This is a genomic window from Cellvibrio sp., from assembly GCF_039207905.1.
Lineage (GTDB): Bacteria > Pseudomonadota > Gammaproteobacteria > Pseudomonadales > Cellvibrionaceae > Cellvibrio.
Window position 1 is genome coordinate 1 of sequence record NZ_JBCECX010000006.1, and the last position, 56640, is coordinate 56640.

At 43.5% G+C, this 56640-nt stretch carries 59 protein-coding genes and 1 riboswitch (1 of these 60 only partly in view); of the genes, 22 read left to right on the top strand and 37 right to left on the bottom strand.

From position 1 onward, the window contains the following. A partial coding sequence (gene lepB / locus AAGC78_RS04745) for a signal peptidase I (protein WP_435782895.1) occupies positions 1-577 on the bottom strand: 577 nt, incomplete at its 3' end. Between the two features lie 130 nt (positions 578-707). Here lepB (AAGC78_RS04745) and AAGC78_RS04750 point away from each other — a divergent pair. The 4 genes from AAGC78_RS04750 (at position 708) to lpxL (ending at position 3869) form a co-directional block, all read left to right on the top strand. Beyond that, entirely contained in the window at positions 708-1601 is an 894-nt protein-coding gene (locus tag AAGC78_RS04750) for an acyltransferase (RefSeq protein ID WP_435782896.1), read from the top strand. Positions 1602-1718: 117 nt separating this feature from the next. Beyond that, positions 1719-1943 (top strand): DUF2789 domain-containing protein, encoded by a 225-nt coding sequence (locus AAGC78_RS04755; RefSeq protein ID WP_435782897.1) that lies wholly within the window; start codon positions 1719-1721, stop codon positions 1941-1943. Between the two features lie 112 nt (positions 1944-2055). Then, positions 2056-2829 carry a DUF481 domain-containing protein gene (locus AAGC78_RS04760; RefSeq protein ID WP_435782898.1) on the top strand — a complete coding sequence of 258 codons (774 nt, stop codon included), beginning with the start codon at positions 2056-2058 and terminating at the stop codon, positions 2827-2829. Positions 2830-2948: 119 nt separating this feature from the next. Then, positions 2949-3869 (top strand): LpxL/LpxP family Kdo(2)-lipid IV(A) lauroyl/palmitoleoyl acyltransferase, encoded by a 921-nt coding sequence (gene lpxL / locus AAGC78_RS04765; RefSeq protein ID WP_435782899.1) that lies wholly within the window; start codon positions 2949-2951, stop codon positions 3867-3869. A 3-nt stretch (positions 3870-3872) separates the two neighbouring features. Here the strand turns inward: lpxL and AAGC78_RS04770 are convergent, their stop codons facing one another. The 7 genes from AAGC78_RS04770 to AAGC78_RS04800 form a co-directional block, all read right to left on the bottom strand. Further along, on the bottom strand, positions 3873-5087 hold the full coding sequence (locus AAGC78_RS04770) for a CvpA family protein (protein ID WP_435782900.1): 1215 nt from the start codon (positions 5085-5087) through the stop codon (positions 3873-3875). 38 nt (positions 5088-5125) lie between these two features. Further along, the gene (locus tag AAGC78_RS04775; protein ID WP_435782901.1) at positions 5126-6439 is read right to left on the bottom strand and encodes a type II toxin-antitoxin system HipA family toxin; all 1314 of its coding nucleotides are present in this window, start codon (positions 6437-6439) and stop codon (positions 5126-5128) included. Next, positions 6439-6795, bottom strand: coding sequence for a helix-turn-helix transcriptional regulator (locus tag AAGC78_RS04780; RefSeq protein WP_435782902.1), 357 nt, complete (start codon positions 6793-6795; stop codon positions 6439-6441). Before AAGC78_RS04780 ends, AAGC78_RS04775 begins: the two co-directional genes overlap by 1 nt. A gap of 134 nt (positions 6796-6929) precedes the next feature. Beyond that, a complete protein-coding gene (locus AAGC78_RS04785) occupies positions 6930-7544 on the bottom strand; it encodes a DUF2238 domain-containing protein (protein WP_435782903.1) in 615 nt (204 codons plus the stop codon). Positions 7545-7560: 16 nt separating this feature from the next. Next, positions 7561-8031: a Cys-tRNA(Pro) deacylase gene (gene ybaK / locus AAGC78_RS04790; protein ID WP_435782904.1), complete on the bottom strand. Its 471-nt coding sequence runs from the start codon at positions 8029-8031 to the stop codon at positions 7561-7563. Between the two features lie 34 nt (positions 8032-8065). Beyond that, entirely contained in the window at positions 8066-8521 is a 456-nt protein-coding gene (locus tag AAGC78_RS04795; RefSeq protein ID WP_435782905.1) for a DUF3592 domain-containing protein, read from the bottom strand. Between the two features lie 181 nt (positions 8522-8702). Then, positions 8703-9149: a hypothetical protein gene (locus AAGC78_RS04800; RefSeq protein WP_435782906.1), complete on the bottom strand. Its 447-nt coding sequence runs from the start codon at positions 9147-9149 to the stop codon at positions 8703-8705. A gap of 187 nt (positions 9150-9336) precedes the next feature. On the opposite strand from AAGC78_RS04800, the gene AAGC78_RS04805 reads away from it, so the two are divergent. Continuing rightward, positions 9337-10419, top strand: a complete 1083-nt coding sequence (locus tag AAGC78_RS04805; RefSeq protein WP_435782907.1) for a zinc-binding metallopeptidase family protein — start codon at positions 9337-9339, stop codon at positions 10417-10419. A gap of 4 nt (positions 10420-10423) precedes the next feature. Here the strand turns inward: AAGC78_RS04805 and AAGC78_RS04810 are convergent, their stop codons facing one another. From AAGC78_RS04810 to AAGC78_RS04875, 14 genes are all read right to left on the bottom strand, one after another. Next, positions 10424-11077: a sulfotransferase gene (locus AAGC78_RS04810; RefSeq protein WP_435782908.1), complete on the bottom strand. Its 654-nt coding sequence runs from the start codon at positions 11075-11077 to the stop codon at positions 10424-10426. After that, positions 11077-11628 carry a lipocalin family protein gene (locus AAGC78_RS04815; protein ID WP_435782909.1) on the bottom strand — a complete coding sequence of 184 codons (552 nt, stop codon included), beginning with the start codon at positions 11626-11628 and terminating at the stop codon, positions 11077-11079. The genes AAGC78_RS04810 and AAGC78_RS04815 overlap by 1 nt, the downstream gene beginning before the upstream one ends. A gap of 286 nt (positions 11629-11914) precedes the next feature. Further along, positions 11915-12565: an OmpW/AlkL family protein gene (locus AAGC78_RS04820; protein WP_435782910.1), complete on the bottom strand. Its 651-nt coding sequence runs from the start codon at positions 12563-12565 to the stop codon at positions 11915-11917. A 154-nt stretch (positions 12566-12719) separates the two neighbouring features. After that, on the bottom strand, positions 12720-13886 hold the full coding sequence (locus AAGC78_RS04825) for a hypothetical protein (protein WP_435782911.1): 1167 nt from the start codon (positions 13884-13886) through the stop codon (positions 12720-12722). 14 nt (positions 13887-13900) lie between these two features. After that, positions 13901-14365 (bottom strand): hypothetical protein, encoded by a 465-nt coding sequence (locus tag AAGC78_RS04830; RefSeq protein WP_435782912.1) that lies wholly within the window; start codon positions 14363-14365, stop codon positions 13901-13903. A gap of 75 nt (positions 14366-14440) precedes the next feature. Beyond that, positions 14441-15022 carry a signal peptidase I gene (gene lepB / locus AAGC78_RS04835; RefSeq protein WP_435782913.1) on the bottom strand — a complete coding sequence of 194 codons (582 nt, stop codon included), beginning with the start codon at positions 15020-15022 and terminating at the stop codon, positions 14441-14443. Positions 15023-15168: 146 nt separating this feature from the next. Continuing rightward, a complete protein-coding gene (locus AAGC78_RS04840) occupies positions 15169-15873 on the bottom strand; it encodes a hypothetical protein (protein WP_435782914.1) in 705 nt (234 codons plus the stop codon). A gap of 74 nt (positions 15874-15947) precedes the next feature. Beyond that, positions 15948-16490 (bottom strand): hypothetical protein, encoded by a 543-nt coding sequence (locus AAGC78_RS04845; RefSeq protein ID WP_435782915.1) that lies wholly within the window; start codon positions 16488-16490, stop codon positions 15948-15950. 193 nt (positions 16491-16683) lie between these two features. Then, a complete protein-coding gene (locus AAGC78_RS04850) occupies positions 16684-17196 on the bottom strand; it encodes a hypothetical protein (RefSeq protein ID WP_435782916.1) in 513 nt (170 codons plus the stop codon). A gap of 21 nt (positions 17197-17217) precedes the next feature. Then, the gene (locus AAGC78_RS04855) at positions 17218-17922 is read right to left on the bottom strand and encodes a DUF5343 domain-containing protein (RefSeq protein WP_435782917.1); all 705 of its coding nucleotides are present in this window, start codon (positions 17920-17922) and stop codon (positions 17218-17220) included. A 513-nt stretch (positions 17923-18435) separates the two neighbouring features. Further along, positions 18436-20370, bottom strand: coding sequence for a TniQ family protein (locus AAGC78_RS04860; protein WP_435782918.1), 1935 nt, complete (start codon positions 20368-20370; stop codon positions 18436-18438). Further along, the gene (locus tag AAGC78_RS04865) at positions 20367-21308 is read right to left on the bottom strand and encodes a TniB family NTP-binding protein (RefSeq protein ID WP_435782919.1); all 942 of its coding nucleotides are present in this window, start codon (positions 21306-21308) and stop codon (positions 20367-20369) included. Before AAGC78_RS04865 ends, AAGC78_RS04860 begins: the two co-directional genes overlap by 4 nt. A gap of 67 nt (positions 21309-21375) precedes the next feature. Then, positions 21376-23232 carry a Mu transposase C-terminal domain-containing protein gene (locus AAGC78_RS04870; protein ID WP_435782920.1) on the bottom strand — a complete coding sequence of 619 codons (1857 nt, stop codon included), beginning with the start codon at positions 23230-23232 and terminating at the stop codon, positions 21376-21378. A gap of 41 nt (positions 23233-23273) precedes the next feature. Beyond that, positions 23274-23960, bottom strand: a complete 687-nt coding sequence (locus AAGC78_RS04875) for a TnsA endonuclease N-terminal domain-containing protein (RefSeq protein WP_435782921.1) — start codon at positions 23958-23960, stop codon at positions 23274-23276. A gap of 1192 nt (positions 23961-25152) precedes the next feature. On the opposite strand from AAGC78_RS04875, the gene AAGC78_RS04880 reads away from it, so the two are divergent. From AAGC78_RS04880 to AAGC78_RS04890, 3 genes are all read left to right on the top strand, one after another. After that, complete coding sequence (locus AAGC78_RS04880; protein WP_435782922.1) at positions 25153-25611, top strand: DUF6957 family protein; 459 nt, start codon at positions 25153-25155, stop codon at positions 25609-25611. Between the two features lie 409 nt (positions 25612-26020). Then, positions 26021-26590, top strand: a complete 570-nt coding sequence (locus tag AAGC78_RS04885) for a hypothetical protein (RefSeq protein WP_435782923.1) — start codon at positions 26021-26023, stop codon at positions 26588-26590. A gap of 79 nt (positions 26591-26669) precedes the next feature. After that, positions 26670-27356: an ATP-binding protein gene (locus tag AAGC78_RS04890; RefSeq protein WP_435782924.1), complete on the top strand. Its 687-nt coding sequence runs from the start codon at positions 26670-26672 to the stop codon at positions 27354-27356. A gap of 17 nt (positions 27357-27373) precedes the next feature. Here AAGC78_RS04890 and AAGC78_RS04895 read toward each other — a convergent pair whose 3' ends face one another. The 4 genes from AAGC78_RS04895 to AAGC78_RS04910 all read right to left on the bottom strand — a co-directional run bounded on the left by AAGC78_RS04895 (position 27374) and on the right by AAGC78_RS04910 (position 29856). Then, on the bottom strand, positions 27374-27652 hold the full coding sequence (locus tag AAGC78_RS04895; protein WP_435782925.1) for a hypothetical protein: 279 nt from the start codon (positions 27650-27652) through the stop codon (positions 27374-27376). Positions 27653-27933: 281 nt separating this feature from the next. Further along, positions 27934-28140, bottom strand: a complete 207-nt coding sequence (locus tag AAGC78_RS04900) for a FitA-like ribbon-helix-helix domain-containing protein (RefSeq protein WP_435782926.1) — start codon at positions 28138-28140, stop codon at positions 27934-27936. 184 nt (positions 28141-28324) lie between these two features. Continuing rightward, entirely contained in the window at positions 28325-29083 is a 759-nt protein-coding gene (locus AAGC78_RS04905; protein ID WP_435782927.1) for an SDR family NAD(P)-dependent oxidoreductase, read from the bottom strand. Positions 29084-29205: 122 nt separating this feature from the next. Beyond that, complete coding sequence (locus AAGC78_RS04910; RefSeq protein ID WP_435782928.1) at positions 29206-29856, bottom strand: NADPH-dependent F420 reductase; 651 nt, start codon at positions 29854-29856, stop codon at positions 29206-29208. Positions 29857-30007: 151 nt separating this feature from the next. Here AAGC78_RS04910 and AAGC78_RS04915 point away from each other — a divergent pair, with 151 nt between their 5' ends. Next, positions 30008-30592, top strand: a complete 585-nt coding sequence (locus tag AAGC78_RS04915) for a TetR/AcrR family transcriptional regulator (RefSeq protein WP_435782929.1) — start codon at positions 30008-30010, stop codon at positions 30590-30592. Between the two features lie 103 nt (positions 30593-30695). Beyond that, positions 30696-31514, top strand: a complete 819-nt coding sequence (locus AAGC78_RS04920; protein ID WP_435782930.1) for a DUF2971 domain-containing protein — start codon at positions 30696-30698, stop codon at positions 31512-31514. Positions 31515-31567: 53 nt separating this feature from the next. On the opposite strand, the gene AAGC78_RS04925 is transcribed toward AAGC78_RS04920, so the two are convergent. The 6 genes from AAGC78_RS04925 to AAGC78_RS04950 all read right to left on the bottom strand — a co-directional run bounded on the left by AAGC78_RS04925 (position 31568) and on the right by AAGC78_RS04950 (position 40355). Beyond that, positions 31568-33562: an alpha-L-arabinofuranosidase C-terminal domain-containing protein gene (locus tag AAGC78_RS04925; protein WP_435782931.1), complete on the bottom strand. Its 1995-nt coding sequence runs from the start codon at positions 33560-33562 to the stop codon at positions 31568-31570. Positions 33563-33607: 45 nt separating this feature from the next. Beyond that, entirely contained in the window at positions 33608-34984 is a 1377-nt protein-coding gene (locus AAGC78_RS04930; protein ID WP_435782932.1) for a sugar porter family MFS transporter, read from the bottom strand. 42 nt (positions 34985-35026) lie between these two features. Further along, positions 35027-35854 carry a phytanoyl-CoA dioxygenase family protein gene (locus AAGC78_RS04935; RefSeq protein ID WP_435782933.1) on the bottom strand — a complete coding sequence of 276 codons (828 nt, stop codon included), beginning with the start codon at positions 35852-35854 and terminating at the stop codon, positions 35027-35029. A 128-nt stretch (positions 35855-35982) separates the two neighbouring features. Next, positions 35983-36807 (bottom strand): sugar phosphate isomerase/epimerase family protein, encoded by an 825-nt coding sequence (locus AAGC78_RS04940; RefSeq protein WP_435782934.1) that lies wholly within the window; start codon positions 36805-36807, stop codon positions 35983-35985. 59 nt (positions 36808-36866) lie between these two features. Beyond that, on the bottom strand, positions 36867-39257 hold the full coding sequence (locus AAGC78_RS04945; protein ID WP_435782935.1) for a GH36-type glycosyl hydrolase domain-containing protein: 2391 nt from the start codon (positions 39255-39257) through the stop codon (positions 36867-36869). Positions 39258-39428: 171 nt separating this feature from the next. Next, positions 39429-40355: a family 16 glycosylhydrolase gene (locus AAGC78_RS04950; RefSeq protein ID WP_435782936.1), complete on the bottom strand. Its 927-nt coding sequence runs from the start codon at positions 40353-40355 to the stop codon at positions 39429-39431. A 204-nt stretch (positions 40356-40559) separates the two neighbouring features. Here AAGC78_RS04950 and AAGC78_RS04955 point away from each other — a divergent pair, with 204 nt between their 5' ends. Together AAGC78_RS04955 and AAGC78_RS04960 are read left to right on the top strand one after the other, a co-directional pair. Continuing rightward, positions 40560-41471, top strand: a complete 912-nt coding sequence (locus tag AAGC78_RS04955) for an AraC family transcriptional regulator (RefSeq protein ID WP_435782937.1) — start codon at positions 40560-40562, stop codon at positions 41469-41471. 383 nt (positions 41472-41854) lie between these two features. Further along, complete coding sequence (locus tag AAGC78_RS04960) at positions 41855-42259, top strand: VOC family protein (RefSeq protein ID WP_435782938.1); 405 nt, start codon at positions 41855-41857, stop codon at positions 42257-42259. 214 nt (positions 42260-42473) lie between these two features. Here the strand turns inward: AAGC78_RS04960 and AAGC78_RS04965 are convergent, their stop codons facing one another. Then, a complete protein-coding gene (locus tag AAGC78_RS04965) occupies positions 42474-43007 on the bottom strand; it encodes a cytochrome b/b6 domain-containing protein (RefSeq protein ID WP_435782939.1) in 534 nt (177 codons plus the stop codon). After that, complete coding sequence (locus AAGC78_RS04970; protein ID WP_435782940.1) at positions 43007-43273, bottom strand: PepSY domain-containing protein; 267 nt, start codon at positions 43271-43273, stop codon at positions 43007-43009. Before AAGC78_RS04970 ends, AAGC78_RS04965 begins: the two co-directional genes overlap by 1 nt. Positions 43274-43452: 179 nt before the next feature. Further along, a riboswitch (yybP-ykoY riboswitch) is annotated at positions 43453-43633 on the top strand. 5 nt (positions 43634-43638) lie between these two features. Here AAGC78_RS04970 and AAGC78_RS04975 point away from each other — a divergent pair. The 10 genes from AAGC78_RS04975 (at position 43639) to AAGC78_RS05020 (ending at position 53239) form a co-directional block, all read left to right on the top strand. After that, positions 43639-44220: a TMEM165/GDT1 family protein gene (locus tag AAGC78_RS04975; RefSeq protein ID WP_435782941.1), complete on the top strand. Its 582-nt coding sequence runs from the start codon at positions 43639-43641 to the stop codon at positions 44218-44220. 559 nt (positions 44221-44779) lie between these two features. After that, the gene (locus tag AAGC78_RS04980) at positions 44780-45532 is read left to right on the top strand and encodes a thermostable hemolysin (protein WP_435782942.1); all 753 of its coding nucleotides are present in this window, start codon (positions 44780-44782) and stop codon (positions 45530-45532) included. Next, positions 45525-47744 (top strand): AMP-binding protein, encoded by a 2220-nt coding sequence (locus AAGC78_RS04985; protein WP_435782943.1) that lies wholly within the window; start codon positions 45525-45527, stop codon positions 47742-47744. The genes AAGC78_RS04980 and AAGC78_RS04985 overlap by 8 nt, the downstream gene beginning before the upstream one ends. Before the next feature lie 10 nt (positions 47745-47754). Further along, positions 47755-48594, top strand: a complete 840-nt coding sequence (locus AAGC78_RS04990) for an SDR family oxidoreductase (protein ID WP_435782944.1) — start codon at positions 47755-47757, stop codon at positions 48592-48594. A 25-nt stretch (positions 48595-48619) separates the two neighbouring features. Continuing rightward, entirely contained in the window at positions 48620-49261 is a 642-nt protein-coding gene (locus tag AAGC78_RS04995) for a tetratricopeptide repeat protein (protein ID WP_435782945.1), read from the top strand. Between the two features lie 84 nt (positions 49262-49345). Next, a complete protein-coding gene (locus AAGC78_RS05000; protein WP_435782946.1) occupies positions 49346-50005 on the top strand; it encodes a response regulator in 660 nt (219 codons plus the stop codon). After that, positions 50002-51390 (top strand): sensor histidine kinase, encoded by a 1389-nt coding sequence (locus tag AAGC78_RS05005; RefSeq protein WP_435782947.1) that lies wholly within the window; start codon positions 50002-50004, stop codon positions 51388-51390. Before AAGC78_RS05000 ends, AAGC78_RS05005 begins: the two co-directional genes overlap by 4 nt. Further along, a complete protein-coding gene (locus tag AAGC78_RS05010) occupies positions 51387-51716 on the top strand; it encodes a cupredoxin domain-containing protein (protein ID WP_435782948.1) in 330 nt (109 codons plus the stop codon). The genes AAGC78_RS05005 and AAGC78_RS05010 overlap by 4 nt, the downstream gene beginning before the upstream one ends. A 10-nt stretch (positions 51717-51726) precedes the next feature. Further along, positions 51727-52554, top strand: coding sequence for an FTR1 family protein (locus AAGC78_RS05015; RefSeq protein WP_435782949.1), 828 nt, complete (start codon positions 51727-51729; stop codon positions 52552-52554). Beyond that, positions 52547-53239 (top strand): hypothetical protein, encoded by a 693-nt coding sequence (locus tag AAGC78_RS05020; RefSeq protein ID WP_435782950.1) that lies wholly within the window; start codon positions 52547-52549, stop codon positions 53237-53239. Before AAGC78_RS05015 ends, AAGC78_RS05020 begins: the two co-directional genes overlap by 8 nt. 565 nt (positions 53240-53804) lie before the next feature. On the opposite strand, the gene AAGC78_RS05025 is transcribed toward AAGC78_RS05020, so the two are convergent. From AAGC78_RS05025 to AAGC78_RS05035, 3 genes are all read right to left on the bottom strand, one after another. Further along, complete coding sequence (locus tag AAGC78_RS05025; RefSeq protein ID WP_435782951.1) at positions 53805-54425, bottom strand: tyrosine-type recombinase/integrase; 621 nt, start codon at positions 54423-54425, stop codon at positions 53805-53807. Between the two features lie 116 nt (positions 54426-54541). After that, on the bottom strand, positions 54542-55750 hold the full coding sequence (gene arsJ / locus AAGC78_RS05030; protein ID WP_435782952.1) for an organoarsenical effux MFS transporter ArsJ: 1209 nt from the start codon (positions 55748-55750) through the stop codon (positions 54542-54544). A 2-nt stretch (positions 55751-55752) separates the two neighbouring features. Then, a protein-coding gene (locus AAGC78_RS05035) for an ArsJ-associated glyceraldehyde-3-phosphate dehydrogenase (RefSeq protein WP_435782953.1) crosses the window boundary here: on the bottom strand, positions 55753-56640 show its 3' portion. 120 nt of this gene lie beyond the right edge of the window; 888 of the gene's 1008 nt are visible here — the last part of the coding sequence; its start codon lies beyond the right edge, outside the window — the gene reads right to left on this strand; its stop codon occupies positions 55753-55755.

The following is a 56640-nucleotide window of genomic DNA, read 5'->3' on the forward strand; positions in this document are numbered from 1 at the left end:
TCACCACACTGCGTGAGCGTCCGACAAATTCGGCACGCGGTACAAAACCGATCACACGCGAATCAGCACTGTGATCGCGATTATCTCCCAGCATTAAATATTGATCTGCAGGTACGACAACGGGCCCGAAGGTGCTGAATGTACTTGTTTGCGGATTGGTGCGGACAATGTGGGCTTTTCCGGGTAAGTGCTCGAGCAGGTCGCCGTTTGCAGCGGCAGTGTAGTCAACTGCTGCGCCGTTGATATAAAGGCGGTTGTCGCGCATGGCTACTGTATCGCCGGGAACGCCAATAACACGTTTGACCAAACGTTTATCGGCGGCTTTGGAATCAAAAACGGCTATATCGCCGCGCGCCGGATCGGCGATTTTGTAGAGCGAAATATGGGTAAATGGGATGCGCAGATCGTAGGCCATTTTATTCAGGCCGATACGGTCGCCCTCAATCAGAGTGGGTTTCATCGAGCCGGACGGAACATCATTCCAATCGGCAATCGCGCTGCGAAAGCAAAACATCAATACTAAAAATAACAACAGTGACCGATTATCTCGCCAGAGGGTTTTCAGTGAGGTCAGCATGGGATTTAGTCCTTCAAAATGTTCATGTAGTTGATCAATCGTCGGGGATAGACAAAAATAGTCCAAGCTCTATTGACCAGTATTTTGTCGCCGGGTTCGCCCCGGGTTACTTTTTATAAGAAGTTATTTTATGTCCGTGTTCCGTCATTTGGTCGGTGTTGTCACCACCTTGTTGTTTGTCCTGCTCACCAGCATAGTCATTGTGCCTATTCTGGTGTTGGCCTTGTTTAAAATATCCATCCCCTTTGTTCGTTGGCAGGCGCTGTGTAATCGCTGGCTTGATAGGGTTGCGAGCCTGTGGATGGATGCCAATGCCCGCCATCAGGAGTTATTGTTGCCAACACAATTAACCATTGATGGGTTGGATGATTTAAGCCGTCAGGAATGGTACATGCTGGTGGCAAACCATCAATCCTGGGTAGACATTTTGCTGCTATTGCGTATCTTTAACCGCCGCATTCCCTACCTTAAATTCTTTTTGAAGCAATCTTTGATCTGGGTGCCTTTGCTTGGATTGGCATGGTGGGCGCTGGAGTTCCCGTTTATGCGCCGCCATACCAAGGCGCAGATTGCGCGCGCCCCGTCCCTGCAGGGCAAGGATATCGAGCAAACCCGCAAGGCCTGTGAAAAATTCCGCCACAATCCGGTGACTATCATCAACTTCCTCGAAGGCACGCGTTTTACCGCAGCGAAGTATGCCCAGCAGAAGTCTACTTACCGACACCTTCTGATGCCCAAGGCCGGTGGCCTGGCCTTTACTCTGGCGGCAATGGATGGCCAGTTGCATCGCTTATTGGATATCACTATTTATTATCCAGAAGGGATTCCGACTTACTGGGATTACGCATGTGGGCGCGTAAAACGTATTCAGGTACATATCCGTCAGTTGCCTATCCCAGCCGAGTTAATTGGCAATTACGCTGAAGATGCTGAATTTCGTGCACGCTTCCAGCAGTGGGTCAATCAACTGTGGCGTGATAAGGACGATCTGATCGAGACGATGCACTCCGCATCAAAAAATTAAGCTAGGAAAGTCCTAGGAAAGTCACTAGGGTTGACGTTATCCTAGCTGCGGAGCTTTTTCGCGCAGCGCGGTTTGCGATGGGCAAGAAGTGAATCCGTACATCGACAGGAGGGCCGCATGTTCTACTCGCTGAGTGATCTTTTTGCCAAATTAGGCCTACCTAACTCTCCCGACGCGATAGATGCTTTTATTGAAAAGCATCGCCCGCTACCGCAGGCCGAACCGCTGGCTGGTGCCTCTTTCTGGACTGCCGAACAGGCGTCATTCCTGCGTGAGGCGCGTCAGAATTATTCTGATTGGGCCGAGGTGGTTGACGAGTTGAACTGCTTGTTACGCGACTGAATTTTCCCCGCTTTTATCACAACGACCGGCTAACGCGCCGGTCGTTTTCATTTGGCAGTGCGCATTTCTATGTTATGGTTCGGTTCCTAATTTGAAGTAACAGGACTTAATTATGCATAAATTGACACTTGTAATTGCGCTTGTCGCTACCTCGGCAGCGTCCTCCGCCATCGCCCAGGATGCAAAAAAACCGTGGGATGTAGAGGTTGATGTAGGTGCAATTGCCACCTCAGGCAACACAGAAACCACCAGCCTGCAGTTCAAAATAGATGCAAAGCAAAATCTGGAAAAATGGGAAAACCAATACGTTTTCAATTCTCTTTTCAAAGAGGATGAAGTCACCCAGGACGACGACACTACCAGCAAAGAAAAAACGGCAGAAAAATATTTTGGCTCAGCTAAATTTGCTTATTTATTAGGCGTGGAAAAATCCTACCTGTTTGGCTTCGGTTCTTACACCGACGATAAGTTCGGCGCTTACCGCACATACACCACAGTCGCGTTAGGTTACGGTGATTGGCTTTACTCCAGCCCAACACTCAACTGGTTTGTGGAAGCGGGTCCTGGTTATTTTGAAGGTGAAAAAGTAATCAAAGGTGAGGATGAAACAACACCGGATACGATCAGTAATGAGAGTGGTGCTATCTTGCGTGCAGCCACTGCGCTTGAATGGAAAATCACCAGTAACTCGACCTTCAAACAATCCATCAGTGTGGAATCAGGTTCTGATAATACCCGTACCGTAAGCGAAACTTCGCTCTCGGCATCGATCAGTGAAAAGATGAAAATGAAAGTGGGATTTGCCGTGGCAAACGATACTGATGTTGCGCCTGGCAAAGAAAAAACGGATACCACTACGTTTGTGAATTTGGTTTATAGCTTTTAAGTGATATCGCTTTTAAATAGTACTAAATGGTAACAAGGCGCCTGCGGTAGTTTTATCGTTAGGCGCTTTGTAAGCGAGCGTTTATAATTCAGTTTTTGATGATGATCAGTTGATTACTTATGGCCGCTGCTCCTGAATTCTCCCGAGCTTTGCTTGCTCCTCGCCACTGGCCGACATGGTTCGGTTTTGGTGTGTGGTTTTTAATCGCCCAATTGCCTTACTCTTGGCAAATGTCTATGGCGCGTGTATTGACGCCGTTATTGAACTTAAATAAAAAGCGCGTTGCTATGGCGCGGACTAATTTGCAGCTGTGTTTTCCGCAGAAGTCTCCCGCAGAACTTGAGTTGTTGCTGAAAAAAAATATTGAATCTACCGCTATTGCCGCATTTGAAACCGGAATTGGTTTCTTCTGGGCCAAGTCGCGGCTGCGTAAATTATTCACGATCACTGGCGTTGAATATGTAGAGCAAGCGAAAGCTGAAGGGCAGGGTGCGATGCTATTGAGTTTGCATTTCACCACCTTGGATATCGGCAGTGCTATGTTGGGGATTCATGTCAATTACGATGGCATGTACACACCGCATAAAAATCCGGTATTTGATTATGTGCAAAAAGTGCGTCGCGAAGCCTACGCTCCCGGTGGTATTGCATTTAGTCGCGATAATGTCCGTGCGATGGTGTCGCAATTGCGCAAGGGGAGAATGATTTGGTATGCACCGGATCGTGATATGGGCGAAAAAATTTCTGTCTTTGTGCCTTTCTTTGGCGTACCTGCTGCAACAGTTACAGCAACTGCACAATTTGCACGCATGGGCCGCGCTAAAATTATTCCTTTCTCCCAGTATCGTCTTGAAAATGACAAAGGTTATCAAGTGGTCATACATCCGCCATTTGAAAATTACCCTACTGGCGACGAACTGGCGGACGCGCGGCGGATAAATGAATATTTCGAGCAAGAAATTTTAAAAGTTCCCGAGCAATATTTGTGGGCACAACCGCGCTTTAAATCTCGCCCCAACGGCGAACCTTCCGTTTATTAATTCTTACTGGGTTTTATTGTTTTCGGGTTTGTCTGAGTAGTGGACTTGCCCGTCTTCATCAGTCCAGCGATAAATTGTCGTCGCTGGTTTTGAATCTTCCGCCGTGCTTTTATTGTCCTGCGCGTTGCTAGTGTTTCTGGCTGCATTAATGTCTTGTACTTCGTAATTTCCCATTCCGTTTGCCGGCGTAGTCGTGTTGCTAAAAATAATTTCTGTTAGCTGATTTAATTTCGGGTTCATCATCAACTGTAATTTATTTGGTGAATTAAGCTGCTGTTGAAATTCAGGGTCACTAATGATCGCGATAACGCGTGGATCGTGCTTAATGGTCTGCGCGCGGTTCCATGCTTGCACCATTTTTTCTGCTGCCGCTTGCGAACCTTGCTCGTCGTTGATATCAGATTGCGCTAGCAAAGCCTGTATGCTTGGGTTGTCCATCAGCGCCTTAAATCCCGGGTCGCGTGTCAACGCGTGAGTATCGCCAGTAGTGAGAATGGATTGGATTTTTTCATCTGCCATTAATTCTGACATCTGGCCATCATTGGCTACTTGTTGCACATGGGTAAGCATTGTTTGCGGATCTTCTACAAATGCTTTGGTTATTTGCGTGGCAGTTTTATCTTCAAGTGCCAAATTAACGGCGGTAGCAGCTGCAGTGCCGACAAGTTTTTTTGCACTGGCTTCAATAAAAGAATCATTGTATTTGTCCAGATCGCGCACATGCGGAACGCCTGTTGCAGGTGTGCGAATGCTATCCGTGTCATCGAGACGGGTATTATCAATCGGCGAATCCTTGGCAATGTCTTGCCCTTGTTGCAGTGCCGGAGTTTTCGGTGTAACTACTAAACCAATTGCGTAGACGACTAATAAACCCACCAGTGCTCCCATTAATACACCTACGCCGGCACCGCCAATTTTGGAGCCGACCTGGGTTGCTTCAGTTTCAGGGATAAGTTTCGCCAGAAGATTGAGTAACAAGCTTACCAATACACTTACCAGCAAAAAAATCGAGCAGCCAGCAATGAAGTAAACAATTAATCCGTCTAGCGCTGTGTGTTGCATGAGTAGTTTTGCAACAGGTTTGGTAAATACAATTGCAGCAGGGTAAGCGACTATCCAGCCGAGTACGCGAGTGATGGAGCCAATAAATCCTTTTTGGTATCCCCGCCAGGTAAAAAAGGCGAGGAGGGCGAAAAACACTATGGTAGTAATGTGCATTGGTATTCCATCCGGTAATGTTTAGCGATTTTTAATGGTTACAGCTGCAGGCGTAAATTTTGTTGGATCTCTTTGGCAAAGCTCGCAGGCACGTCTGCATTACGCGCATACTTTTCCCACTGGCTGACAACATCCTGTGTTTGCTGGATGATTTTTTTTGCTTCTGTGTTGAAGTTACTGAGCAACCTTGCTGCATCGAGTAAGTCGGCACGCGTAAAGTTATCGCGCTTTCCATTCAAGCTTAGTTGATGAGAATTAACCCAGGGCGATCCCGGTTTATAGCTGTAGGCAACATCAAATGCCGGTGCGAGCTGCCATTGCATGCGTGGCCCCGGCAATATAAAACCAAAATTTTTGCTGTGGTCATCGTGATTTCGCGCAATGATGTTAAACACCATGCGGCGATAAAGTTCTACTGCTTCTGCTCGCGTTAAACGCAATTGCCGTGCGACAGAAAAAAGTTGTTCGTAACTGTAGTAGCCCGGCATTTTAAAATCGGCATGATCCATGGCGCAGAGTGACTGGTAATGCACCTTGTGGTTGCCGATGCGATCAAAGCGTTTGGTCAGGAAGTGCGCACGCTCACCATCGAATAATAATTCGCAGGGCGTCATGGCAATGCCTGCGTCTTTTGCCATCAAGTAATAGGCATATTCCATTCGCCCGAACCCTTGCGGATCACCAAATGTTTCTCGATTATTTCCATGCTCGACTATGCCATCAAACTTTAATAAGTAATGTTCAAATCCTTCTGGTGCTGCTATTTGGCCTGAGCGAATCTCGGTGCGATTTTGGTTTATTGCAACCAATGCTTTTGCGCGCGCACCTCCAGCAGATGTCCCCACTTGTAAAATTGCGGTGAGATCATCGTTGCCAGAGTGATGTAAATGACTGCTGACACCTGCGCGTTGGTCTAGCACCTGTTGCGCCACTCCGATGAGTGAATCCAACTCTAATTTGCTGCCCGGAGTTTGTGTTTGCCGCAACGCAGGTGCGTATTCCAATGCACCCATTCCGCGTTTGCCACTGTAAAGCAATCGTTCTAGCGGATTAAAACTCTGTGGGTCACGCCCATTGCGCGCTAACCACGCATTAATTACCGCATTCCCAAAGTCGTCGGGCAGCGTATCGGCAAAGCATGCGGGAAGGCCTTTGTAAGTATCGCGATTGAGCTGGGGAAAATGAAAAATGCGCGTGCCATTTTGTGTGGCGGGCATATGCAAGGGCGCAATTTGCACTCCCGTGTTGACCCATTCGGGCGTGTATTCAAAGGTTGCAATTGCGGTATCTGGTGCCCAAGCGAGTGCACCGACTAATTTATCCCACAACCAGACTTCTGCGAGGTTTTGCATTACCAATCCAACCCTGGCTCTTCTATACCGTCAGTGGTGCTTGCAAGCGCCGTTTTATAGGTTGTTGTTCTCGCTCGTTGGCGTTGTTTGCCGCGCAACTTCAGTTGTTCGAGCGGGCTGGGTGGTGCGGCCGGGAGAAAGTTGTCCAGCTGTTCCAATGCATTCAGGGCACGTAAGGCTGCGATCATATTTTCCAGTTTGCCGCCACCTGCGACCAATTGGCGGTAGCTTTTGGCGGTGATGCCAATTTCATCCGCCAGCATTTGCTGGGTCAGGTTGCGATCAAGTCGCAGCTGCTCAAGTCGGTTTCCGAGTTCAGCACCTATAGCCGTGTTGCTCATTGATTCATAGTTCATAATGGGTATTTAATTACCTTAAATATAGTAATTAACTAGATTATAGATAATTTTATACCTATTGCTACTGTTTTGCATTTTTGGGTTATTTTTTACCCTTTAATTGTTATTTTTATGTTTTAAGGGTTATTTTTTTACCTTATTTTATCGGTTTGTATTGAGTGCCAGCGTGAAAAACAAATCAGCGCAGTTATAGCGCCAATAAGTGCAAAAAACATATCTGATTGGGTATCCCAAGGGTCACCCTGTGTACCCAGAAACTCATCGGCGCCTTGTCCGAGTATAAGGGCTGCAGCCCATTCAATAAGTTCATAGGTGGCGCTAATCGCGAGAACAATGCAAAGGACAAGGAAGGCCAGCATCTTCATGCCCTTGATTATGTCGTGGCGAATCAATATTTCGCGCGCGACCAATGCTGGTACAAAGCCCTGAAAGAAGTGACCAAGTTTGTCGTAAGGGTTGCGCGATAACTCAAACCAATCTTGTACAACGAAACCTGCCGGTACGCGTGCATAGGTGTAGGCACCGCCCAGTATCAACACCAACCCATGCAGAAAAATGCACCAGTAAAGCAGGGTGGTGAGCGGAAATTTTTTATAGGTCGCCCAGAGAACGGGAATGGCAATTAGTACCGGTGTGACCTCCATTACCCAAGTGGCTCGGTCATAGGGTTGCCAGCCGGATGCTACCAAGGCGACGAACGTGGCCAGCAACATGAGCACTAATAACAACGGGTTGGTTTTGCTCATTGGGTGTCCCCCTTGGTTATTCCTGGGTGATATCGGCAAAACTGCCGCGCGCCAGATTTTTTAAGGTATCAGGTGCGAGTTCTACTTCCAGTCCGCGTCGGCCAGCGCTCACATAAATGGTGGGCTGTTGTTGTGCTGAAATATCGATAAACGTGCGCAGCGATTTTTTTTGCCCGAGCGGACTAACACCGCCGAGCACATAACCACTAATGCGCTCTACATCTTGTTTATCTGCCATGGCTGCTTTTTTTGCCCCTGCCGCTTTGGCGATATTTTTCATGCTGAGCATTGCCGAGACAGGAATTACACCAACCGCAAATTCTTTTGCATCCAACATAACCACAAGTGTTTTAAATACCCGCGCCGCATCTACGCCCAACTTTTCCGACGCTTCCAATCCATAAGATTCCGCCGTTGGATCATGTGCGTATTCATGCACGCGAAAACTGGCTTTGGCTTTTTCAAGGGCTTTGATGGCGGGTGTCATGATGGTTTAAATTTTTCTGTTGTATTTGGATAAATCAATCGGGGCTTTTTAACAGTAATTCATAATCCGACCAGGATGAAAATCCATTGAAAAGATAAAATGATTCTTTTGGATCGGCGGGGTTGTAATAAATGAAATGCCCATCGCTGTTGGTGATGTCATCACGCAGCGACGCAGCCGTTGTGCTGAGATGGGTGGTGAGTGAGTTATAGGGCGATTGGGTGCAAGAATACTGTTGGCCATTCACTTCGAATGTGAGTTTGATGGCGAGTTTAAATTTGGGTGATTGCCCATCGACAGTTACTGTTTTTACTTCCACCGAGTCCAGTGTTGCCGGTGCAGTGGACCATGATCTTACGCCGGTGTTGCAATACTGAATTACCTTTTCTTCCCGTGAGATTGCACGACGAAAATGGTTTCTGATTTTAATCACGCGATAAATGATAAAAGCAGCGATAAAAAATAAAAATAAACCGATGTAAATATTCATGTCTGAGCGGATATTCCTGTTCTGATACGCCTGGTTTACGTATGTCTGCATTTGAGCTTGGGTGTTTGCCGATTGTACAGCTTGTCAAAGCAGAGGGCGACAGCTAATACCCTTATGGCAAGAATATTAGCGATCCGAAATCAGAGGGCAGAATATCAGGGTAGGAAAACTCTGGAATTATTTAATCCCGGCAAAATCCTTCACCTGTGTGGATAGTGAGGCAGTCCAATTTGTCTGCGAGCCACTTCATGCCGGTTTCCGCACCGTTGCTAGCCCGAATGGTTTCCGTTTCACCATTGCGCTGGAATTCAATTTGGTTGTGATTGCTGATTCCCTCGTAAGTTTTTGGTCCGTCCAAATCCTGGATGACAATTGTATATTTTCCATCCGTGCCGCTGATCTCAAGAAAAGTGCCTTCAGGTCCATTCCATTTACCTTGCCATGCATCCGTTGTTGCAGTCGCGGGAGCTGCTGCAATTGAGCTGGCTGCAACGGAGCTTAATCCGGTCGCATTAACTGTTACCGAGGTTGTTACATCACCTGTTGGTTCTGCCTTCTTATCATTGCATGCGGACAAGAGCAGGGCACCGGGAATAAGGATTGCCAAGCCAATAATTGTAGATTTCATATGGTTCATCCTCTAGAGATTAAGAATTCTGCGGAGCGATCAATAGTTTGTCATGGTAAAGGCTGTTGTGTTTAAGCCCTGTACGTTTGCGCACAGAGTTGCCTCTTGGGCAGGATTAACCTGCCTTGGTTAGATATAAAGGGTGATGCTAACCATTTTCATGAGGATAAAATACCAGGAGGTATTTATGCGTTTATCCACATGCAGTAGTTGTGGGCAGTTGGTGTATTTTGAAAACACTGCCTGCACTCGTTGCGGCGCAATTCTGGGTTTTAATTCCGATAATCTGCAGGTTCAATCCTTCACGCTTGCAGCGGATGGATTACTTGAACCTATTGATGCTGGTGATAAAAACAAATATCGCTATTGCGCGAATGGTTTAAATCACAGCGCGTGTAACTGGATAATTAATGCTAGTGAGCCGAATGAATTTTGCAAAGCTTGTCGTTTGAACCACACGATTCCTGATTTGAGTGTGGAAAGTAATCTTGCACTTTGGATGAAAATTGAAGCGGAAAAACGGCGGCTTATTTACAGCTTGCTAGTGCTGGATTTACCCCTCACCCAAAATGATCCTGCAGCACCGCAATTAGCATTTGATTTCCTTGCTGAATCAGCTCCGGTAGCCGATGAATCCCATCGTGTACTAACTGGTCACGATAACGGTTTGATCACGATTAATATTAATGAGGCTGATCCGGCGCAACGCGAAAAAATGCGTGTGAATATGTCGGAACAATATCGTACCTTGTTGGGGCACTTCCGCCATGAATCCGGCCACTATTATTGGGATGTGTTGGTGCGCAATACCGAGTGGTTGGAGCCAGTGAGAGAGCTATTTGGTGATGATACTCGTGATTATGGCGAAGCGCTGAACGCGCACTATCAAAATGGCCCAATAGCGGATTGGCAATTAAATTATGTCAGTGCCTATGCGAGTAGTCACCCGTGGGAAGATTGGGCAGAAACCTGGGCACACTACTTACATATTATCGATACACTGGAAACAGCGCATGAATTTGGTTTAACCATTGCACCGCAAGTCTCTAAGGAAAAAGAGCTACGCGCTGCGATTAAGATGAATCCCTATGACAGCAAAGATTTTACCAATGTAATCGAGCACTGGCTGCCGTTGACCTATGCGTTAAATAGTTTGAACCGCAGTGTAGGGCATGAGCATGCTTACCCATTTGTGTTGGCTGAGCCGGTGATTAAGAAATTAGACCTTGTGCATCGCATTGTGCATAAAAATCTATTTGCAGCAGAATGATAGATCAGGCTTTTGTTTTATTGGGTAATTGTTCGTAATCAAAAAATTTACGATGATCAATGCCAGCGCTCATCGAATCCACTTTGTTGGGATGTTTTAATTTTTGCCAGTTGTCTACTCTTTTTCCTATATTCAGGTGCGGAAACTCGCCCACGTTTGATGTGTTGAAACCCAAAAAGGATAAGAGTTCTTTTAAGCTTCCCTTACGGCTGATGTCGATTGTGAGTAGATCACTTCTACCGGAAAAATAGTCAAACACCTCTTGCTGGTGGTTTTCGTAACAATTTTCCAAATGAGTAGCCGAAAGTGGGTCGATAGTCGTTAAGGTCGCAAAGGCGGTATTAAAGCTGCGCTTGAGCACCGGGTTGAGATAACCAATCCTGGGTTTTAATTCAGGTAGCATTTTGGTGATCAGCATCTGTATCGAGGGAATCCATTTTTCCAAAGAGCGATCCAGATAGACAAATTTTGAACCGGGAAATAATTGGTCTAATTCTTTGTAATCGGTAAAACAGGGTGCATCGGAAATAACATCAGCTAGCTCGAATGCGCGTTTAGTGTAAGCAGTGTGAGCAACCTTAAATCCATAATCTAATAGCGCTACACTGATACTGGTGGTACCTGTGCGGGGCAATCCGATAATAAAAATTTTGCTCATTAGTTTATGTGATCCGCTTTGCTTGATTGTGTCGCTTTGGAATGGTGATCCACCAGAATGAGTTGATTGGTGGCAAATCCTAAAGACTTAGCTTGTTCAATGAGTTGTGCCAATAGTGCAGGTTCTATTTGAGGTGTTCGCGCTAAAATCCAAAAGTAATCCTTATCAGCGCCGCTCACAAGTGCATATTGGTAATTGGCCTTATCCAATTGAAATATGACGTAAGAGCTATAAAACGGGCCCCAGAAAGATACCTTTAAATGGCCGCTATCAGGCTCGCCCACAAAGTAAGCTTTGCCTTCGGCTGCATCCCAGGCTTTCTCATCCTGCGAGTACCCGAGGTTGATGACTTTTACACCGCCATCCTCGCGCAAACTGTATTCAGCGGTGACTTGGCTCAAACCGCGTTCAAAGCGATGGTCTAACCGCGCAATTTCATACCAGGTGCCGAGATAGCGATTCACCTCGAACCCTTGTACAGGTTTGATATTGTCCGGTGTGCCGGTGCAACTGGCTAGTAAAAACACCATGGATAATAAGAAATATTTCATTTCTGTGCTCCCTCTCAGGCATGAATCCGGTCATAGGTTGTAAATGTTGGATTTAATACAGTTTTCGCATGCTGAGGGGATTGTGTCGGTGCGCAATCCCACGGAGGTGAGGTTATCGAGGGTAATTGTGATGGGGAATCTGGCCGAGTTCAACGAATGAAATATTGCAGAAATATGTCTTCCGTTATCCCGGCCTTGAGTGGTATTGAAGATATTATTGTTTGTTCACTCCTAAAAAAGCGCACCTGATTCAGGAGGTTTTATTATAGATAAAAATAAAATTTGGTTAGAAGGCGTAACCTACACCGGCCATAAATACGACCGGATCAATAGTGACATCAACGCTTGCTGCTTTTGTACCATCCACAGAAATATCAGCAGTGGTTTCGATATCAATTTTCCATACCGCTGCATTCAAATACCAGTTTTCATTTAATTGCCAATCTGCACCGACTTGAAAAGCTACGCCAAAAGAATCGTCAAGGGAAATGTCGGTATCGCCATTCAGTGCACCGTCTAATGTTGCGCTGGTATTGCTATCAAAAAAGGTAGTGTAGTTAAGCCCGATACCAAAATAGGGTTGAAATGTATTGTTACTACTGAGAGGGTAATACTGTACTGACAAGGTTGGTGGTAAATGTTTGGTGCTGCCGATATCGACACCTTTTAATGCGCCGGTTCCAACAATGTCATGTTCAAATGGCAGTGCTGCCAGCAATTCAATACCAATGTGCGGTGTTGCAAACCAGGTGCCGGAAAATCCCAAGCCTGTTGCGCTATCGACATCGACTCCACCGCCTAAAACACTACCGCTACTTGCATCAGGTTCAATTTGTACCGCGCCTACGCGCACAAAAAATTCACCGGCTTCGTGAGCCTGAGTTGGTAATGCAACACAAAGACTACCTATTAAAACAGTTGCTGCTAATTGACGCATTTGCTCTTCCTCTTCTGTTAAAACACAGTGCCAGTGTTACGAAATTTCACAGTAGAGGAGTTGATATATATCAATGTGAGAGGATGAACGAAATATATAAAAATTAGTCGTGAATTGTTTGATGCATCTCAATATGAAGCGTGCAAATATGGTCTCACTCAATTGCCATAAAGTACATGTCGTCCCAAAAAGCACTGAACTCACCCTTGCCATCAATCGATTGAATAGCATCCACTGAAACACTACGTGAGTTGCGGGGCGCATCCAGAAAGGGGACAGACAGTTGCTGCCAGCCAGGAATTTTTTGCGGATCTACGTGGCGACTGTCGGTGCTGTGGCGGCCTCGACAGTTTTCTTCTTCGTACCAACTTACCCTCATGCGACCCCCTCCTGTTTGGCTGGATACCTCATCTACTTTAAAATTTGCGCCCATGGTGAAGCGTCGATGATTACCGATGTTTACACACTGCTCGAAAACACCGCTGCCGCTGGAACCAGTTGATGATTCCAGTGTTACACGTACGGCTCCTTTTTTTGTACTGCCTTCATTGGCATTCCACTCGCTGTAGTAATGTTTCCAATCTTCCAGGCTGCTATCGAAATTGCCATTGCGCAGCAAGTTGATATTGTGAGGGAGGGTGGGTTGATCACTAAGATGATCGCGTGCTTGATCAGGTTCTTCCAGTTGAGTGATTTGCAAATCGAGATTATCCCAATAACCAGCGGACAGAGTGTCTCTATCGCTCAACTCCAACTTTTCCATCACCCAATAATAAAATGCTTCCCAAAACATAAAATCTTTGCGAGATGAGTGCTGGTCTTGTGATATTTCGATTTCCACTGCCTTGGCATTTAACGCAGGTTCTACATCCGCAATAAATAATGATTGCCAGCCGGATTTAATCTTTGGCTCCAAAAACCAGCCAAACTGTGCGCTGCCAGAACAATCTACTTCATAGTGCCAGATTAAATTAGCTCTATGGCCATAGTTGCTGGCCGGTAATTCATCGCGATACAAAAAATCACCGCTGAATTGCAATTTGCGCGCTTCGCCTATGGGAATACATTGGCGGGCGTTGCGCGAATGAATATAACCATCCTGCGGTGCTTCCAGTGCGTGCATCAGTAGCGCAGATGTATTGTCGGAAAAATCCATCTCGTTTTCTTCCGGCGTTGTCGATACGCTCATGCCATATTCCAATTGCCATGCTTTATCACCTTGGGCAAAGTCTCCGTTATGAATAAGATTTTTCTTGAGCGATTGTGCGTTAATTGATGCACTGGTAACGAGCATGGAGACAAATACTATTTTTTGAAGCATGGATTGGCATCTCTCTATTTTTTAACGGGCTTTAATCCAATAAAACCAGCGGCAGAGCGTGTTTCAATATAATCGTGGTGATACATATCAAGGAAGACTTCGTGTTTGACGGCACCCTTATCGGTATCACAAATGACTTCGTAAATATCCATGATGCCTCCATATGGGCCGACATCGCTGCTGCCTAAGCGTTCATATGCAGACACCTGTTCATTGTTATCGCAGACCAAGCGCGACAAATAGTTTCGCTGTCCCTCCGGGCCGCCAACACGGACGGGGTTTTCACTTGAGCCGAGCGGAAACGTGCCCGCTTTTGATGAATCTACTTTTTGTGGCTTGCCGCCAAGTAATAGCAATACCTGTGATAGTTCTTCATCCGTCAGCTCGTCATCTGCAGATGCTGTTTCAGTTTTGGTTGGTTTGTTGGCGCAAGCTGTTAGTGATAGAAGTAGGGCAGTGATAAATAATTTTTTATACATATAAATGTTCCTGTGAGGGTTAAACCTCTCGTTCGGACTAATTTTTACCATTATTTGATCTGCTCAAGGTTGGTGCTACCAAATACTTACGACTTTGCCGACCAGACTCTCAGTTGACACGAATCCCCATTCACGGCTATCTAACGAGTTATCCCTGTTATCGCCCATTACAAAATAGTGATTGGATGATACGGTTCCGGAGAAGTTGCGGAGTGGGTTTTGCTCATTGCTATATTGCACAGTGTATGTAGTGCTGTTGAGAGTCTCACTAAAGTTAATGCCGTCTACTGTTAGGGTTTCAATGGGTTTTCCGTTAATGGTAAGTTGCTTGTCCGAAAACTGAATAACATCCCCCGGTATTCCAATGACTCGCTTGAGATAAGTTGTCTCCGGAGTGTGCGGTGGATGGAATGCAATAATCTCCCCGCGTTCGGGTTTTCTGCCATCTTCGCTTGCAGCATCGTTGAATATATATTTGTTAACAACAACCATATCACCAACATTGATCGTGGGGGACATGCTACCGGCGGGAACCGAATAAAAATCGTAGAGGAAATATCGGGTTACAAATAGGGGTACAAAAATAACGGCCAGGAGTGCATAAATAAGCCATAGGCGAGGGGAGCTTTTATTTGAATGGGGTTTATCGCTGGGCATAACTCTTTCTTCCTGAAATTGGTGTTTATCTAACTATACTTGGCCTTTCCTATGAGAGCTTGTATGTAGATAATTAACATGCACTATTTCATGCGCATTATATGATTTCATGATGTATTTGAAGCTTTTAAAAAAAAGAATGTGCCTTAATCTTTCTTGCATATAAGTTGGGTGCGGTAAGGGATATAAATAACAAGCTCGATAATTCCGCTGCGTTGCCATTTCACACGATTTGAAATTCCGTCTAGCTGGATATCACAGTTTTGGCCTACTGCTTGGCGAAGGCGGGTGTTTTCCTCTGCTATCTTTTGAATGACTTCATAACGGTATTTTTCAGGGTTTACTATGCTGAGGTCAGTTTCGCCGTTTATGTCCAGTTCGGTGCGACCTACTTTTTTGGCGGATTTTATGAATTTTTCCAGCGATGCTTCTTGTTCGCCTGCGGGTTTGTTGTTATTTATTTTGAGTTTTACTGAAAAGTAAAGATAGCTGGTGTCCGCTCTGGATTTGTCTTGGGAAAATACAAGCGACTTGTCTTTCGGGTCGAGTGTGCGCAGGAATTCTTCGCCGTATGCGAGTTGCAGATTGCCTTGTTTGGCTGCGGATTCAGCTAGCGCTTGCAGGCTTTCACGGATTTCCTTTTCGCGCATTCCTTTTTCACGGCTGTCGTTAATAATTTTAACTTCTTGTACTAAGAAGTCGCCTTGCTTTTTCAGCGTTACTGCTGGCATTTCATAGTAACCATCAGTCTCCATTATTCCGCTTACAATTACTTCTTCAACGCTATCATCCTGAGCTTGAATGCCAGTACAGGCTAGAACCAAGCTTGCAGCTATTATTCTTTTAAGCATAAGTATTTCCTTTTGATTTTTTGAGGCAGTTGATTGGCTTTTTGCATTTTGCTCAATGGTTATCAATAACAGGGTTAATTTTTGGCTTTTTCAACAATTGCTATTCTTTTTAGCTCACCAGAGAATGAAAAGAAAAATCTTCCCATGCTTTCATTAGCATGATGATCGGGTGGGTTTTTAAAGTTATTAACTGCCCGCACATGATAAATGTACAAGGAGGAATTATCTTTTTTAGTTAGTGTCATATTCCATGTTTCTACCCAATCACTAGTATCTTTTTCGTTGAATTCGTCTGATTCAGAGTCTTGTGAGTAAATTATGGCGTTAGTTTTGTGTTTTATGATTTTAAAACCACCAGACGCTTTTACTTCCTCGGCCGAGCCTTCCTTAGGTTGCCTGTAAACTTTTACCGTATCACCTTCAATAACTAACATAATTGAAAATTGATGTTTTCCTTCAGCAACAAATGGATAGCCATTTCCCTTAATTTGTTGAATTTGACCAACCCAAATTCCATCATAGCTACCAAGATAAAATTCTGGTTTTTCAATGTTTTTCGTTGGGGTGGCGCATCCAGAGAGGAGGACTAATGCAATAATCGATAATATGTATTTCATAGGTTTCCCATTTTATTGTTTTAACATGAGCTGGGAGCGAGTCCCAGCATGCCCATGCATCCGCAACCACCAAAACCAAAATCCATGCGCCGTTCATTGTTTTTTTGCATTAGCAAAACAATGTGCCGTTTGCGGTTGCGATGTTGGGGGGGCGCAAGTTCACCACCAACCTACATCAAGCCCAATCTATGTATTATTTCAGGTGAGCTAAAAAAATTAGCTCTTGTACTACGACTCTAAGGTCGCCACTGATTTTATCTATGTCGTTTCTACCAGATATATATCTTCTGCTGTGAGCAGATTTATCTCCAATATCCTTTAGTTTTGGTAACGCTTGTTTAGTATTTCTTCCTAAATTCCATGATGTTTCAGTCAATGTTTTTGTTATTAAATCAGAGAGATAGAGGAAGTCACCAGAAGGGCCTTTTATAGCATTTGATATGTTGTGATGCTCGAAGGATTCTATAATCAGAGTTTCAATAAGCCGTCTAATCATTACTGCACATGAGTCATACCAGCCGTTGGAGTAACTGCCATTTATCTGATGTGTAATTTTTTCTATATAGCCTCTGGTGTTTCTCACAAGAGAAAAAGGCAATATTGCTTGTCCGATGGCTTCAAGGCCTTCCTCTGGTGGTAGCAAAGTATCTATGCAGTCTTTTTCAATTGCAGAGATGAATTTCTTTATATCGTCTGATGAGAACATAAAATTATTTATTAAAATCCTTTAAATGTTTTGCCATACTTTCAAAAATTTTATCAATCTGATCTGCAGATGATTCAGGGGATATGTGAAGCTGAATATTAATATGCAACTCTGGACTACTACTGAATACTGTTTTAACCGGTCTTTGGTGATGTTGAGCTTCAACTTCCGTTGCACCATTTTCAACGGATGCTGGTCTGGTTGCTTTAGCTTCTTTTTTATTAGGTTTCGCAACTGCAGCAGTTTTACCTTTAGGGGAGGCAGGTTTTGATGCAGGCTCTTTTTTAATGAAGCATCTGCTTCTGTTAGATCAGCTTTTAGTAGTAATAGATAAAATCTTGAGAAATGCTTTGCTGCAGGCTCTCCACAGCGAGCGCTATTCATAAACCAATTAGTAAGTTTTTGAGGGTCGGCATCAGGAGTATGAAATAAATCCTTTAGCTCTTGTGGATATAACTTGTCAATTAAGGAGGAGCACACTGCCGCATATTTATGGTCGTCCCGCCATTCATATGCCAAGTCTGTTGGTTTACCATCTTCTCCAATTATGCCAATTTTTTTAAAGGGGCTGATGACGTTTGATTTGGCTGAATCCTCACCCATGGACAGTGCACTTGCAAGATAGCTGGGTGTTAATACTGTAGGTACTTTTTGCTTAAAAAGATTTCTTAATTTCCACCAGCTACTGTCTGAAATTTTTGGAAAGCCTGCGTCGCCATTTGCCATTTTGATCTCCATATAATGATTTTTAAAAAACCGCCACCAAGCCCTACCAGAAAAATCCGATACAACTCAATAGCGGTTCAGGTTTATTCACTCCGGAATATGTAATCCGTTTGTATTTAAAAATGCCCGCTTAAGCGGGCATTTTTACTATCTTGCATGCGGTATAAACATTACTCGAAATTACGCCGGTGAGCGACACATCCTGTGGTCAAACGCCTCTAATAAAATCAATAACTTAAAAAGTCAGCGACAAATGGATTGGTCAATAATACGACACATCCACTGGTCAAATCAAGGTTTAGCGACACAACAGCTGGTCTAATTTGACAATTGGCGACGCATCTTTTGGTCAAATTATTCTCTAAAAAAATTGAACAAAAATATCGGTATATAGCCAGAAAGAAAATTATTTATTGTAGTTTTTTGTGAGTTAATAAATTAGAAAAATCTATATATTTAAAAGCGAAAAAAATTGCAGAAAATTAATCTGCAATTTTTCTAAAGGTGGGAAATTTAAGCAGATTTTAAGAATAAAATTTCAGTGCGTTTGTAAAGTGGAATTTTATTTTCTGGACCAAAATAATACCGTTTAATTAATCCTCTTTTGTGTAAATTGTTGGCGTGAGTTCGGTGCATTCCTAATATTTCACCGGCTTCTAAAGCGCTAATATATTCAGATTTTATGCCTTTCACTTTTCGAATGTCAGCTGCCTTTACCAACTCCCAATAAACTAAGTTTTTATACTCCACTAGTCCGTTGGAAATCCATTCCCGTTTCAATAATATTTTATTGGTTTTTAATTCACTACAGGCTGCATCGATTGGAATGTAGTTTGAATTTTTCAAGCATCTGATCAAATTTTCAACTGAGTTTCTTGTCACATAAACTCCAGTTTTTGAATCTGGAACCCACGTTAAAACGTTTCGTTGAATGAGTATTTTTACTCGTTGTATTGATACTTTCAGGCGGTTACTTGCCTCAATTATGCTCAAATTTTGATCATTTTTCGGTATCTCTGCGATCACTATTCCCTTAAGTTTCCGTCCTGCGTTAGTAGGAGGTTTCTCGATTTTCAAAATGGTATCGCGGGTTAAGTTGCGTACGTCTTGAGCGTTAAATATACAAGTTTTTACGCTGCTATCTTTCGGTGTGGCTATCGGTTGTATATCGATTACAGCCAGTTTCGCAGTTAAATCGGTCGGGTTGACCCCCAGTTTTTTAGCCAATGTGCCAACCATAACGTACTTGGAACAAAAAATATCCAGTTGTTTTTGGGTTGTCATGTATTTGAGGGAGCCAGCTACTTTGTGCTTCTCGAACAGTAGATAGCCTGCTTTTTGTATCGAGCGAACTATTTCTGAATGAATTTTAAGGCTTTCAGCAATGTTGCCAATGGTTAATAAGTGATCAGCTTTCTGAGTCTTTATGTCTGATTTTCTCCTTCCATCAGTATAAAAAATTGTAAGGAGCTCTCTCACTGGAATTTGAATTTCTCGTTCTGTGGGGCGTGCATTATTTCTATTCAAAAGTTTGGCGGCAGTCAACGGGCTAACCGCCAGGAAAAGTGCGGCATCAGTCAAAGAAAGTTGAGAGTCCAGATCTTCTTTAGAAAAAGGAAGTTCTTTAAAATGGTTATTTAAGATATTTGCCGCCAATTTTCTCAAAGTCCCTTTACTTGCCATCAGGGGTAGTAATTTCAACTTCGGGTGCCGCTTGTCATAACTCATGAAATCGATGATGTATTCCTGAAACTCCTCCTGATTGTTGAAGTATCGGTACGTGAGATTAGCTGCTGCTGCATCATCGCTTAGGGTTCCATCCAGCCCTGATACGGTCTTGGCCCAGCTGAAGATTTGGATAAATTCTTTGGTTCCTTGATCCTGCGCACTGACAAAATCTTTAACCCAAGTGGCTACCAGGTTGGGTGTTCCGTGTTTGGGTTCTTGAGTTATATTGCCTTTACATTTGCTGCAAACACAGATTGCGCCTCTGGATACCATCATCTCCTCCTGACAGTGCGGGCATTGTGTTTGAATTGGGAGATTATGGATGTGGCAATTTGTATATGGGCGAAACATCCACAACTTCCTCAAGTACCTCTTCTCATGTAAGCAGGCAGGGCAGAATGCAGTTCCATCCTGCCTGAAGAAACTAGCTGGAAAAAAATGAAGTAGAAAACGACGCGGTGTACGGGTTGTAGGCCCTTTTCGTTCGAGAACCTCCTCAGGAGCAATGCATTTTAGGCTGAGCGCACTTACCAAATGTAGGAACTTGTCCAGGTAATTAATTAGCAGATCCAGATATAGCTGATGGACATTGAGCTTTGTTACGGAAATCATCTGGTGCACATTTTCATAACGATTACCTTCCGCCGCTCTTATGAGAATGCTAGCTGGTGATTCGTCAGCATGTGGTATCGGAGTAGATAATAAACGATGCTTTTTCATCTATCATTCCCCCATCGAACGGCTAATCCTTTTGGGTCGAGAGAAAATGGGTTCACTTTTATTAAGCTCACTTCACGAGTGATACCTGACTCCCAGCTTTCGGCCAGGTCATCAGCTTCAAGTTTGCTTTTACCGCTCTTAACTGCACGTATAATGGCATCTTTTATTAATGTCACGATATAAAACGGCATTCCTCCTGTTGCAATCCAAAACTGCTTTGCGAAGTGGTGATTAAGTAGGTTCGGGACTGCGTCAAATCCAAAAATTTCTTTGGCTCTTTTCAAAATTGGAAGAGTAAATGAAACGAATTCTCCTGGTTCAGTGCTTGTGCCAGCGCTCAAAGCATGCAGGTGATAGCGCCTCGTGAAGCGCCGGCCGATCTCCGAATCCAACGATGCAGCAAACTCCTCAGTTCCAACCAGGCAAATGGTGGTTTTGGTTCGGTTGATTAGGCTTTTGAGCCACTGACAAGTTGCTTGTTTTGCTTTCTTTGTTTTGGAGTTGTTCAGCAGGTTGTGAAATTCATCTAACAGGACCAGTGCGGTTCGAGCTTCTGCGAGGCTTATAATAAGGCGCTCGGTGATACCAAATTCGGTGCCAGCCTCAGGATTCGGGTCTCCCATTGCATGTAGCAGCGCAGAAGCCAGTTTTTTTGGTGTTGCATTCGGTGGAACTTCGGCCCAAATCACAGGTTTCTCTATGATCTCGAAATCTCCCTCAATGCGAATCGTTGCAGGATTATTTTTCTGCAAAATAGAACAGATAGTACTTTTACCTGTTCCTGAGGGACCAAGCAGTGCGCAGTTTGCCGACTCCCGGCTGAACTCCGTCAATTCCATGCATTCCTCAATGCTCTTCATTGCTTTTGAGAATGCGCTATACGGCACGATGCAAGCATCAAATTTTCTGAGTGACTCTAGTAAGGTTTTGTTAAGCATGATCATAATCCCATGAGTAATATTTCAATTGAATTTCTATTTATTTTTATCCATATTTTTTGGCGTGCTAAAGCTCTATTACTTCGTATTCGGTAATTTCGGTAGTTTTTAGGCTACTTTCAGACTTGTCTATGTATGCCCTCGTGCGAGTACTTGATACCTTCGGCTGATTTTTCTTTCTTTTTGTTGGTTCATTTTCTGGTGTCATTGTAAGCGCAGAATCAGTCTGACTAGTATTTTCATACAGGGTCGTATCCGCTGCACTCTGGCCGTTCAACGCTTTCTTCCTTTTCCTATTTGATAACGCGTCATCACGAATTTTGTTCATGAGTCGTGACAGTCCGACTTGCCATTTATGTTCGCCGATTTCTGTCATTTCAGATTTCGATAATGCGTTGAGTTCTTCACCAACCAATTTATGTTTGTTCAGAGTTAAACCGGTTGTGTAATGGGGTTCAGTTGAATTAGCCTGGATTAGAGTTCTGGCGTCAGTGGGATCTTGAACGTACACGGTTGCTAAATCCATTTCGTCTACTAGAACAACTACCTTTTTTCCTTCAAATCCTGTTAGAGCATGAGAATAATATGAAAGATTGTGAATGATTACTCGACCACGATGCACTGTTTTTAATGCAGGAACACGAGCCAAGTTTTCAATTTCTTCTGTTTCAAGCCTGAGCATCGGTGTTGTCGCAATGGATTTTTCCCACATGGCGAGTGGTGGCCGCTTTGTTTGTGAATGGGGCCTGAGGTTGTATATTTCGTTAATCCAAGTATCAATGTAATTTTTGAATTGGCATAGCGTGAATATTGCTTTTTCTTCGGACTGGTAGTCACCGCGTGCCAACACATTTGAATACGTTGTTCCCTCCATGCGTTGCGTTACCCAAAGGGTGATTGTTCTAAATAAGCTTTCAACGTTCGCTTTGTGATTCGGCTCGCGCACTTGTGAGAATTCTAACGAGATAGATAAATGGTTACATAGTTGAAAGAGTGCGGAGTTTGCAAACTCCACCCCTCGGTCGGGAATTATCAAAGCCGAAGTTCCAAACTCGACCAACATCCTTTTCACCGCTTGCAGTGTTGTGGTGGCCGACGGAGGAAACAAACTAATATAATGCCCAACGATGCGTCTCGTGTGAATGCAGGTAACTAATACAATGTAAGGCCTTCCGAGCGGCTGCAAAGTGTCAGGATCAACAATAATAACGTCAGCAAAATGTGTGTCTATTTGCACAACTGCCATCGGGCAGGGAACCACTACTTTTTTACCCGAGGCTCGGATTAATCTATTTGCTCTTTCTTTTCCGTGTTCAGCCATTAAGCGGTGGTAAAAATCAAGAGCACTAATTCTTCGTTGAATCAATCTCAGGCTTGGTATTTTAATGTTACTAACTCCTCGCTCCTGGGCGAGTGAAAGAAGTCTGTGTACTACATGTGCATGGACTTCAACGCCAATTAATTTAAAGCCGTTTTGGCGTGCATTTTCAATTTCCTCCGCAATAATCATGTCAGTCTCGCCGTCAAAACGCGCGTAAGAATTACCGCGAGTAACAGGTACTAACTTATTTTGTCCGTACCTTTGATATGCCTTAATCCATTTTCTTACGGTGTGATATGATGGTGGCATTGAGTCTTCAATGTCTTTTGCTGTTTTATATATTATATTCAATACCCATTCTTTTTTAAGGTATGAACCACAGCAGGTTATTACTGCCTTAACATATTGCATTTTTCTTGCTAGTTTTTTTATATTATTTTCATGAATGATTAATTTGGCTTCATGTATAATTGAAATTACTTTTTCCGCAAGCAGGGAGACATACTGCGTTATTGAAAGTGAATGAGTCTTTCCACCATTTACCGTTGAGTACCTTACGTGGTCGTTGTGTACATACTGAATTTCAAATTCAATATCGTTCATTAGGAACCGGGAGCCTTTAGTTGGTAGTTTAGTCGTGAGGTTCATGCTGCAATCTCCACAGTATTATTCGAGGCATCAATAAAAGAATAATGTTTGTGAAAAACGAGGTAATCGCACAGTTCACCGGGTAAACCTTCGCTTATCAATTGGAGGCGGCCTGACTGAATTTTTTTAATTTTTTTTTCGTTAAGAATCTGCATTGCCATTTTCTGTGCATCAGGACTCCAGTGATGTTGATGCCCGCGCAAATAAAACGTTTTTAGTTCGTAAAATTTGTACCTGGTAGGAAGTATGTAGCTATCAATGATGCGGAATTCAATTCCCTCCCGCTTCAAAAGCTCACTGCACAGCGCATACCGTTCGCGTTTTTCTTCAGGAAGGCCTTTGATGCTCGGTTTTACTTCAATAACCACGTGTGAACGGTCGCAACGCTCAACTAAAAAATCAGGTATTACATAGTGTTTTGCTGACAGCCTTATACGCATAGATTGAGTTATGTAGCGTGAAACTATGTTTGATGATTCGAGGCAGATGGCGGTTGCTCTTTCCAGCTCACCCTCTAGTAATAATGCTCCGCCAATCTTTCTACTGGGGAATGATGAGATAACCCTGTCTCTAGCTCCGCGGAAAACTCTTCGTTCACTTCCGTGAATAATCCCGCCTAAATCTGGTTTCAGTTTGAAAGCTTCTTTAATTTGCTTATCAAAGCCTAAATTTGTATTGTACATATGCTATTCCTCACAAAATTTAAAATATGCATCTCCCTCCCGAAAAAATGAGGGAAAAACTTGACTTCATTGTGGGGACCGTTCAGACTTTATTTGTGACAGCGGAGTCGAATGGCCCGTTTTAAAATCGGCTTTTTTCCTGCCAGAAATTAGCCGATTTTTTTTAATAATTTATTAGTTTCATACTCTTCTCCATTCCTCGTTTTATTTTGGCAAAGTGATATCCGTCAAGCAAAAAAGCTTTTTCAGGTATCCATGATTTTCAGCGGATTATTGTTTTTTAAGGCTGCTAATCCAACTGCTGTTTTTTATTCTCTAGGCTACTTTTTCATTTTCCCGCTACATTTCGATTCGTTAGAGTTTTGAAAAATTCGTTTAACGTAATTGACTATAAGCAAATTCGGTTTCGCGTGCAATAGGGAAAAATCTCGTAACCCACTGATAAATATATATTTTTCTGTATATTATATAAGTGCTTATATAATATAAGGAAAAAAATAATTAATTTTCCTATTGAAATCAGTTGTTTATATAAATTCTCAATTTTTTGTCGTTTTTTCTTTAATACTTTTTAAAAAGCCTAAATTTTTTTTAAATCCAGCCAATTTTTTTTCATAATTATTTGTTCTAGCTCGCGCGCGCGCAGAATTTGAGCAAAATATTGGTAAATACCAATATTTTCCTAAGGAGCTTATGGTTATGGCTGGTGTTTCTATTGAATGCGAGTTTTTTAAATTTGTGCGGCATTCACAATGTGCGACTTTGACCGCTGGGGTGGCGGTAGAAGAACTCGCTGTGGTTTAAATTGGTATTTGGATGCGTTTAATTTTGGTTGGTCTGCAAGAAATATTTAATCGGTGGTGAGAGCAGTTTTATTTTCTGTTTTTTTGGGGGGCAGCTCTAAAACATCTGCGAACCAATAGTTTCAAATCCATTTTTTGCTAAAAACAAAATAGCCTTGCGTTAAATCACCTAATTCCTTGCCGTTATTTTCTGTCTTCTCTCTGGAAACAATACGGTTCTGTTTTTATATACGGTATTCGGTTGTTGATCTATATTCTCAGCTGGTGCTTGATTGTTCCCTTCCTATAATAAAGTCCAAACTGACCGGATTTGTATACTCAAAGTAATCTTACTTTGAGTATACATTTTCAATATGACTAAATTTTTCAAACACTTAAGATCAGTAGCTATGTTAAATTTCCTGTTAAAGGTCATAATTGCTGATATTAAAAAAGCAGGCGAGGGAGCAGATATGAACGTTAATTGTGCTCGCAAGTTACTGAAAATATTTAGTATTCCCGGCGAGCCGTTTGAATTTGGTTGTAAAGAAACTGAGGCTCGAAAGTTCGCCAGACTTGCGAGGGAAAATTACCCAGAACAAAATGTGTGCATAGTAAGTTCCTGGGTTATTGTTGATTTTAAAAGCAATAAAAGGCGGGCACCTCCATGCGAAACGCGTTTGTATGCAGGGTGTGTTGAGCTCGATTTTGCTTCTCGTTTTGCCCATGGGCGCCGCATTCTGACCACCCCAATGATTACCATTAGCACTCCTCCTTTATTTATAACAAGTAACACTGCTTATATTTTGGTAGGGGAAGGCTCAAGAAAAGCTATTAATGCGAGAAAGATTTGTGCTGGCACGTTCTAGACTGCGTGAAGAGCTGAAACAGCCGGAGTTGAGTATTGTTGAGATTTGGTTTCCCTGCCTTAACCGCTAATTCCCGGTTCGTGCACCTCGTTAGTTTTGCCCTCCAATTAGCGCTTTTATACTTTCTACGGAATAGCTCGAATTCAGTATTACGGTGCACCGAATTTGTATACTCAATGTAGAGGTAGTTTGAGTACACAAATTTAAATTGATTATTTTTTTCAATAGGTTATCCCTCGTTTAAGCTCTGGGAATTGCTTATTGCTCTAGATTTGAGCTAATGTTTTAGAAATCGATCAGTGTAATTCTGCGATTATTAATGAGTTTATTTTGTTAAAAAACTGATCCTATATTTTCACTATTACGTGCATTACTGAAAAAATACAGGTACATAAACAGGCTCTTATCTATGACTGAAGATAATGAAAGTAAAAAAGGCTTCCGAGCTGTAATTGTTGCCCGTGAAGAGATTTTTAACTACGTAAATAGCATTGACGCAGCGAAATTCATTATTGCTCCTAGCGATAATGAAGAAAATGTTAATGCGAATTTCTTGAGGGCTGCAAAAGTGCTTTCTATAGAAGCAAAAATGCTTGCCTCTGCAAAGAAAGCAGTTCTTCAGAGTACCACTTGGGTTACTAGAGATGATTTTCAAACAATTCTAGTGTTTTCTCCAGACAATGCAGCAACACCTGAAGGTTTACTTGAAGACGGGCGGATCTTTGCTATCGAAGTGGATGGAGCGAAGTTATTTCCATTTTACGCGCTCGACCCATCATTGGGCTTTCTTCCACACAAAATATTGGCTGAAATAATTAATGTACTTGGCAATAGCAAAAATGGTTGGAGTGCAGCCTTTTGGTTCGGGTCCGTTTCGGGTTATTTGGGTGGGCCGCGTCCACAAGACTTGCTTGTCAGAAATCCCGAACTTGTTCTAGCTGCTGCACAATCTTACGCACAAGGTATAACACATGGCTAATTAGAAAAAATATTGTTATTAACTTCTACATAGCGACTATGTAGCTTAAATTTTAAAATGTTTTCTGCTAGGTATTGTGATGGATAAGATTTTTTCGCCCGACGCAGGATTTCCTTCCCCTGAGTTTTCACGGAAAATGGAAATACTTGAACAAGCAAGCGTTTTGATTGGTCGAGTTCGCGTGCGGAAGCCTGAAAAAAGCATTCTAGTAGTCGGACCTTCTGGGTCTGGTAAAACTGCTCTCTTAAATGAAATAGAGCAAATTGCAAGGCGGGAAGGCTACAAAACGATTTTCGTAAGCCTTCGTGAAGAAAAACCGCTTGCTGAATTGTTAGTTCCTGGACTGAAGAAAACGTTGTGTGAGCTTGGTGGGCTAGCTGGTGCGGGCGATGGTTCACGAGGATTGCGAGTGCTTAAAAGCTTCATTGAGTCGCAGGCTTTGAAGGTCGAAGATATCAATGCCAGCTTGAGTATTGAGCGTGAAGTAGGTTCTGCGGATGCAGGTGATTTAGAAATTGATTTGGCTATTTTGTTTGAAGCTGTTACCCAAACAGCGCTTGAGCGGCAAGTTCAAATAGCATTATTAATTGATGACATTCACTATTTGAGTTGCGTTGAATTAAGCGCTTTGATTATGGCGATGCACAAGCTCCAGCAACGCCGACTGCCCCTGGTACTTTTTGGAACTGGACTATCAACGCTTCCCAAATTAATGGGCAACTCACAGGCGTATGCAGAGCGGTTGTTCAGCTTTCCAAGTATTTAAGCTAAGTGCTTTATGATCTAATCATTTCTCAAATGTTCGATGCTCAATGCTAAAGCTAGTGCGTCATGATCAGCGCGATGCTGTACTAAATTATGCTTTTGAAATTGCTGTTCAAAAGTGGTTTTCCATGAGTTCTTATGAGCTGGGGGAATTAGCAGTTCAACGTCTTTTATTTCAATATTAAATTTACCTAATTGCGACAGCCATCTAAATTCCCAATAGGGGTTATCTGAATAAACCGCATCAAATCCTGTGAGAGCGCAGTTTAATTCCTCATAAACATGTTGGGTATCCATCCCGTGCTCTATGAGATGTGACCGTTTCAATCCGTGAATTGCTTGACTTGCCAATGACCAGTCGACCCATTCAGGTTTTGGTTTAATCAGCCAATGGAAAATTTGGCCACTTACGATTAGACCGGCTGAGATGGGGTAACTACAGTCCGAGAGACTACTAGCCTCAAAATCAAGAATGGGTGGCAGGTGCTTGAGATAATTTAATGGCATCACAGTGAAAGTCTCATAATCATTTTTGAGGCATTTACTTATGAGTTTGCATTGCTTGAAACAAATTTTGTTTACTGTATTCGGTCAAAATCAGTGTCAATTCCTGCCGCTGGAATGCTGAGAAGTGCTTGTGCAAATGATTTTTTGGCCGGTTTTGATAATGCCTCATTCAAAATTTTAAGAAGTTCGATCTCAACACTTGTATTTTCCGTGTCTGCTCTAGCTTGCAGTTCGGTAACAATCGCTTCATCGACATTGCGAACAATTAGCGTTGGCATAATAGTTTTCCTCAATGTTTAAGCTTCAAGTCATGATAACAAAAATTTTTTCTGTGACGCTCAAAATTTGGTGTTGGTAGTTGCTGATTTTGGTCTGAGATTGGCCGAGCGCTGACTCGTCCTTGGGTCAGTAATAGTAATCCGATCTATCAATCACAATTGCTTTCGTATGGAATTTCCTTTGTTAAATACTTAACCCCCCAGCGATATCAATCACGCCACCAGTAATGTAGCCTCCATTTGGTCCTGCTAGAAAACATGCCATCGCAGAAACCTCTTCAAGCGTCGCAATTCGGCGAATAGGGTGCAGATTCAGAAGTGCTTCAGGCACACCATCTCCCAATACTTCAACTGACATATCGGTCGGCATTACACCTGGCTGGATGACATTAACAGTGATATCACGACCACCAAGATCACGTGCAACACCTTTCGCATATCCGGCGATTGCTGCTTTGGTACCCGCATAATCGGCAGCGCCTGCGAAGGGCACGTGACCACCTAAAAGTGAGCCAATGAAAATGATACGTCCGCCGTCCGTCAATACCGGTGCTGCGGCTCTGGTTGTCGCTACTGCCCCCATCACATTAATTTGCCATTGGCGATCAAGGTTGACGGTATCGAGATCAGGATCGTCAACAGTCTTGCCTTGAACGGCGATTGCGGCGTTATTGATGAGAATGTCGAGCTTGCCAAAGGATGCAACTACTTTATCAACTAGTGGCTTGGCTGCGCTTGTATCGGCTTGATCACTTTGGATTGCGATAGCTCGTACACCCTTCGTCTTCAGCTTTTCAACAACAGCGTCTGCTTTCTCTGCCGATGCTACATAGCTGATCGCCACGTCCGCACCTTGTTCAGCAAGTGCTTCTGCGATTGCTGCACCAAGTCCGCGAGAGCCGCCGGTGACGAGTGCAACTTTACCTTTCAATACTTTTTGCATGAAAAACCTCTCTTTGCATAAATGGCCCCTGTTTTAAGGGGAGAATTAATAGCGATCACGAATGATCGCTACGGAATACGTGCGTGTTAATGGGAGCTTTGTGCAGGAATTTTCTGATGGTCTTATGTGAGGACTATGGGTTTAGCCCTGGCAAGATTGGTGGCCAGTTCTGATCGTGTTTGGCGTTCTTGTTTCCACGCTGGTTGGCCTGGCGCATTGCGCCATGATTCGCTGAGCGGACTATGGTCGACGGCGTCAAAACCAAACTGGTCGTACAGTTTTGAGGCGAGTTCTGCTGCCTCAGGAAAATTGCTTGAAACTGCCAGGGCGAGGCGATCGGGAGAGTCTAGTGATCTACCCCAGCTAGTAATGCGGGGAGCTTGAATATGAGTAAAAACTTTAACGACTTTAGAGGTTGGCAGTTGTTCCTGACGCAGCTCGTGAACCGTCTTTTGCCCCGAGTCTATGACTGGAATATGTCCATCTCGCCAAATCATGTAGTTGTTTGTATCTAAAACAATCTTCCCCGCGAGTTCTTCTACGGGCATGTTATTGATCACCTTAAGAGGTACGGCAATTACAACAAAATGCCCGGCAGTGGCGGCTTCCTTGGGTGTTGCTGCACGTGCGGATGGACCAAGCTCTTCAATAAGCTCCTTTAATGTTTGTGGATCGCGTGAATTGGCGATAACGATGTTGTAGCCATTGGCGATAGCAGCACGCGCAATTTGGCTGCCAACTTCACCTGCTCCGATGATGCCTATAGTGGTCATGAATAGTTTTACCCAGAGTTAATTGGTCTATCGCTGAAGGGGGCGATGTGGCTTTAAATCATAATGATCATTACCGTAACAAACGTTATGTTATTGGACATGTGGAGTCAAGCGATTTAATATCGATCATTATGAAAAGAGAGGTAGGCTAATGGGGCGTCAGCGCGAATTTGATTTGGATGAAGCACTGGATGCGGCACTTTGCGTGTTTTGGAGCAAAGGGTACGAGGGGGCGTCGTATACCGACCTGACTCAGGCTATTGGTGTTGAGCGGCCTGCGCTGTACTCGGCATTTGGCAACAAAGAAGCTTTATTTCTACGAGCACTTGAGCGCTACTACGGGCATTACCTGGATTTTTTTCCAGCAGCGCTGGAGCAGCCGACCTCCAAAGAAGTGGTTGCACACATCCTTCGTGGCGCGGCAGATTTAAATACTCGCTATCAAGACCATAAGGGATGTCTCGGCATACATGGAGCCTTGGCTTGTTCAGACGATGGTGAACCTGTTCAGCGTGCGCTTGTTGATGCGCGAGCGGGTGGAGAGAAGATCTTGCGTGAACGCCTTGAGCGAGCTAAAGAGGAGGGTGACCTACCAAAGGATGCAGACTGCGCTGCATTGGCTGCTTTTGTGTGCGTTGTACTTCATGGCATGGCTGTGCAAGCTAAAGCTGGTTTCAGTCGCGATACATTGGAATCGATAATTAATCATACTTTGTCGACTTGGCCATCAAAGTAGATCGTGTTAGAGGTTAGATTGATCAATAAATTTTTGATTTGATGCTCAGTGTACATTCCTGATTATCATATCCATTACTTACCACTGGATTCGATGGATTGAAATGACGCACATTGCTGATACTAATAAATCAACAAATGCACTAGAAGATAAAATAGAAACTCTTTATCACTACCAGCCATTCAACAAAAATCATCTGGAATTACTTCTAAGCAATAGAACTATATATTGCTCAAATCCCAATTCTTTCAACGATCCGTGGGACTGTAAACCTTGGTATAACACCTCCATACTTGATGATGAAGTAGAGTTTCAGCTGCATGTCGATTTTATTAGGGAGCATGCTAGAAAGTCTTCTTCATTCTCTGATGCAGCGGTTAACGCAATCGCAGGAAATCGAACTTTATTGGAAGAGACGTTGAATGCGCTCTCTCTAGGAATGGCAAGAGACAATGATCGTTGTTTCCGTATTTATTGTTTAACGCCAGATGCTACAAACTCTCTGATGTGGTCTCATTATGGGGATAAGCATAACGGGATATGTCTAGAGTTTGATACGATGAATACCGTAATCGGTGCTGCAAAAAGGGTTTGCTACAACGCATCGTTGCCTACAATAAAGTTTTATGAAAGAACAACTGATCCTGTATTTCATTTACTACACAAATCTGATGTTTGGCGTTATGAAAAAGAGTACAGAATTCTAGCTCGCGAGCCTATTGGGGAAGCTAGTTTTGATGATAGCCCTTTGTGTTGTAATGCTGGTGTTCTGAAACTGCCAGATAATTCGTTAAAGTCTATCATTGTGGGGTGCAATGCAGATTACGATGAGGTTTACGATCTTGTTAGAACTCTTGATCCAAACATTGCCATAAAGAGAGTCGTTCGTTCATCGAATCAGTACTCGCTGAGAATTGAATGAAATTCAAGGTTTCCGATTGGCCGATAGCCGACCACGAACTTATAACGAAAAACTCACATCTGGTTATCCAGAAATTTAATCATCACTAATGATTGTGGCGGCAGTCTAAATTCAGTGTTGTTGCTTATTTTTTGGGTAGTGACAACAGGGTTAATAGCGTGAGGGTTCGAGAATGAGTTTTCGGCATCCAAATTGTTATTGGTTAAACTAGTGATGGTGGCTGTCGACTCAAATGCTGTTCCTTTTATTTGAATTGCAACAGTTTTAGTTGTCGCAGAGGTGTTTACCAGTTTAACAATAGTATTGTTGTCTAAGTTGTCCTTTACTGCCGAAGCATAAAGGTCTTCCTGCCCTGTGTGGGCTTGGCCATTCGTGGTTACATTGAGCACATCGGTGCCGCTGTTAGTAGCGAATAACTTTTGTACTGTATAGTTTGCTGTGGGCAAGGCTTGCAGGTTGTTGAACCAAATTAAGTTGGGTGCCCACTGCCAAGCTTCTACATGAGCCATTAAGGGAGCGTAAGATGTCATATGCACTACATCAGCATTGCGTTCCAGTCCGGTCATGAAGGCAGCTTCCGCCAGTGCAGTCGCCCAGGAATTTTTGTTCAGGGGGCTTACAATGGCAACACTTTGCGCCGCATATTCACCTGCAAAAATTTTAGGTCCTTTGCGGTCGTAATGATCGTAGCGGGTGGCGTTTTTTTTGAACCAGTCAACATCTTTATAATAGTGTTCATCAATAATTTCAGCCCCCAGCTTTTTAAGCTCTCTGTGCGCGTAGTCAAATTGCTCGCCATCGGCAAAGGGGCCAGAGCCGGAAATTAAAATAATATTCGGGTATTTTTCTTTCAAAACCTTTTGGAAAATTTTAAAGCGCTCAATATATTGTGGCCCCCATTGCTCATTACCTATACCAATATATTTAAGGTTAAATGGCTCTGGGTGTCCCATTTCGGTACGAACTTTTCCCCAGGGCGATTGCGTGGAGCCATTGGCAAACTCTACTAGATCTAATGCATCCTGAATGTAAGGATCAAGCTCCGACACCGGTACCAGCTCTCCGCTATTAAATTGGCAAGCGATACCGCAATTCAATACGGGAATTGGTTCTGCACCCAAGTCTTCTGCTAATTGGAAATATTCGTAAAAGCCCAGACCGAACGATTGGAAATAGTCTGGTGTAATTTTATGGGGAAACTCGGTGTTCCAACGGCTTACCATAGTAGGGCGCTGGTCAATATCACCCAGAGTGGTTTTCCACTGGTAACGCTGTGCCAAAGTGCGTCCCTCAATAATGCAGCCTCCGGGGAAGCGTAAAAAACCTGGTTTTAAATCAAACAACAACTGGGTTAGATCTTGTCGCAGGCCTTTTGCTCTACCTTTCCACGTATCTTTGGGAAATATGGAGATCATGTCCAAATCGATAGTACCTGTTCCCTCGAAGCTAATCTTCAAACGTGCTTTTTCTTCAGTTGCTTTTGCATGCAATGTTGCTGTGTACTGTTGCCAACCTTTATTTTTCGCGGCAATGCGAGTTGTGGCTAATACATTGTTTTGCGGATCAATTAGCTGGACGCTAATGTGCGTTATTTTTTGTTCACTATTAGCCGCATAAAGGGACAACAAATAATCCTTACCTTTGATGATCCCCATGCCGCGAAAGCCATCGTTTATAAGGTTGTAGTTTTTATCGTTAAAGACATTAACACGTAAAATATTCTTGTTGGATTTGTTATTCGCAAAATTCAAGGTACTTGCTATACCTGAATTATGGTTTAAGGCGTAGGGTTGGGTTTGTGGTTGAGTCCAACCCATCAAGGGTTGATCAAATTCAAAAGAACGATTTTTTACTAGCTCTGCATACAACCCTCCATCGGCAGAGAAGTTAATATCTTCAAAAAATATGCCGTACATAGTAGGTTGAACTTTCTTATTCGAGGTTGATAAATCCAAATCGAGTAGTGTTACCTCTTTTGCAACGGCAACATTTATCAATGCCATATTCAGAATTAACAGAGTTATTTTTTTTATAGGGATAGTGGGCATATTTAATCCAGTTCCTGAGCGTTTTTTACAAGCGCTAACTAATTTCTAAAGGTGGTTTTCTTGTTGAATGGTCTCTAGCGATTTGCCCTTGGTTTCATGCAATTTTAAAATAATAAAAGCAAAAAATATTAGGCAGAGTATACCATTCAATCCCATGGTGGCGGCATCGCCAATCCCACCTAAGAGCATAGGGAAGGTAAAGGTAGCGGCGAAGTTGGCGAGCCAAAGCGCCAGGGTAGCAATGGCCAAAGCTTGTGCTCGAATCTGGTTAGGAAAAACTTCTGATAGGTATACCCAGGTGACCGGCCCTAGGGTTGCAGCAAAAGAAGCGATGTAGCCCATTAAGCATAAAAATATCCACGGCCCCTCTAATATCTTGGCATTGAAACAGTAGGCAAGAATGGATAGAAAGATTGCCATTAACATGGTGCCGCCCAGTAGTAGAGAGCGGCGGCCAGTTTTATCTATCAGCCACAATGCGACCAGTGTAAATAAAAAATTAGTCAGCCCTATGCCGAGCGTCTGTAATAAAGCTGAGTCCATTCCTGAGCCTGTTCTTTCAAAAATAATCGGGGCGTAATATAGGATTGAGTTAATGCCGGTAATTTGCGAAAAAACTGCGACTGTAACTCCAATCATAATAATTTTAAGGTTGTCCTTTTGTAGTAACACTTTCCATGAGGTGGTTTCATTGAGACTGAAGCTTTCTTTGATTTTTCCAATTTCTTGCTCGGCATGCTTTTTCCCCCCGACGGATTCCAGGATTGCTTCTGCTTCATCGTGACGGTTCATCATTACTAGCCAGCGAGGGCTTTCTGGAACAAAGAACAGTGTAAATAGAAATGCAAGCGCAGGAAGCGCTTGCGAAATAAACATTGCTCGCCAACTTGATAGGCCAAAATCTGATAGTAAATAACCAGACAAAAAGGCCAGCAGGATTCCGCACACAATTGCCAATTGGTACATGGTAACTAATCGACCACGGATATTCGCCGGGCTAATCTCGGCGATATACATTGGTGACACCATCGCTGCAATGCCAACAGCCACACCACCCAAAATGCGAAATGCAATTAAAACATGCACAGAATTAGCTAAACCGGTACCAATACCGGCAAGCGCAAAAAATAACGCACAGACAATTAATAACTTTTTTCGCCCAAAAGGATTTGAAAGGCGGCCAGCTATTAATGCGCCAGCCCCGCAACCCAATAAAATGGAGCTAACCACCCAGCCCTGCATCAATTCGTTTAACGAAAATTGCTCACGCAAAAACGGCAGTGCGCCGGAAATGATTGCAGTATCAAAACCAAACAATAATCCCCCTAGGGCGGCAACAGCGGTAACGCTCCATATAAAGAGGGGGTTAGCTGCGATCTCTTCGTGCGAAGCGTTAATGGACGAATTTGATATGGAAGTCATAAATTGTTCCGGCAATTATTATTAAATATATGTTGTAAGATATTAAAAATTTTTCAGCGTCACATCCTGATCTTTAATCAAAAAGTCTGCTGAGGCTGATTTTCCTGTAGGTGCATCATGCCATGGAGCAGTATCGGCCACTACTTTCAGCGGAGTAATGCAGGATGTAGATTTTTCATTGAAAGGAATGTTGGCGCTGCGGTTATAGGCAGAGATTAGTGACCAACGTGCATAATCTGAATCATTGCTGTTGGAGCGGTGCAATAAATTGCTGTGAAAAAATAATACATCACCCGGTTTAAGGGTTACATATACCAACTCTGAGGTCTTCAGTGACTCGTTTACAAAACGCATATCTGCCCCATTTTGTTCACCGGAAAAAGCGTGTTCAACACGACCTAACTTATGTGAGCCCGGAATCACTTGCAAACAGCCATTTTCAATGGTGGCTTCGGTCAGAGCCAGCATGACACTGATCATCTGATCGGGATACAGGAATCCGTTTTTATACCAGTACCCATAGTCTTGATGCCATTCCCATGCTCCGCCAACATGAGGTTCCTTTTGCATTAATTTGGAGTGAAAATGGCAAACTTCTGATTCCCCTTCCAGTAACTGATTAACTGCATTGACAATTTTTTCCGTGCGGGTCAATAAACCGTAAGTATCATCACCAGGTGTAAACCAAAGCGCCAGTTTGGTTTTTTTTCCAGTGCTATCATTTAAATCGTAGCTATGCTTGCTAATTTCCTGGTCGCTCACCGCTATCTGATAAAGCGATGCGGTTTCTTCTGACGAAAACATCTCTCGTACAATAATAAATCCATCTTGCTGATAATTCTGAATTTGCCTTTGCGTTAAACGAGCCATGGTGATGTACCTGATTGGTGATTGTGTTTGTTATTTTATGCAGGCGATTTTGAATCATCTAACACGCGATAATCTGAGACTAATACTATTTTGATGTGCATTTTTTCTGTAACCCGGTGATATCATTTTTATAATCTCTCTCTTAAGAGAGCCATCATATGTAAGTTGATATCCCATTGATTGGCGTAGGGGCTGTTTGTAAATGGGGCGCAAGGCATATAAGGTGCGGGCCCGAATTCAGGTGTTATTGTCAGGATTTTCCCTGTCTGCGCAAATCGTTTTGCGATAGCTTTCCACCAATTCACGTGAGTATTGACCGCATCTGTCCACTCCGGTGCGCGTGGATCATTTACTTGTGGTCCCTGTGGCTGACCTATTCGTGCATGAACATGTTCTGTTCGTCGAATGGCTATATCGACAGCATCGGTTTGATCCTGCAAAAAATTTTCTGCGACACAAATCCAATGGGAAATATCCAATGTGATTTTTAGCTCGGGTATTCTTTCCAGTGCTGTACGCGCAGCATGAGCGGCAAACAAGCAACGTTGCCGATGGGTTTCATGAATAACCTGCACCGCGCTATTTTCCTGGTGGGAACAGGCAACTTGAAAAAGTATTTTGTTTTCTTCCCAGCTAAAACAATCCCGTCCAGTTTGTGCATTAATTTTTTCTGCCGGGTAAGGCGATACCATTTCAAACCAGCGTGAAAACTCTTCCTGGTGTTGGGAAAAATTGCGTGTGACTGTATCGTAGTGGTGCGGAATTATTTTTAATTGGTGCTGGCTGGCGAGATTCCAGACTTTGTCCAGTTCAGACTGCGTCGTATTTGCAGCTATTCCATATTCAATTCCATGATAGCCACTATCTTTGACAGACTGCGCGAATGCCTCCCACGGAATATGTTCGCTCCCCCAACGGGTGCAATAAAACTCAAGAACAGATTGTGCAGACATTCGTTATAACTCTTTGGAGGTGAGTAATTGGGCGCGGTCCTTGCGCAATGTTACGATCATCAGGAAGCAGTGATGTCATCCTGTTGTAGGCGCAAGTAAGCGTAGAGTGGCCATGCGTGCGCATGTGCGCAGTAAGAGGCAAAGTTAAACCAGTGGCCGTTATCGCCATTGCGCGGTAAACCGGCGATATCACCCGATTCAAAAGTGTTAATCGTATCCGGTGATGTCCATTGCCCAACCCAATAATCGGGGTAACATTTGGCAAAATGGTCGAACGTCATACGTTCCAGTAACGCATTGGCTGCTTTTTTATCGACGCTAGCCAGACCGATGACCAGTGGGCCAGTCAATGCATGCCAAGAACCGCCGTTTTCACCTGTACCGGGAATGTATTGTGCCCCTGGAATACCTATTTCACGTTGGCGTGGCTCAAGTAACTCTTTGTCCAACAGACGCTTTTGTATTTCACTCCACAATACTTTCTTTTTCGCTGCGGGAAATTTCTTGTCCTGCATTAGGAATATTTGAGGCTCTATGTGCATATCCTTATCGCCAAGCGATTCTCCGCCGGATAAGTACAGACGACGTGAAAAACTACGATCCTGAAGATCTTTGTAAAACGCTGCGCGATTAGATCGCTCAAACATCTGCAAACCGGTAATTAAATCCTTACACAATTGTTGGTTGTCGCCGCTGAGTTTGCTGTGGTTTTTTTCCAGTTGTGTGACTAGTGCTGGGATAACGCATAAACCCATTGCACTATTCATATGGGATTCGGCAGTCCAGAAATGCTTCATGATCGGTGTATCCATAAAGACCATGTCATTCCAGTCAGAATTCATCAAGCGAATTAAACCGTGCGGGCCAACACTAATTTCATCACGCAAATAGGCTAGCGCACGACGCAGCTTTTCCAGCGTGGTTGCACCGTACTTCGCTTCCATTGGCAGGAATTCTGTTTGCTCTTCCAAAAATTGGCTATCACCGGATACACGTAAATATTCGGCAACGGCCATAAATAAATAGAGCTGCTGATCTGATGTATTCCAAGCGCTGTTGGATGTACGCCCATAACCTATGTCGGTATATTTAATTTCACCTTGATAGGTCATCTTCTTTAATACAAAGCGGATCGTCGATTTCGCTAGATCTGGATTGGTATAACACAGTGGCAGGCTGTGTTGGAGATGATCGCGCGGTGCGGCGGTTAATCCCATGGTGTAGTCGTAGGTCATGCCTTGCGGGATAAACGTTTCATGATAGAACTCGGAGTGCACAGCCATAGCCTCCAGCACATAGGCGTTCCATTGCATCTCGCCGCGACGTATAGCATTTTTTTCGTGGGCAAAATCTGGCAAGCGTTTTTTCCAGTCCGCCAAAAATGGCGAAATCGCTTTTCCTTTATTCGTATTAACTGCTGCAATAAGAGGAGTGATATCGGTAACTTGTCCGTGACTGGCAGTGCCTATCACGAAATAGGCCTTGATACTTTTACCTGCCTCAATGCTAGCGGCAATACGTACACCAAGACGCTTACCTGAGTCATTGGTATCGAGAGCATAAACTTCGCTTTTGTGTCCCGCATTCAGTGTCGCAGGTGCTTGTATAAATACTCCGGGGGGCGATAAATCGTTACGGGCGGCAAAGGCGTCAGCTGTTTGCCTGCTTGGATCTTTTGGTTGCGCTTTAAAATGGCAAGCGACATGTCCGTTTGCTGCTGAGTGGGTAATTGAGGGCAAATATTGTACCGGCCAATCAGCTTCGGAAATTCCACGATCAAGGCTTGATGCATAGCGGGCAAGCAGGGTTTCTTCGTAAGTGACTTGCTGTGTATTTTGGGTGTTATTGGTTAATTCAATTTCCACCAAATAAGCAGAAATGCCCGTGTGTAATGCGCTTGAAGGTGCAACACTCAGCGTGCGACGGCAACGCAATTCCTTGAATGGATAATTAAAGTTTGCGTAACCAATACCAAACTCGCGTGTACATTGCACCGGGTCACGTGCGCGACCATTTGGTCCGATCAACTGGATAGGTGCCTCATTTCCCACTTGTAATGAGGCCGTATTATCCGGGCGTTGATCCTGCCCCTCATTCAGCTTTGCCCAGGCGCGCTCACCACTTAACAAGCGCACTACACCGGAGCTGTGCACAAAACTGGTCAAACGATAATTGCCCAGTAAAAAATAGGGATCATCTTCTAATAATTCGGCAGGTTTTTTGTAATCGCTTACTGTACGGCGCGTGAGCGGTTGTGCGCTGTAACGAAATTGAGGCAAACCGGATTTATCGGTATCCCAATGGCCAATAGGTGACTTTTTTATTTTTGCGTTCGGACTACTTGCCATAAGCTCTCCAGCCTGACTGATTACTGATGTAGTGGCGACATAACCACCAATGAGCGCGCTGCTTTTTAGAAAGCCCCGGCGCGACCAACTCAACTTGTACATTTCTTCTCTCCAATAGCTTTTTATTGTTCATAGGTTCAGCTTAGAGAAAGGCAGAGAGTGACCAATACGCTTATCTCCACCAATACTGATACTATTTTGATTTGATGACTAAAATTTTGTTAAGAAAACATCAATATAAGATAAGGCATGATTTTTCTTTTTTTTGGAGTATTAATTGTTATATCTCCATACCTCAATCCAATCGTAAATTGCCTCTCCTTTTACGGTATCGGCAGTTACCGGCCCAGCCCAGGTAGTGATATTAGAAGCCCATATGGTCATGAGAATATTTTGCGGTAGCCCGACCAAATCCATGCGATCTACCCAACGGTGATAAACCACATCATCGATTAAGAATTTCGCCTCGGTTGGAGTCCATTCAATCGTGTAAACATGGAAGTCTGCGCTAGAGTCGAATCCCAATTCTTGCATAAGCGGATATTGTGTCGGTGTTACTGAAGCGGTTACTGGTGGCGTTAATTTGGGGCCGGTATATACCATCGAATTAAATTGAATTTCGTGGGTGTTTTTACCGAGGCTTTCAATATCAAATTCATTCCAGCTATCCGCAGGCCAGGGCGTATAAATGGTGACTAATGCGGATACCACAGCAGAACCTTTTGCCAGCTTCGCACGCGCACTCACCCGCCCGTAATTAATCGTATCGATTGATCGAACTTCCGCCCCCAAATAAGGCTTTGACTCACCGCCGGAGCTGGTGCCAGGCGGTGCGTCGAGTAATTTAATTTTCATCATGCCATCGGCAACAGAAACTGTATCGGCTGAAAATAATGCAAGATTACCGCCCCATGAGTGCGTCATAAGTTGCCAGCGATTGGAATCAAAATGGTTGAAGTCATCCCTGAAAACCAAAGAAAAGCGCTCGGGCGACTCACTACTGGTCGCAGCTGAACTCGATACTGCGGCACTGGCTAATGCAGTGCTGGACGGCGCCACACTTGACGCCGCTGCTGGTGCTGAAGAGCCAGGATAAGAACTTGATGCCGAGGTACTTTTGGTGGCCGATGCTCCGCCGCCGCAGGCGTATAGGCTGGTAGATAACAGGGTTACAAGCAGGATGTTATTTTTATTCATCATTGTCTCTCGTGCGTGGGTTAAATCAGATTCCAGCTTAGAGAAAGCAAGGAGAGCGCTAATACGATTATCTCTGCTATTGCTGATACTATTTTGACCTCTTGGTTGGTGTAATGCTTACCTCGGGATCAATATAGGAATAGAATTGTTTAAATGTGCTCTTATAGGGATATGGAGTTTTTAACCCCAACACTCTTCCGGTGATATATGAAAGCTGTCCTCGCCAAGTTACCCCACACAGCGGAACACTCCTTCAAAGTGTACGAATTTATCGTTCCTTATTACCAAACCCCTTGGCACTTTCATCCTGAATATGAATTGGTGTTAGTCACCAAAAGCCGGGGCAAGAAAATTATTGGCGATCATATTTCTGATTTTGATGTGGGGGACTTGTGTTTATTGGGACCCAACCTGCCTCACACTTACCATAATAATCCTGAATATTTTGAGCCGGACTCAGGATTGTTGGCTGAATCCATTGTCGTTCATTTTTCAACTCAATCATTAGGTGAGGGATTTTTCAATATTCCTGAGATGAATGTAGTCCGCGAGATTTTAGATAAGTCATCTCTTGGTTTACAAATCACTGGTGGGACGCGCGTAAGTGTTGCAGAAAAGCTAAAAAAAATAATTCTAGCGAACGGAATACAACGTATCATTTTGCTGCTGGAAGTGTTAGACGAGATAGCCAAAAGTCATGATTATCAAGTGCTCGCCAGCGCCGGAATGATTGGTGAGAATGCTAGCGATTCAGTACGTCTAAACACTGTTTTTGATTTTGTAATGCGTAACTTCAAAGAAAAAATTAGCCTTGAGTGCGTAGCAAATTTGGTAAATATGAGTGATTCAGCTTTCTGTCGTTATTTTTATAAGCGCACACAAAAAACATTTTTTGAGTTTCTCAATGAAACGCGTATAGGTTATGCCTGCCGATTATTGTTAGATGGAAAGAAAAGTGTTTCAGAAATTGCTTACGATAGTGGCTTTAATAATATCTCTCACTTCAATCGCCAGTTTCGTCAAATAAAAGGAGTAACGCCGAGTGCTTATAAAAAGGAAGTGGTTGGGCGGGGCACCGCACTTGATACTATTGTGCATCCCTTATATCAAGCGCAGTAAGGATTATTTTTTTGGTAGCTTTTGATTCACCAATAACGGGTGGGAGCAATCCTCTTGGGTCGGCGTAACCTATGGTAATTGACGTCAAATTCAGTTGCATGCTATGACTGCTGCGTGCCCAAAGCGGACGGTCAGTTAAATGAAAGGCGGCAAGTAATTGAAGTTGCTTGGGCTGTAAACTCCATACTTAATTCCGTTTGATATTTAAGTCCTTGATTTAACAAGAGCGAAATCTATTGCAGATTCATCTACTTTTGGAGTTATACGGCATTATGCAAAATTAGTTAGAATAACGACCCGAGGTTTATATAGTTGATGCAAAAAAGCTTCGGCTAAACCGAAAGAGAAAAAAGCAAACTCTAAAATTACAAAGGAAAATATGTATGAGTCTTTCGTTTCACATTGGTTTTAATGGTCAATGCAAAGAAGCTTTTGAGTTTTATGCAGAGCATTTAAATGGAACTATTGGAACAATGCTGGAATTTAAGGATTCTCCTGTCGCGGCAAGCGTCTCTAAGGAGTGGCAACACAAAATTGTTCATGCAAATATCCTAATTGAAGGAGCTGAATTGGCAGGTGGTGACGTTAACCCAGAGCAGTATCAAAAGCCGAAAGGTTTTAATATATTGTTGGGCGTGAAAAATGAAAGTAGGGTTAAATCCTTGTTTGAGCAGTTTTCTGTTGGCGGTGAAGTAATTTTACCACCTCAAAAAACATTTTTTTCGCCTTGTTACGCAATCGTTGTAGACCGTTTCGGTATCCCTTGGAAGTTTAATTGTGGCACATAATAAAGCGCTCCAGCTAGCGCACTGCAACATGTAGTTGCAGGTAAAGCCCCGCTTATCGTCGAGAAACCTAAAGGAATGTTATTGTTACTGGCTCTGAATGAATTATATTGACAAATAACCAAGCTCATTAATTTCGGTTGAGGCTGATGGCAATATTTTCTAATGTTGTAAGCTCCCAACCAATAAGCCCTTTCTTATTGGTTGGGGCTACATATTACTCTTTGAGTTTTCGTCTCTTCCCTGTAATCATCGACAAAGGAAGGTTTTCTTTTAGTCTGAAACTTTCAAATAAAGCCGCCAATATGTGCAACATAACGAGCGCTATTAATGTATTAGCAATCCATTCGTGCAGATTACCAACCCAGTCTTCTCCCCAAAAGTAATCAACTTCCTCCATCATGTATCCGGTGATACCCAGTAGCAGTATGCATAACATCATTGAAATCATAACCACCGCTCCCAGTGGAGAGTGTCCCATGCGGTGGTATGGTTTACGTTTCGCTAATGCACTGATGTGAGACGCAAGGCTGGCGCGAGTCGGAAAGAAATCCGACCAGCGCGCAGCGCCTTTGCCGAAAAACCCCCAGAGAAAACGTATTAGTAACCATGCAACTCCAATATAGCCCAACCATTGATGCCAGCTTTCGCCTGGTTCATTAATGAAATAATTTGCAACAAATATTGTTGCTATGGACCAATGAAATAACCTGATTAACGGGTCCCAGAGCTTTTCAGTTTGAGGCACCATTACTCTTCAATTTCCTCTTTAACAGTTTTTCCTGTCACTGGGTCAAAATATATCTCCACTTTTTTCTTATCTTTATCCCACCCATAAATCTCATAGCAGTTACCATCGGTCACTTTAAAGACTTTTATTTCGTAACCTTTTGCTTTCAGGTCTTCCTGGAATTTAGCTTGATCAAGCCATTTTGATTTATCAATATCAGTACATTGTGGGCCCGCGAATACAGCTGTGCTTAATAAGGTCAGTGTTGTGAAAAAAAGTACACGCATAAAAGATCTCCTAATGAATTAAAATTAATTTTATTTGCGAATTGTTGCTATTTATGGGGTGCGCTCCATATTTTAGCGGACGATTTTTTTACAGATGTAAAACCTTCCTGTTTACCATCTTTAAATGTAAAAGTTCATTTTTTTCGCATTGCTTTTTAATTATTGAGACGTACAATACACAAACTCTCTCAGGGGAGTAATCTGCTGAATTAATCAGCGCTTGTGTCAACAGACTTGCATTTGATGCATGGTACAAGCGTCCAGCCTGATAAGTCGGGTGGGATTGATGAGACCTGAGGTATCCAACTGACCGAGACGGGACAGTTGAGATGCCTCATGTTTTTATTTCCCGTCTGGATTTATTTATGGAAGCTTTTGTTAATTCCACTCTCGCAGTTGCTATCGCTGAAATTGGCGATAAAACTCAGCTTCTCGCTCTGTTTCTCGCTGCTCGATACTCTCGTCCTTTCATGATCAGCTTTGGTGTGTTTGCTGCCACCATATTCAATCATGCTTTATCCGCTTGGCTTGGATCGTGGCTCGCTGACACAATTCCTACTCATTGGATTCCATGGATCATCAGTGCAAGTTTTGTTGCTATTGCAATATGGATTCTGGTTCCTGATAAAGAAGATGACAGCATGGGGCGTTTTGCAGAGTACGGCCCATTTCTCGCAACTCTGATTCTGTTTTTTCTTGCAGAGATTGGTGATAAGACTCAAATCGCTACGGTGGTTTTGGCGGCCAAATATAACGAAACTTTATGGATGACACTGTCAGTGATTGCGGGGACAACATTTGGAATGCTATTGGCAAATGTGCCTGTAATATTTGCGGGTAAATGGATTATGGATAGGCTTCCACTTAATGTTGCTCGTAAATCTGCCTTCGTTTTGTTTATGGCTTTGGCGGTAATTACGTTAGTATCGATGAAAGGTGAAATCTAACAACTTACGTGTTATGTAAGTTTGGTGGTGAGTGGTTTGTAATACAAAACCACACGCTGCTGGTCGAACAGGGTTCATGTATTTATCTATTCAAACCATTAGTCATACGCAGAAAGTTAACTCGCTTTTTTGCGTATGACTAATCATCTCATTATCTATAGTGTTAGCAATATCGTCCAAAATATGGAGCGCATTACTACCTTGCTTATGGGAACGCTAGCGTCCGATATTGGCCGAATGATTGTTCTTACTTAATCCTTCAATAATTTATTTACTGATCAATTTGATGAGTGGAGCGATTATTCCTAATTTCCCTGCTAGGTCTGATTCGCTTCAACAATGGTATGCACAAGTTCTTCATGAACACCTAATTCTTGTTTTTCTCCGTGCGGTTCTCTCTATTATTGTTATGACTCAATATGAGGCTAAAGGGGGGTTGCTAAATAAAATGATATTAGCTCTATCATCAGAAGTATTGTTCTTAAAAAAACCTTAAGCACCCCTTAAGTTTGTATTTCTATTCTGCACCCTAAGAACTCCCAATCCCGAGGGTGCAGTAATGAAAGGTCTAACAACAGCATATTCAGAAATCATCTCCAATCCCGGTGCGGCAGGTAAATGGCATATGCCTGGCCTGCCTCAAATCGGTATCCCGCGATTTAGTTTACATGCTCCAAGCTCGCTTGAGCGCAGCTCGGTAGAAACCTACATTCATGATCGTTTCGCCAAGGTACATCACGCTGAAGTGCAGCATTTTTTACCAAATATCATCAGCATGCGTTGCAGAGGCGAATATTCAGCGGCTGTCGGTTTAGCCCCTGCTAGTACTGGGCAGTTGTTCGCAGAACAATACCTGGATATGCCCGTGGAACAAGTTATCAGCCAAAAACTGGGTATTAATATTCCTCGCGATCAAGTCGTGGAGATTGGCAACCTGGTTTCTACCTGGAAGGGCAGTAGCCTACTGTTGTTTATCGTAATCGGTGAGGTTATGAGACGGTTGGGTTACCACTACGTGATGTTTACTGGTACCCGTGAGGTGAAAGCATTACTTGCCCGTTTACGCTATTCCCCGATTGTTCTGGCGGATGCGAATCCTGCTGTCCTGCCTGACGGCGGTGCAAGTTGGGGCAGTTATTACTCTAATCAGCCCCAAGTGATGTTTGGAGACAACCGCCCGGCTATGGATGCTGCGCGCAAAAACCCTATGTATCGCGCCACCGTAGCTACGATAAGCAGCGCTATTGAAAACCTTTGCGATGAGTTCCGGGCAGCGAATGTAATTACTGCGCAGGAGACTGATCATGAATAATTTTTTTGAAGCATTGGAATCATATACCCAAAAAAATCCGAAGCAGATCGCGCTCATTAGCGACGATGTGCAAATAAGTTTCGCAGAACTGGTGGCGCAGGTAGCTAATCTGGCCGACTGGTTAGCTGAATCGAACATTGGTCGTGCAGGTCTTTGGGGTGAAAACTCTATCGAGTGGATCATCGCGGATCTTGCTGCTTGGAAAGCAAATATTACGTTAGTTCCATTGCCTCGATTTTTTTCAGCAGTACAACTTCACCATGTCATTGAGCACTCACAGTTGTCCTGCATATTAGTCGTGGGAGATGCGGACTCAATTGCACCTGTTACTAACAGAGTCTCTACATGCGTGCAAAACATCCATTGCGATCATCTGAAAGGAATGGGAACTTATCTCGCAATTAATAATATCTGCAAAGTAACCTACACATCAGGCACTACCGGTGCACCTAAAGGTGTGTGCTTAACAAGCGGCGCGATTCAAAACGTTACGAATGCGCTGACGGCGCGAATCTATGAATCTCCAACGGCTTATTCAGAACTTAATTGTCACTTTACACTTCTTCCCCTCAGCACCTTGCTGGAGAATATTGCGGGTGTTTATGTACCCCTTTTGATGGGTAAATCAATCATTGTGCTGAGTGGGGTAAGTATTGGTTTGCTGGGCAGCTCTGAGTTGTCTATGCCGACGTTACTGCGTCGATTGCATCAGTATCAACCGAGCAGCTTGATTGTATTACCGCAGATATTGATGGGATTCGTCGGTGCTACCGTACAGGGGTTTACACTTCCGCCATCATTAAAATTTATCGCAGTAGGTGGTGCACGCACCTCTGCTCAATTACTCGACCAGGCGTGTGCATTGGGTATTCCGGTACATGAAGGTTACGGACTTTCGGAGTGCGCATCGGTCGTCAGTTTAAATTCCCCACTCGCCAATAAGATTGGTAGCGTTGGTCGTCCTTTGAACCACGTTCAAGTAAAAATTGAAAATGGTGAGATTAACGTTAGAGGCAATACTTTCTCTGGTTATCTAGGGCAGCCTCCTCATGAAACTGAGGATTGGCTTGCGACTGGTGACCTTGGTTATATAGATGAGGAAGGTTTTCTGTTTATAACAGGCCGCAAAAAAAATCTTTTGATCAGCAGCTTTGGTCGCAACATTTCACCTGAATGGATTGAATCCGAATTGGCACTGTGTCGCAGTATCGCGCAGTGTATGGTTATCGGCGATGCACAGCCATTTTGCAGTGCCATTGTTGTTCCATCGTCCTCTCAAATTACTGCCGATCAAATTGAAGAGGATATCGAGCGTGTTAATCAAAAATTACCTGATTATGCTCAGGTTAAAAAAATTATTTTTTCCAGAGAGCCATTTACCCCATCCAACCACTTGTTAACCGACAATGGACGTTTGCGTCGCGTTGAAATTTTCACTCATTACCGGAGCGAGATTGAGTCCATTTACTCCGATATTGTATCCACTCATCCAGCCAAGCCGCAGGAATTGACTATGACATTCTTCGACCGTTTAGAGCAAGAAACGCAACAGGATCGCATGTATTTACTCAGTTCGCCGATCATTCAGCGCTGCATGGCCCAAGGGCAGTTTAGCCTGGCTGAATACATTGAGTTCCTGACACAAGCCTACCATCATGTAAAACATACGGTGCCGTTGTTAATGGCGGTTGGTAGCCGATTGCCAGCTGAAAAAGAAAGTTATCGCGAAGCAATCGCTGAGTATATTGAGGAGGAGCTTGGTCATCAGGAATGGATTTTGAACGATCTCGCTGCCTGTGGCGAAGAGAAAGAAACTATTCGTTATGGGCGTCCAAACATGGCAACGGAGCTAATGGTGTCTTACGCCTACGATACTGTCATGCGCAACAACCCAATGGCATTCTTTGGGATGGTATTTGTTTTGGAGGGCACAAGTATTAATTTGGCCTCACCCGCAGCAGACATTATTCAAGCGCATTTGGGCTTGCCAAATAAAGCTTTTTCATATTTACGCTCCCATGGAAGTCTGGATCAGGAGCACATAGTGTTCTTTGCCAAATTAATGAATAGTTTAACGGACGAAAAGGATCAGGAAGATATCCTTCATGCGGCAAAAATGTTTTTCAGGCTTTATGGAAATATTTTCCGTTCTATCGAGCGGGTTGCAACGGATGCTCCAGTGACTTCAAGTGTTATTGTTAAAGTAGCTTGAGGAGAAAACCATGGACCTTAAAGGCAAGACAATATTGCTTACCGGTGCAACGGGTGGCATTGGTGAAGCTATCGCAAGGCAACTGACAGAGTGTGGTAGCAGGCTCATTTTAGTTGGGCGCTCCGATAAAAATTTAAAATACATGGCGCGGGAATTACGCCTTGCAAGAAACAATGGCTTTACGCTGCAAGCGGATATCGCAACCCATGCTGGCAGGGAAACTATTCGTACAGCATTAATTGCTCTAGAAAACCCTATTGATGTCCTTATTAACTGTGCAGGTGTCAGCTTGTTTGGTTTTCTAGAAGATAACCAGCCTGCGGATATCGAAAAGATGATTAACACTAATGTCACTGCAACGATTTTACTGACGCAACAAGTGCTGCCATTCCTTAATAAGGATCAAGGCCGCATACTAATTGTTGGTTCAAGTTTTGGGGCACTAGGTTTTCCCGGTTTTGCTGCATATTGCGCGAGCAAATTTGCACTGCGTGGTTTTGCAGAAGCGTTGCGTCGTGAATTGGCAGACTCAAAAATGCAGGTGGCTCATATTGCACCGCGTGCAACTAATACGCGTTTGAACAGTGATGCGGTCGTGGAGCTGAACGATGCGTTGGGTAACAATGTTGATGAACCTGAAGATGTTGCCTTGGCTGTAGAGAATCTGCTCTCGATGAGAAATATCCATGACGTGAATCTGGGGTGGCCTGAGCGGTTATTTTTACGTATCAATGCTGTGTTCCCTCGTTTAATCGATAAGGCCTTGCGTGGAAAATTGCCTTTAATTCGTAGTTTTGTACGCAAAGAACGTGACGTTAACACCAAGCACGTAACCATCAACCCCGTCTAGCGCAACAAGAACAATAGGTGAAATTATGAAAAGTGTCGTGATTGCATTAAGTTTTATCGCTTGCAGTTGCTTGAGTCTAAGCCTGCGTGCTGCTGATTTTTCTGGCATTCAAAAGTTGCAGACTCGTTGGGCAGAGATCAAATACCAACTTCCACAAGCAGAACAGGAAAAAGCCTTTGAGTCTTTGGTGGGTGAGGCAGAAAATTTACGCAATGCCAACCCCAACAATCCTGACTATCTAATCTGGGAGGGGATTGTTCGATCCACTTATGCTGGTGCGAAAGGTGGACTTGGTGCTTTAGAGCAAGTTAAGCAAGCAAAAAAGCTGTTTGAAAAATCCATCTCAATTGCTCCGGATGCACTTGCCGGATCTGCATATACGAGTCTTGGCTCATTGTATTATCAAGTGCCTGGTTGGCCGGTTGGGTTTGGCGATGATAAAAAAGCAGGAGAAATGTTACTGAAAGGCCTTAGCTATAATCCTGATGGAATTGATTCAAATTACTGGTACGGTGATTATTTGCTGGATCAGAAACAGTATCAAAAAGCTGTTGTCGCCTTTGAAAAAGCATTGCAAGCGCCAGCACGACCTGGTCGTGGGTCAGCGGATACTGGCCGCAAACTGGAAGTTGAAAAAGCATTAGCTGAGGCAAAAAAGCATTTATAATTAAACGGTTTCATTGACACTTTTGATCAACATCTAATGCCCTGCACCCTGCGGGGCCTTGCCGTAAATGAAGGAAGCACCGGGATGCACATATTGCTGGTAGAGGATGACGGACTGCTTGCCGAAGGAATCGTAACAGCTCTCAAACGCTCAGGGTTCGCCGTCACCTGGTTGAATAAAGGAAAAACCGCAAGCGCTTATCTTGCTGGAGAATCACCCGATATCCTTCTGCTGGATCTTGGGTTATCCGATATGGATGGCATAGAGTTGTTACGCTTGGTGCGCGAAAAAAAATATCCAACACAGGTTCTTATTCTAACGGCAAGAGACAGTACTACCGCAAAAGTCACTGGTTTGGATGCGGGTGCTGATGACTACCTCACAAAACCATTTGAGATTGACGAGCTACTTGCTAGGTTACGAGTACTTGAACGCCGCCTCGGTAATGCACCTACTGCCTTGATCCAAGTTGGCCCAATAACATTGGATACAACCCATCACCTCGCACTACACAAAGGTGAGCCGATAAATTTGTCGCGCCGTGAATATATGCTGCTTAAAGCGCTGGTAGAGCATGTCGGTATTATCCAAACCAAAGAGGGCTTGGAGGGAAAGCTCTATAGTTGGAACGATGAAGTAGCCAGTAACGCAATCGAAGTTCATATACATAATTTACGTAAAAAATTACCTGCTGATTTCATTCGTACTATGCGTGGTATTGGTTACATGGTTCCTCGCCAATGAAATCCATTCGTGTATTTTTGGTTGTGTTACTGGTAGCGATAATAACACTGGCGAATTTTGCTGCTGCGGTACGCGGGTATCTTGGTAGCATGGATGAAGCTGAGAGACTATTCAATCAACGGTTGCTGCAACAGGTTGACCTGTTGAATTATGTATTGCCTGCACGCTATGAAGAATATTTACAGCGAAGCTCGGTAGAGATATTTCCCTTTCAAAATAATGCCGAACGACTCAATCTGTCTCCTGCAATCGCGGAGTTACAATTCCAATGGGTCAGTAACGATGGTGCGCTGCTTGCCCGCTCTGCCGCTATGCCAGATGAGCTCATTGGAGAGCTGAAAACCGGGTATCAGTTTGTTAATTTCAATCACTATCGATGGCATGTTTTAGTTGCACCTGCTGCAAATAACACGGGATGGTACTTATTGGCAGAGCGTGACGATCAGCGCTACAGGTTGGCCGAATCTATGATTCTGCAAGCAGTATTCCCCATGATAATTACAATCCCGATTGTTGGGCTCGTGATTTGGTGGGTATTGGGTATAGGATTGCGGCCAGTATCTTCTCTGGCTAAGGAGTTTCATGCAAGGGAAGCGACGGATCTACGTCCAATTGAACAACAGGACATGCCATCAGAACTAATTCAGCTGGCTCAATCGGCGAATGAATTGCTACGAAGGCTTGAATCTTCATTTCTTCGTGAGCAACGTTTTTCTGCGGATGCAGCCCACGAATTACGCACACCTATTGCGGCGCTGATGATTCATTGTGACAACCTGTTGCACGATATTGATCCCGCACCTGAGTCGGCTTATAAATTACAACAGGGTATCAAGCGTATGCGTTACTTGGTTGAGCAAATCTTATTGCTTAACAAAACATCGCCTGATCACTTTATGAGCCAGTTTAAATCGGTCGACCTAACGGCACTGGTAAAACACGTTATTGTTTCGTCAAGCGATGCCCTGAGCGAAAAAAATCTTACTATTGAGTTTGATGGTGATAGATGCTGGGTGGAAGGGGATGCAGCAGCACTGGAAACCTTGATTAATAATTTGTTGGGAAATGCAATCAAATACACACCAGAAGATGGAAAAATTATTTTGCATACATGGCTTCGGGGGAAAGAAGTTGTGTTCGAGATCATTGATAACGGCCCAGGAATTCCAGCTGATCAATACGAAAGGGTGTTTGATCGATTTTATCGTCTTCATGGTGATCGTCACGACTCCCGAACGCCAGGTTGTGGACTGGGCTTGTCGATAGTGAAGCAGGTGGTGGATTTACATCGTGCTCGTATCCATCTGACGCGGTCTCCATTCGAGTCGGGGTTATCAGTCATTGTGACTTTCGCGGCGTGTGAAAAAGGAGAAACTGCACAATGAAGATAAGAGTGCTACTAATAATTTTAGCGAGTTTAATTTCTTCTGTTTCTATAGCTGAGGTTCCTGAATTTACAATTGAAATTCGCGACCACTTATTTTTCCCATCTACATTAGTGGTGCCTGCCAACACTAAAGTTAAATTAATTGTTGTTAATAAAGACCCAACACCAGAAGAGTTTGAAAGTTACGAACTTAACCGTGAAAAGGTAATCATGGGCGGTGCCAAGGCAGTGATCTTTATTGGGCCCCTTAAACCTGGGGATTATCCATTCTTCGGTGAATTTAATCCCAAGACTGCTCAAGGCGTTATTCGCGCTCAACAATAGAGACAAGGTTATGGTTGATGCGATTTTATTGATTTTGCGTGAGGTGCTGGAAGCATCGCTCGTGATTACGATGTTAATGGTAATGAGCCGCAAGTTCTCTATTGCCCTTAATTGGATAATTCCTGCGTTGATATTTGGTGTTTTTAGTTCGTGGTTATTAGCGCATTTTGCGTATGATATTGCGGACGCATTGGAGGGTACTGGCCAGGAGTGGACAAATGCTTTGCTGTATCTCTGGGTGATAATTGCGTTCATGTTAATAGCTGCAATCATTGCTTCTCTATTGTTTCGTGTCCCTGATCGGGTAAAGCATATAACACTGAATGGTGGCTCAATAAAATCACACCGGAATTTGCTGGTACTGAGCTCGATTTTTGCTGTCGGCTTATCGCTCGCACGAGAAGTTGCGGAAATATGGGTCTATCTTGGAGGCTTTTTGCATCAGCCAGATCTATTACAGCCTGCACTAACAGGAGGGGTTATTGGTTTAGGGATAGGCATGAGTTTAGGTGTAATTATTTATTATATTTTAGTGTTTTCTTCAGTACGTGGATTTCTTCGCATCTTATTTATATTCCTGACTTTTCTCTGTGGCGGGCTTTCAATGCAAATTGCGAAGCAGTTGCTTCAGATTGGGTTTTTAGATTCCGCAGGCCCTCTGTGGGATACCTCAAATATAGTGAATGAGCATTCGTGGTTGGGCGAGTTGCTTTATGCACTCATCGGTTATGACTCTACTCCGAGTGCTGTGCAAGTTATTTTTTATTGTTCAGCAGTTATACCCCTGCTGTTGATCGTCTTATGGAATTGGCATTCCGGGAATCGCAGGCATGTATAGATATGCGTTATTTTTAACAGTTGCTTGCATTTGGTCGATGAGTGCAAAGGCTGAGCTCAACCGTGTTTACCATCCTTATGTGGAGCAACATGAGCGGGAGATCGAATATGGTGCGGTTTGGCGTGATGTGACGGACCAAAGTATTCTGCTTCAACGGGCTGGTATTGGTTATGCGTGGTCAGAGCATTGGTTTGGTGAAGTCTATTTGCTGACGGAATCAATAACTCATGAAGGTGAAAAGATACGTGGCTACGAGGCAGAAATAAAATGGCAAATGACAGAGCAGGGCGAATACTGGGCTGACTGGGGGCTGTTGCTGGAGGCAGGTAGTGCACATGATATCAGCCGTAAAGAGCTGGCTATCGGTCTTCTAATAGAGAAAGAAATAACACCGGCCTGGATTGGCACGATGAATTTTTTTGCTGAATATGAATTCGGCAATGATATTAAAGATGAATTTGAGACCGCATTGAGAGCCCAATTTCGCTATCGCTATTCCTATGCTTTTGAACCAGCCATTGAACTCTATTTGGATGATCAGGATTGGGCTGCTGGACCCGCTTTTACAGGGATTCAAAAAATTTCACCGAAAAAGCAGATGCGCTGGGAACTAGGTTGGTTATTTGGTTTGGATGCTGATACCCCGGCTAACAGTATTCATTTTGGCCTTGAATTTGAATTTTAGAAATTTTTGTTTGCGTTTTTTTAACCTCTTCGCCATAAGATGTATGAGTAATGTTTTCTATTATATTGAAATTTCGTTCTAGAATATTTAGATCTCTTGTTAATTTTCCATGCATATTACTGTAGTAAATTTTTGATGCAAGGTGCTATTTAGATAGCAGATTAAGCGACGTGTAATGACTGCGTTTAGCCGACTTACTCCTCGGTGAGCGAATTTAAAAAGGTGTTTATGTCAAAAGTAAGTTACAAAACGCATGTTACATTGGCTATCGATTTGTGTCGCTTAGTGGGTATTGAGTCTGGGGATGACATGTCAATCTTAGTTGATCTATAGAGTATTAGTTCTGTTGCGAAAAGATTGTTGGTTCGGCTAAGGTAACTTTAAGGGGCGTGTGGAAGTTCAATAGAATGAGTGATAAACACTCACTAGAGAGTGTTTATCGAGCTAGATATTGATATGTCGCGTCTCTCCTTTTTAAAAAAATGATTTCGATTTTGTGAGCGAAATCCGTATGTCCGCTAATGGCCGGCACCGGCATCGAAAAGATGCCGGTAAAAAATTAAAATTACACTTCCGTTTGTTCGGCTATTTCCAAGGCGTCATCAACCTCTATGCCAAGATAACGGACTGTACTTTCAAGTTTGGTGTGCCCTAGTAGTAGTTGGACAGCACGAAGATTGTGTGTTCGTTTGTAAATCAAAGTCGCCTTAGTGCGACGTAATGAATGGGTTCCGTATTCATCTGGACTAAGACCAATTAACGCGAGCCATGACTTAACGATTCTTGCGTATTGCCTGGTTGAGATGTGGTCGTCATGTTTAGATCGACTAGGGAATAAGTAGCTTTGACTGGTTAAGTGTGCCTTTTGAATCCAGGCAGATACAGATTTTTGCGTCTGAGATGTAATCTCAAATTGTACCGGACGATGAGTTTTTTGTTGGATCACCATCGCTCGATTGAGCATAGTGCTCCCATGAGCAATATCAATGACTCTTAACTTTACTAAATCGCAACTGCGAAGCTTGCTGTCTATCGCAAGATTGAATAAGGCCAGATCCCTCTGGCTCTTTGCTATTTCGAGCCTAATTCGAATTGACCAGACCTCTTGCAATTTTAGTGGTGGCTTCTGACCGATAAGTCTCCCTTTGTTCCAAGGGAAATGATGAATAGCTGATGTTTCCAACATGATATAGCCCTCGCGTTGTATGGGATTTATCATGTTGAGCTTTATTAATCCTAGTTGCTAGGTTCGCAACGCGGATTGTCAATATCAATCAATAGACGAGCTGACACTAATCAATTTTAATTTCCAATCCGTTTAGGCAAGGCAAGTGAAAATAAAGCGGCGATTGCAATGAAACCCGCCGATATCCATAGGCACATAGTTAATCCTGCAATTTGATAAACCCAACCGGAAAGCAAAGTCCCTATTAATCTACCCGATGCATTGGCCATGTAATAAAAACCAACATCAAGAGACACGCCATCTTCTTTCGCATGCCTCACTATCAAATAGCTGTGAATCGATGAATTAATTGCAAAGAAAATTCCGAAGAGGATCAATCCTGTTATTAAAACAGCAGCTACTGGCAAGTTGGAGCCAAGTGCCGCAGCAAGAATGGCTGTTGTCAGCGCAAGAATGAGAGCCCAGTAAACTGCCGAACGACCATCCGGTGTTCGCGCTTTGGTGAGGCCTAGCATGCTGGGTACCAAAGACTGAACTATCCCGTACCCGATTACCCAAAGCGCGAGAAAGCCGCCTACCCACCAAAAATCCCATTGCAATTGACTGGCAAGAAATACCGGCAGGGCAACCACGAACCAAACATCACGGGCACCAAACAAAAATAGTCGCGCAGCTGATAACACGTTAACTGCTTTGCTTTTAGAAAATATCTCGTGGAATTTTGGTTTACTTTTGGCTCTGCCTAAATCTTGTCTCAGTAAGATCAGGCTTGCTAACCAGACGATAGCCAATGCAATCGCCATGCAGAGAACAGCTCCGTCAAATCCTAATGCTGTAAGCAATACTGCACCCAGGAAAAATCCAACGCCTTTTAATGCATTCTTGGAGCCGGTGAGCAGTGCGACCCATTTAAATAGTTGCCCTTGTGCATTCGTAGGCACCAATAGTTTGATTGCACTTTTTGCGCTCATTTTATTGAGATCTTTAGCAATACCCGACAATGCTTGTGCTCCCATTACCCAAGGCACAGTTAATAGTGCTGTAGGAACAAACAACATCATCAATGCTATTACTTGTAGAGCCAAACCAATATTCATGGTTCGATTCAGGCCGATCCTTGCCCCCAAATAACCGCCTATCAAATTGGTGACTACACCAAAAATTTCATAGAACAAAAACAGGCTGGCAATTTGCAAGGGACTAAAACCCAATTGATGAAAGTGCAGCACCACTAACATACGCAGCGCACCGTCAGTCAGGGTAAATGCCCAATAATTGCCGGTGACAATAGCGTATTGCTTATAAGGGCTGGACAGGGCTGCCATGTTTAATCAGCCAGCCCCACAAACCGTGCTAATTCAGCCGTGCGGTTTGAATATCCCCATTCGTTGTCATACCAAGCATAGATTTTTACTTGCGTACCATTTACTACCATGGTCGATAATGCATCAACAATCGATGAGCGCGGATCACCGCAATAATCGGTAGAAACTAAAGGTCGCTCTTCATAGCCCAGAATGTCTTTTAGTTCGTTTTCACTAGCTGCTTTCAAAAACTGATTTACTTCTTCAACAGAGGTAGAGCGCTCAACTTCAAACACACAATCTGTTAATGATGCATTAGCGAGTGGAACACGGACTGCATGCCCATTCAAACGGCCACGTAATTCTGGAAAGATTTCGGCGATAGCGGTCGCGGAACCAGTGGTCGTAGGAATTAGGTTTGAACCCGATGACCGTGCGCGTCGTAAATCTTTGTGGGGTTGATCAAGAATGGATTGTGTATTGGTCAGGTTGTGGATCGTCGTAATTGATCCATGACGAATGCCCAATTGTTCGTGAATTACTTTTACTACCGGTGCAAGGCAATTGGTGGTACAGGACGCGGCGGTAACGATGCGATGTTCTGCTGTTTCAAACCAGTGATGATTCACGCCCATTACGATGTTCAACGCACCCGGCTCTTTTACCGGAGCACTGACCACTACACGTTTTACGCCTTGATCCAAATAAGCTTGCAGTATCGCGACTGATTTCATTTTGCCACTGGCTTCAATCACCACGTCACAACACGACCAATCAGTATCCACAATTGCTTTGTTGGTTGTGACCTTGATTGCACTGCCATTGATGATTAGCTTGTCGTCTTCAGCAGTAACATCTTCACCCCATATTCCTTGCACTGAATCGAATTTTAGAAGGTGGGCATAGGTTTC

Excerpts from the sequence above, each read along its gene's own strand:
- AAGC78_RS04805 (WP_435782907.1), top strand. The coding sequence starts at position 9,337 with ATGCGTTTATCCACATGCAGTAGTTGTGGGCAGTTGGTGTATTTTGAA.
- lepB (WP_435782913.1), bottom strand. The coding sequence starts at position 15,022 with ATGCCCAGCGATAAACCCCATTCAAATAAAAGCTCCCCTCGCCTATGG.
- AAGC78_RS04780 (WP_435782902.1), bottom strand. The coding sequence starts at position 6,795 with ATGAACTATGAATCAATGAGCAACACGGCTATAGGTGCTGAACTCGGA.
- AAGC78_RS04825 (WP_435782911.1), bottom strand. The coding sequence starts at position 13,886 with ATGCTTCAAAAAATAGTATTTGTCTCCATGCTCGTTACCAGTGCATCA.
- lpxL (WP_435782899.1), top strand. The coding sequence starts at position 2,949 with ATGGCCGCTGCTCCTGAATTCTCCCGAGCTTTGCTTGCTCCTCGCCAC.
- AAGC78_RS04860 (WP_435782918.1), bottom strand. The coding sequence starts at position 20,370 with ATGAAAAAGCATCGTTTATTATCTACTCCGATACCACATGCTGACGAA.
- AAGC78_RS05025 (WP_435782951.1), bottom strand. The coding sequence starts at position 54,425 with ATGTTGGAAACATCAGCTATTCATCATTTCCCTTGGAACAAAGGGAGA.
- AAGC78_RS05005 (WP_435782947.1), top strand. The coding sequence starts at position 50,002 with ATGAAATCCATTCGTGTATTTTTGGTTGTGTTACTGGTAGCGATAATA.
- AAGC78_RS04890 (WP_435782924.1), top strand. The coding sequence starts at position 26,670 with ATGGATAAGATTTTTTCGCCCGACGCAGGATTTCCTTCCCCTGAGTTT.
- AAGC78_RS04875 (WP_435782921.1), bottom strand. The coding sequence starts at position 23,960 with ATGTACAATACAAATTTAGGCTTTGATAAGCAAATTAAAGAAGCTTTC.
- AAGC78_RS04795 (WP_435782905.1), bottom strand. The coding sequence starts at position 8,521 with ATGAATATTTACATCGGTTTATTTTTATTTTTTATCGCTGCTTTTATC.
- AAGC78_RS04910 (WP_435782928.1), bottom strand. The coding sequence starts at position 29,856 with ATGACCACTATAGGCATCATCGGAGCAGGTGAAGTTGGCAGCCAAATT.
- AAGC78_RS04775 (WP_435782901.1), bottom strand. The coding sequence starts at position 6,439 with ATGCAAAACCTCGCAGAAGTCTGGTTGTGGGATAAATTAGTCGGTGCA.
- AAGC78_RS04970 (WP_435782940.1), bottom strand. The coding sequence starts at position 43,273 with ATGCGTGTACTTTTTTTCACAACACTGACCTTATTAAGCACAGCTGTA.
- AAGC78_RS04755 (WP_435782897.1), top strand. The coding sequence starts at position 1,719 with ATGTTCTACTCGCTGAGTGATCTTTTTGCCAAATTAGGCCTACCTAAC.
- AAGC78_RS04810 (WP_435782908.1), bottom strand. The coding sequence starts at position 11,077 with ATGAGCAAAATTTTTATTATCGGATTGCCCCGCACAGGTACCACCAGT.
- AAGC78_RS04920 (WP_435782930.1), top strand. The coding sequence starts at position 30,696 with ATGACGCACATTGCTGATACTAATAAATCAACAAATGCACTAGAAGAT.
- AAGC78_RS04985 (WP_435782943.1), top strand. The coding sequence starts at position 45,525 with ATGAATAATTTTTTTGAAGCATTGGAATCATATACCCAAAAAAATCCG.
- AAGC78_RS04815 (WP_435782909.1), bottom strand. The coding sequence starts at position 11,628 with ATGAAATATTTCTTATTATCCATGGTGTTTTTACTAGCCAGTTGCACC.
- AAGC78_RS04750 (WP_435782896.1), top strand. The coding sequence starts at position 708 with ATGTCCGTGTTCCGTCATTTGGTCGGTGTTGTCACCACCTTGTTGTTT.
- AAGC78_RS04895 (WP_435782925.1), bottom strand. The coding sequence starts at position 27,652 with ATGGATACCCAACATGTTTATGAGGAATTAAACTGCGCTCTCACAGGA.
- AAGC78_RS04915 (WP_435782929.1), top strand. The coding sequence starts at position 30,008 with ATGGGGCGTCAGCGCGAATTTGATTTGGATGAAGCACTGGATGCGGCA.
- AAGC78_RS04990 (WP_435782944.1), top strand. The coding sequence starts at position 47,755 with ATGGACCTTAAAGGCAAGACAATATTGCTTACCGGTGCAACGGGTGGC.
- AAGC78_RS04975 (WP_435782941.1), top strand. The coding sequence starts at position 43,639 with ATGGAAGCTTTTGTTAATTCCACTCTCGCAGTTGCTATCGCTGAAATT.
- AAGC78_RS04945 (WP_435782935.1), bottom strand. The coding sequence starts at position 39,257 with ATGTACAAGTTGAGTTGGTCGCGCCGGGGCTTTCTAAAAAGCAGCGCG.
- AAGC78_RS04950 (WP_435782936.1), bottom strand. The coding sequence starts at position 40,355 with ATGATGAATAAAAATAACATCCTGCTTGTAACCCTGTTATCTACCAGC.
- AAGC78_RS04770 (WP_435782900.1), bottom strand. The coding sequence starts at position 5,087 with ATGCACATTACTACCATAGTGTTTTTCGCCCTCCTCGCCTTTTTTACC.
- AAGC78_RS04980 (WP_435782942.1), top strand. The coding sequence starts at position 44,780 with ATGAAAGGTCTAACAACAGCATATTCAGAAATCATCTCCAATCCCGGT.
- AAGC78_RS04930 (WP_435782932.1), bottom strand. The coding sequence starts at position 34,984 with ATGACTTCCATATCAAATTCGTCCATTAACGCTTCGCACGAAGAGATC.
- AAGC78_RS04905 (WP_435782927.1), bottom strand. The coding sequence starts at position 29,083 with ATGCAAAAAGTATTGAAAGGTAAAGTTGCACTCGTCACCGGCGGCTCT.
- AAGC78_RS04785 (WP_435782903.1), bottom strand. The coding sequence starts at position 7,544 with ATGAGCAAAACCAACCCGTTGTTATTAGTGCTCATGTTGCTGGCCACG.
- AAGC78_RS05015 (WP_435782949.1), top strand. The coding sequence starts at position 51,727 with ATGGTTGATGCGATTTTATTGATTTTGCGTGAGGTGCTGGAAGCATCG.
- AAGC78_RS04880 (WP_435782922.1), top strand. The coding sequence starts at position 25,153 with ATGTTAAATTTCCTGTTAAAGGTCATAATTGCTGATATTAAAAAAGCA.
- AAGC78_RS04800 (WP_435782906.1), bottom strand. The coding sequence starts at position 9,149 with ATGAAATCTACAATTATTGGCTTGGCAATCCTTATTCCCGGTGCCCTG.
- AAGC78_RS04850 (WP_435782916.1), bottom strand. The coding sequence starts at position 17,196 with ATGTTCTCATCAGACGATATAAAGAAATTCATCTCTGCAATTGAAAAA.
- AAGC78_RS05020 (WP_435782950.1), top strand. The coding sequence starts at position 52,547 with ATGTATAGATATGCGTTATTTTTAACAGTTGCTTGCATTTGGTCGATG.
- AAGC78_RS04885 (WP_435782923.1), top strand. The coding sequence starts at position 26,021 with ATGACTGAAGATAATGAAAGTAAAAAAGGCTTCCGAGCTGTAATTGTT.
- AAGC78_RS04955 (WP_435782937.1), top strand. The coding sequence starts at position 40,560 with ATGAAAGCTGTCCTCGCCAAGTTACCCCACACAGCGGAACACTCCTTC.
- AAGC78_RS05000 (WP_435782946.1), top strand. The coding sequence starts at position 49,346 with ATGCACATATTGCTGGTAGAGGATGACGGACTGCTTGCCGAAGGAATC.
- AAGC78_RS04960 (WP_435782938.1), top strand. The coding sequence starts at position 41,855 with ATGAGTCTTTCGTTTCACATTGGTTTTAATGGTCAATGCAAAGAAGCT.
- AAGC78_RS04940 (WP_435782934.1), bottom strand. The coding sequence starts at position 36,807 with ATGTCTGCACAATCTGTTCTTGAGTTTTATTGCACCCGTTGGGGGAGC.
- AAGC78_RS04840 (WP_435782914.1), bottom strand. The coding sequence starts at position 15,873 with ATGCTTAAAAGAATAATAGCTGCAAGCTTGGTTCTAGCCTGTACTGGC.
- ybaK (WP_435782904.1), bottom strand. The coding sequence starts at position 8,031 with ATGACACCCGCCATCAAAGCCCTTGAAAAAGCCAAAGCCAGTTTTCGC.
- AAGC78_RS05010 (WP_435782948.1), top strand. The coding sequence starts at position 51,387 with ATGAAGATAAGAGTGCTACTAATAATTTTAGCGAGTTTAATTTCTTCT.
- arsJ (WP_435782952.1), bottom strand. The coding sequence starts at position 55,750 with ATGGCAGCCCTGTCCAGCCCTTATAAGCAATACGCTATTGTCACCGGC.
- AAGC78_RS04760 (WP_435782898.1), top strand. The coding sequence starts at position 2,056 with ATGCATAAATTGACACTTGTAATTGCGCTTGTCGCTACCTCGGCAGCG.
- AAGC78_RS04865 (WP_435782919.1), bottom strand. The coding sequence starts at position 21,308 with ATGCTTAACAAAACCTTACTAGAGTCACTCAGAAAATTTGATGCTTGC.
- AAGC78_RS04855 (WP_435782917.1), bottom strand. The coding sequence starts at position 17,922 with ATGGCAAATGGCGACGCAGGCTTTCCAAAAATTTCAGACAGTAGCTGG.
- AAGC78_RS04820 (WP_435782910.1), bottom strand. The coding sequence starts at position 12,565 with ATGCGTCAATTAGCAGCAACTGTTTTAATAGGTAGTCTTTGTGTTGCA.
- AAGC78_RS04845 (WP_435782915.1), bottom strand. The coding sequence starts at position 16,490 with ATGAAATACATATTATCGATTATTGCATTAGTCCTCCTCTCTGGATGC.
- AAGC78_RS04935 (WP_435782933.1), bottom strand. The coding sequence starts at position 35,854 with ATGGCTCGTTTAACGCAAAGGCAAATTCAGAATTATCAGCAAGATGGA.
- AAGC78_RS04995 (WP_435782945.1), top strand. The coding sequence starts at position 48,620 with ATGAAAAGTGTCGTGATTGCATTAAGTTTTATCGCTTGCAGTTGCTTG.
- AAGC78_RS04900 (WP_435782926.1), bottom strand. The coding sequence starts at position 28,140 with ATGCCAACGCTAATTGTTCGCAATGTCGATGAAGCGATTGTTACCGAA.
- AAGC78_RS04965 (WP_435782939.1), bottom strand. The coding sequence starts at position 43,007 with ATGGTGCCTCAAACTGAAAAGCTCTGGGACCCGTTAATCAGGTTATTT.
- AAGC78_RS04870 (WP_435782920.1), bottom strand. The coding sequence starts at position 23,232 with ATGAACGATATTGAATTTGAAATTCAGTATGTACACAACGACCACGTA.
- AAGC78_RS04830 (WP_435782912.1), bottom strand. The coding sequence starts at position 14,365 with ATGTATAAAAAATTATTTATCACTGCCCTACTTCTATCACTAACAGCT.
- AAGC78_RS04925 (WP_435782931.1), bottom strand. The coding sequence starts at position 33,562 with ATGCCCACTATCCCTATAAAAAAAATAACTCTGTTAATTCTGAATATG.